The sequence below is a fragment of the Actinokineospora xionganensis genome (genome assembly GCF_014323725.1).
In the GTDB taxonomy this organism is placed as follows: Bacteria; Actinomycetota; Actinomycetes; order Mycobacteriales; family Pseudonocardiaceae; genus Actinokineospora; species Actinokineospora xionganensis.
The window spans coordinates 339,224-395,590 of the sequence record NZ_JABVED010000002.1 but is presented as its reverse complement, the minus strand read 5'-3'; the positions used below and the strand labels follow the sequence as shown (position 1 = coordinate 395,590).

Annotated in this window: 54 protein-coding genes and 3 tRNA genes (2 of these 57 only partly in view); 35 read left to right on the top strand and 22 right to left on the bottom strand. The window is 70.0% G+C overall.

Annotation, left to right across the window (positions count from 1 at the left end):
• On the bottom strand, positions 1 to 115 hold the 5' end (the start) of the coding sequence (locus tag GPZ80_RS05485; protein WP_187218672.1) for a DUF5134 domain-containing protein. It extends 431 nt beyond the left edge of the window; only the first 115 of its 546 coding nucleotides appear in the window; the start codon lies at positions 113 to 115; the stop codon falls past the left edge of the window.
• Positions 116 to 121: 6 nt separating this feature from the next.
• The gene (locus tag GPZ80_RS05480) at positions 122 to 340 is read right to left on the bottom strand and encodes a hypothetical protein (RefSeq protein WP_187218670.1); all 219 of its coding nucleotides are present in this window, start codon (positions 338 to 340) and stop codon (positions 122 to 124) included.
• A 243-nt stretch (positions 341 to 583) separates the two neighbouring features.
• Between GPZ80_RS05480 and GPZ80_RS05475 the strand changes: the two genes are divergently transcribed.
• The 3 genes from GPZ80_RS05475 to GPZ80_RS05465 are packed head-to-tail and all read left to right on the top strand — an operon-like array spanning position 584 to position 6,502.
• The gene (locus GPZ80_RS05475; protein ID WP_312880129.1) at positions 584 to 1,909 is read left to right on the top strand and encodes a GlnX family signal transduction membrane protein; all 1,326 of its coding nucleotides are present in this window, start codon (positions 584 to 586) and stop codon (positions 1,907 to 1,909) included.
• Positions 1,906 to 2,892, top strand: a complete 987-nt coding sequence (locus tag GPZ80_RS05470) for a glutamate ABC transporter substrate-binding protein (RefSeq protein ID WP_187218668.1) — start codon at positions 1,906 to 1,908, stop codon at positions 2,890 to 2,892. The genes GPZ80_RS05475 and GPZ80_RS05470 overlap by 4 nt, the downstream gene beginning before the upstream one ends.
• A 7-nt stretch (positions 2,893 to 2,899) precedes the next feature.
• Complete coding sequence (locus GPZ80_RS05465; protein WP_446678421.1) at positions 2,900 to 6,502, top strand: tetratricopeptide repeat protein; 3,603 nt, start codon at positions 2,900 to 2,902, stop codon at positions 6,500 to 6,502.
• 177 nt (positions 6,503 to 6,679) lie between these two features.
• Here GPZ80_RS05465 and GPZ80_RS05460 read toward each other — a convergent pair whose 3' ends face one another.
• The 5 genes from GPZ80_RS05460 to GPZ80_RS05440 form a co-directional block, all read right to left on the bottom strand.
• Entirely contained in the window at positions 6,680 to 7,180 is a 501-nt protein-coding gene (locus GPZ80_RS05460) for a hypothetical protein (RefSeq protein ID WP_187218666.1), read from the bottom strand.
• Between the two features lie 438 nt (positions 7,181 to 7,618).
• Positions 7,619 to 8,770 (bottom strand): metallophosphoesterase, encoded by a 1,152-nt coding sequence (locus tag GPZ80_RS05455; RefSeq protein WP_187218665.1) that lies wholly within the window; start codon positions 8,768 to 8,770, stop codon positions 7,619 to 7,621.
• Between the two features lie 9 nt (positions 8,771 to 8,779).
• Positions 8,780 to 9,361: a PaaI family thioesterase gene (locus GPZ80_RS05450; RefSeq protein WP_187218663.1), complete on the bottom strand. Its 582-nt coding sequence runs from the start codon at positions 9,359 to 9,361 to the stop codon at positions 8,780 to 8,782.
• Positions 9,362 to 9,404: 43 nt separating this feature from the next.
• A complete protein-coding gene (locus tag GPZ80_RS05445; protein ID WP_246476777.1) occupies positions 9,405 to 10,727 on the bottom strand; it encodes an MFS transporter in 1,323 nt (440 codons plus the stop codon).
• Between the two features lie 221 nt (positions 10,728 to 10,948).
• Entirely contained in the window at positions 10,949 to 12,145 is a 1,197-nt protein-coding gene (locus tag GPZ80_RS05440; protein WP_187218661.1) for a L,D-transpeptidase, read from the bottom strand.
• A 377-nt stretch (positions 12,146 to 12,522) separates the two neighbouring features.
• Between GPZ80_RS05440 and GPZ80_RS05435 the strand changes: the two genes are divergently transcribed.
• Entirely contained in the window at positions 12,523 to 12,726 is a 204-nt protein-coding gene (locus GPZ80_RS05435; protein ID WP_054052713.1) for a cold-shock protein, read from the top strand.
• 76 nt (positions 12,727 to 12,802) lie between these two features.
• Here GPZ80_RS05435 and GPZ80_RS05430 read toward each other — a convergent pair whose 3' ends face one another.
• On the bottom strand, positions 12,803 to 13,144 hold the full coding sequence (locus tag GPZ80_RS05430; protein WP_187218659.1) for a hypothetical protein: 342 nt from the start codon (positions 13,142 to 13,144) through the stop codon (positions 12,803 to 12,805).
• 312 nt (positions 13,145 to 13,456) lie between these two features.
• Entirely contained in the window at positions 13,457 to 13,666 is a 210-nt protein-coding gene (locus GPZ80_RS05425; protein ID WP_312880128.1) for a heavy-metal-associated domain-containing protein, read from the bottom strand.
• Positions 13,667 to 13,918: 252 nt separating this feature from the next.
• Here GPZ80_RS05425 and GPZ80_RS05420 point away from each other — a divergent pair, with 252 nt between their 5' ends.
• The 12 genes from GPZ80_RS05420 (at position 13,919) to GPZ80_RS05365 (ending at position 23,620) form a co-directional block, all read left to right on the top strand.
• Positions 13,919 to 14,164, top strand: a complete 246-nt coding sequence (locus GPZ80_RS05420; RefSeq protein WP_187218657.1) for a hypothetical protein — start codon at positions 13,919 to 13,921, stop codon at positions 14,162 to 14,164.
• Between the two features lie 456 nt (positions 14,165 to 14,620).
• Positions 14,621 to 14,693, top strand: a tRNA-Glu gene (locus GPZ80_RS05415).
• Between the two features lie 62 nt (positions 14,694 to 14,755).
• Positions 14,756 to 14,829 (top strand) — tRNA-Asp (locus GPZ80_RS05410).
• Between the two features lie 219 nt (positions 14,830 to 15,048).
• Positions 15,049 to 15,122 (top strand) — tRNA-Phe (locus GPZ80_RS05405).
• A gap of 435 nt (positions 15,123 to 15,557) precedes the next feature.
• Positions 15,558 to 17,066 (top strand): sugar transferase, encoded by a 1,509-nt coding sequence (locus GPZ80_RS05400; RefSeq protein ID WP_187218655.1) that lies wholly within the window; start codon positions 15,558 to 15,560, stop codon positions 17,064 to 17,066.
• Positions 17,066 to 18,301, top strand: a complete 1,236-nt coding sequence (locus tag GPZ80_RS05395) for a class I SAM-dependent methyltransferase (protein ID WP_187218653.1) — start codon at positions 17,066 to 17,068, stop codon at positions 18,299 to 18,301. The genes GPZ80_RS05400 and GPZ80_RS05395 overlap by 1 nt, the downstream gene beginning before the upstream one ends.
• Positions 18,298 to 19,104, top strand: a complete 807-nt coding sequence (locus tag GPZ80_RS05390) for a sugar phosphate nucleotidyltransferase (RefSeq protein ID WP_187218651.1) — start codon at positions 18,298 to 18,300, stop codon at positions 19,102 to 19,104. Before GPZ80_RS05395 ends, GPZ80_RS05390 begins: the two co-directional genes overlap by 4 nt.
• Entirely contained in the window at positions 19,105 to 19,767 is a 663-nt protein-coding gene (locus GPZ80_RS05385) for a PIG-L deacetylase family protein (RefSeq protein ID WP_187218649.1), read from the top strand.
• Between the two features lie 13 nt (positions 19,768 to 19,780).
• Positions 19,781 to 20,812: an NAD-dependent epimerase/dehydratase family protein gene (locus GPZ80_RS05380; RefSeq protein ID WP_187218647.1), complete on the top strand. Its 1,032-nt coding sequence runs from the start codon at positions 19,781 to 19,783 to the stop codon at positions 20,810 to 20,812.
• A gap of 2 nt (positions 20,813 to 20,814) precedes the next feature.
• The gene (locus GPZ80_RS05375; protein WP_187218645.1) at positions 20,815 to 21,954 is read left to right on the top strand and encodes a class I SAM-dependent methyltransferase; all 1,140 of its coding nucleotides are present in this window, start codon (positions 20,815 to 20,817) and stop codon (positions 21,952 to 21,954) included.
• Positions 21,951 to 22,904, top strand: coding sequence for a glycosyltransferase family 2 protein (locus tag GPZ80_RS05370; RefSeq protein ID WP_187218644.1), 954 nt, complete (start codon positions 21,951 to 21,953; stop codon positions 22,902 to 22,904). The genes GPZ80_RS05375 and GPZ80_RS05370 overlap by 4 nt, the downstream gene beginning before the upstream one ends.
• An 11-nt stretch (positions 22,905 to 22,915) precedes the next feature.
• On the top strand, positions 22,916 to 23,620 hold the full coding sequence (locus GPZ80_RS05365) for a polysaccharide deacetylase family protein (RefSeq protein WP_246476775.1): 705 nt from the start codon (positions 22,916 to 22,918) through the stop codon (positions 23,618 to 23,620).
• Here GPZ80_RS05365 and GPZ80_RS05360 read toward each other — a convergent pair.
• Both GPZ80_RS05360 and GPZ80_RS05355 read right to left on the bottom strand, forming a co-directional pair.
• Complete coding sequence (locus GPZ80_RS05360; RefSeq protein WP_187218640.1) at positions 23,617 to 24,774, bottom strand: glycosyltransferase family 4 protein; 1,158 nt, start codon at positions 24,772 to 24,774, stop codon at positions 23,617 to 23,619. The genes GPZ80_RS05365 and GPZ80_RS05360 overlap by 4 nt on opposite strands.
• Positions 24,775 to 25,060: 286 nt before the next feature.
• Positions 25,061 to 26,125 (bottom strand): glycosyltransferase family 4 protein, encoded by a 1,065-nt coding sequence (locus GPZ80_RS05355; RefSeq protein WP_246476774.1) that lies wholly within the window; start codon positions 26,123 to 26,125, stop codon positions 25,061 to 25,063.
• A 275-nt stretch (positions 26,126 to 26,400) separates the two neighbouring features.
• On the opposite strand from GPZ80_RS05355, the gene GPZ80_RS05350 reads away from it, so the two are divergent.
• The 4 genes from GPZ80_RS05350 (at position 26,401) to GPZ80_RS05335 (ending at position 30,882) form a co-directional block, all read left to right on the top strand.
• Positions 26,401 to 27,555: a hypothetical protein gene (locus tag GPZ80_RS05350; protein ID WP_187218637.1), complete on the top strand. Its 1,155-nt coding sequence runs from the start codon at positions 26,401 to 26,403 to the stop codon at positions 27,553 to 27,555.
• Positions 27,552 to 29,051 (top strand): O-antigen ligase family protein, encoded by a 1,500-nt coding sequence (locus GPZ80_RS05345; protein WP_187218635.1) that lies wholly within the window; start codon positions 27,552 to 27,554, stop codon positions 29,049 to 29,051. Before GPZ80_RS05350 ends, GPZ80_RS05345 begins: the two co-directional genes overlap by 4 nt.
• Positions 29,048 to 29,857 (top strand): right-handed parallel beta-helix repeat-containing protein, encoded by an 810-nt coding sequence (locus tag GPZ80_RS05340; protein ID WP_187218633.1) that lies wholly within the window; start codon positions 29,048 to 29,050, stop codon positions 29,855 to 29,857. The genes GPZ80_RS05345 and GPZ80_RS05340 overlap by 4 nt, the downstream gene beginning before the upstream one ends.
• Positions 29,858 to 29,940: 83 nt before the next feature.
• Positions 29,941 to 30,882: a glycosyltransferase family 2 protein gene (locus GPZ80_RS05335; protein ID WP_187218631.1), complete on the top strand. Its 942-nt coding sequence runs from the start codon at positions 29,941 to 29,943 to the stop codon at positions 30,880 to 30,882.
• Between the two features lie 162 nt (positions 30,883 to 31,044).
• Here GPZ80_RS05335 and GPZ80_RS05330 read toward each other — a convergent pair whose 3' ends face one another.
• Together GPZ80_RS05330 and GPZ80_RS05325 are read right to left on the bottom strand one after the other, a co-directional pair.
• Complete coding sequence (locus GPZ80_RS05330; RefSeq protein ID WP_187218630.1) at positions 31,045 to 32,601, bottom strand: lipopolysaccharide biosynthesis protein; 1,557 nt, start codon at positions 32,599 to 32,601, stop codon at positions 31,045 to 31,047.
• A 102-nt stretch (positions 32,602 to 32,703) separates the two neighbouring features.
• Complete coding sequence (locus GPZ80_RS05325) at positions 32,704 to 33,765, bottom strand: right-handed parallel beta-helix repeat-containing protein (RefSeq protein ID WP_187218628.1); 1,062 nt, start codon at positions 33,763 to 33,765, stop codon at positions 32,704 to 32,706.
• Positions 33,766 to 34,083: 318 nt separating this feature from the next.
• Here GPZ80_RS05325 and GPZ80_RS05320 point away from each other — a divergent pair, with 318 nt between their 5' ends.
• The 6 genes from GPZ80_RS05320 to GPZ80_RS05295 all read left to right on the top strand — a co-directional run bounded on the left by GPZ80_RS05320 (position 34,084) and on the right by GPZ80_RS05295 (position 40,140).
• Positions 34,084 to 35,106, top strand: coding sequence for a glycosyltransferase family 4 protein (locus GPZ80_RS05320; protein WP_187218626.1), 1,023 nt, complete (start codon positions 34,084 to 34,086; stop codon positions 35,104 to 35,106).
• Positions 35,100 to 35,882 carry a PIG-L deacetylase family protein gene (locus GPZ80_RS32460; RefSeq protein WP_187218624.1) on the top strand — a complete coding sequence of 261 codons (783 nt, stop codon included), beginning with the start codon at positions 35,100 to 35,102 and terminating at the stop codon, positions 35,880 to 35,882. Before GPZ80_RS05320 ends, GPZ80_RS32460 begins: the two co-directional genes overlap by 7 nt.
• A complete protein-coding gene (locus tag GPZ80_RS05310; RefSeq protein WP_312880125.1) occupies positions 35,879 to 36,721 on the top strand; it encodes a glycosyltransferase in 843 nt (280 codons plus the stop codon). The genes GPZ80_RS32460 and GPZ80_RS05310 overlap by 4 nt, the downstream gene beginning before the upstream one ends.
• Positions 36,722 to 36,753: 32 nt before the next feature.
• Positions 36,754 to 38,136, top strand: a complete 1,383-nt coding sequence (locus tag GPZ80_RS05305) for a glycosyltransferase family 4 protein (protein ID WP_246476772.1) — start codon at positions 36,754 to 36,756, stop codon at positions 38,134 to 38,136.
• Positions 38,137 to 38,181: 45 nt separating this feature from the next.
• On the top strand, positions 38,182 to 39,516 hold the full coding sequence (locus tag GPZ80_RS05300) for a UDP-glucose dehydrogenase family protein (protein ID WP_187218620.1): 1,335 nt from the start codon (positions 38,182 to 38,184) through the stop codon (positions 39,514 to 39,516).
• A 207-nt stretch (positions 39,517 to 39,723) separates the two neighbouring features.
• On the top strand, positions 39,724 to 40,140 hold the full coding sequence (locus tag GPZ80_RS05295; RefSeq protein ID WP_187218618.1) for a DUF2784 domain-containing protein: 417 nt from the start codon (positions 39,724 to 39,726) through the stop codon (positions 40,138 to 40,140).
• Positions 40,141 to 40,147: 7 nt separating this feature from the next.
• Here the strand turns inward: GPZ80_RS05295 and GPZ80_RS05290 are convergent, their stop codons facing one another.
• Positions 40,148 to 41,173, bottom strand: coding sequence for a hypothetical protein (locus GPZ80_RS05290; protein ID WP_187218616.1), 1,026 nt, complete (start codon positions 41,171 to 41,173; stop codon positions 40,148 to 40,150).
• Between the two features lie 112 nt (positions 41,174 to 41,285).
• On the bottom strand, positions 41,286 to 42,038 hold the full coding sequence (locus GPZ80_RS05285) for a hypothetical protein (protein ID WP_187218614.1): 753 nt from the start codon (positions 42,036 to 42,038) through the stop codon (positions 41,286 to 41,288).
• 64 nt (positions 42,039 to 42,102) lie between these two features.
• Here GPZ80_RS05285 and GPZ80_RS05280 point away from each other — a divergent pair, with 64 nt between their 5' ends.
• On the top strand, positions 42,103 to 42,312 hold the full coding sequence (locus tag GPZ80_RS05280; protein WP_187218612.1) for a sigma factor-like helix-turn-helix DNA-binding protein: 210 nt from the start codon (positions 42,103 to 42,105) through the stop codon (positions 42,310 to 42,312).
• A complete protein-coding gene (locus GPZ80_RS05275; RefSeq protein ID WP_187218610.1) occupies positions 42,313 to 42,858 on the top strand; it encodes a Clp protease N-terminal domain-containing protein in 546 nt (181 codons plus the stop codon).
• Positions 42,859 to 42,995: 137 nt separating this feature from the next.
• Here GPZ80_RS05275 and yczE read toward each other — a convergent pair whose 3' ends face one another.
• Entirely contained in the window at positions 42,996 to 43,616 is a 621-nt protein-coding gene (yczE, locus tag GPZ80_RS05270; RefSeq protein ID WP_187218608.1) for a membrane protein YczE, read from the bottom strand.
• Between the two features lie 60 nt (positions 43,617 to 43,676).
• Between yczE and yczR the strand changes: the two genes are divergently transcribed.
• Positions 43,677 to 45,134: a MocR-like transcription factor YczR gene (gene yczR, locus GPZ80_RS05265; protein WP_187218606.1), complete on the top strand. Its 1,458-nt coding sequence runs from the start codon at positions 43,677 to 43,679 to the stop codon at positions 45,132 to 45,134.
• A gap of 312 nt (positions 45,135 to 45,446) precedes the next feature.
• Here yczR and GPZ80_RS05260 read toward each other — a convergent pair whose 3' ends face one another.
• On the bottom strand, positions 45,447 to 46,190 hold the full coding sequence (locus tag GPZ80_RS05260) for a hypothetical protein (RefSeq protein WP_187219035.1): 744 nt from the start codon (positions 46,188 to 46,190) through the stop codon (positions 45,447 to 45,449).
• A gap of 226 nt (positions 46,191 to 46,416) precedes the next feature.
• On the opposite strand from GPZ80_RS05260, the gene GPZ80_RS05255 reads away from it, so the two are divergent.
• On the top strand, positions 46,417 to 47,502 hold the full coding sequence (locus GPZ80_RS05255) for a S8 family peptidase (protein WP_312880124.1): 1,086 nt from the start codon (positions 46,417 to 46,419) through the stop codon (positions 47,500 to 47,502).
• 36 nt (positions 47,503 to 47,538) lie between these two features.
• On the opposite strand, the gene GPZ80_RS33285 is transcribed toward GPZ80_RS05255, so the two are convergent.
• The 4 genes from GPZ80_RS33285 to GPZ80_RS05235 all read right to left on the bottom strand — a co-directional run bounded on the left by GPZ80_RS33285 (position 47,539) and on the right by GPZ80_RS05235 (position 51,861).
• Positions 47,539 to 49,590 carry a CHAT domain-containing protein gene (locus GPZ80_RS33285; protein ID WP_187218602.1) on the bottom strand — a complete coding sequence of 684 codons (2,052 nt, stop codon included), beginning with the start codon at positions 49,588 to 49,590 and terminating at the stop codon, positions 47,539 to 47,541.
• Positions 49,587 to 49,976, bottom strand: coding sequence for a hypothetical protein (locus tag GPZ80_RS05245; protein ID WP_187218600.1), 390 nt, complete (start codon positions 49,974 to 49,976; stop codon positions 49,587 to 49,589). The genes GPZ80_RS33285 and GPZ80_RS05245 overlap by 4 nt, the downstream gene beginning before the upstream one ends.
• A gap of 67 nt (positions 49,977 to 50,043) precedes the next feature.
• Positions 50,044 to 50,604, bottom strand: a complete 561-nt coding sequence (locus GPZ80_RS05240) for an RNA polymerase sigma factor (RefSeq protein ID WP_187218599.1) — start codon at positions 50,602 to 50,604, stop codon at positions 50,044 to 50,046.
• A gap of 93 nt (positions 50,605 to 50,697) precedes the next feature.
• Complete coding sequence (locus GPZ80_RS05235) at positions 50,698 to 51,861, bottom strand: pyridoxal phosphate-dependent aminotransferase (RefSeq protein WP_187218597.1); 1,164 nt, start codon at positions 51,859 to 51,861, stop codon at positions 50,698 to 50,700.
• A gap of 77 nt (positions 51,862 to 51,938) precedes the next feature.
• Here GPZ80_RS05235 and GPZ80_RS05230 point away from each other — a divergent pair, with 77 nt between their 5' ends.
• Positions 51,939 to 53,141: a DUF445 domain-containing protein gene (locus tag GPZ80_RS05230; protein WP_187218998.1), complete on the top strand. Its 1,203-nt coding sequence runs from the start codon at positions 51,939 to 51,941 to the stop codon at positions 53,139 to 53,141.
• Positions 53,142 to 53,352: 211 nt separating this feature from the next.
• On the opposite strand, the gene GPZ80_RS05225 is transcribed toward GPZ80_RS05230, so the two are convergent.
• Complete coding sequence (locus GPZ80_RS05225) at positions 53,353 to 53,817, bottom strand: CGNR zinc finger domain-containing protein (protein ID WP_187218595.1); 465 nt, start codon at positions 53,815 to 53,817, stop codon at positions 53,353 to 53,355.
• A gap of 83 nt (positions 53,818 to 53,900) precedes the next feature.
• Here GPZ80_RS05225 and GPZ80_RS05220 point away from each other — a divergent pair, with 83 nt between their 5' ends.
• The 4 genes in view from GPZ80_RS05220 to GPZ80_RS05205 are tightly spaced (at most 58 nt apart) and all read left to right on the top strand, a layout consistent with a single transcriptional unit that may run on beyond the window.
• On the top strand, positions 53,901 to 54,260 hold the full coding sequence (locus GPZ80_RS05220; RefSeq protein ID WP_187218997.1) for a VOC family protein: 360 nt from the start codon (positions 53,901 to 53,903) through the stop codon (positions 54,258 to 54,260).
• 58 nt (positions 54,261 to 54,318) lie between these two features.
• Positions 54,319 to 54,843 carry a PadR family transcriptional regulator gene (locus GPZ80_RS05215; protein ID WP_187218593.1) on the top strand — a complete coding sequence of 175 codons (525 nt, stop codon included), beginning with the start codon at positions 54,319 to 54,321 and terminating at the stop codon, positions 54,841 to 54,843.
• Positions 54,840 to 55,520, top strand: coding sequence for an ABC transporter ATP-binding protein (locus GPZ80_RS05210; RefSeq protein WP_312880123.1), 681 nt, complete (start codon positions 54,840 to 54,842; stop codon positions 55,518 to 55,520). Before GPZ80_RS05215 ends, GPZ80_RS05210 begins: the two co-directional genes overlap by 4 nt.
• On the top strand, positions 55,517 to 56,367 hold the 5' portion of the coding sequence (locus tag GPZ80_RS05205; RefSeq protein ID WP_187218592.1) for an FtsX-like permease family protein. Its footprint extends 1,444 nt past the window's final position; the window shows 851 of its 2,295 coding nt (coding positions 1-851); it begins with the start codon at positions 55,517 to 55,519; its stop codon lies off the right edge, out of view. Before GPZ80_RS05210 ends, GPZ80_RS05205 begins: the two co-directional genes overlap by 4 nt.

The following is a 56,367-nucleotide window of genomic DNA, read 5'->3' as shown; positions in this document are numbered from 1 at the left end:
TACGGTGGCACCCGGTCGAGCCCGGCGTGCGGCACGCGACCACCAGCCGGGCGACCGCATACCCGGCGACGGCCAGGAAGGCCGCCGTGCAGGTCCACCCGAGCCAGGTGGCCACGGTGGGCTAGCTCGGGATGAGCAATTCGTCGAGGACACCGTTCTTGACGTCGGCCACGAGGTCGGTGAGCTGCCCGACGCTCATCTGGATGCGCTGGCCGAAGTCGTCGGTGATGACCACCCGCTTCTCGTCGGGTGCGTCCGGATCGATCCACAGCTCCGGGCAGCCACAGCTGCACTGGCCGCAGAACGTGGCGACATGCCGCATGTTGTGATCACTGGTCATACAACGACGGTCCCAGAGCCGGGCGGGCAGAACCAGAGAGCAACCAGGCGATTGCCCTGCGCGCAAGAAGGACGTTTGGTGACTCACCGTCGCCATGACGACGCGGCAGGTTAAATCCAGCCGTGGTGGCCTGCCCGATGGGGGTCGACTAGGTTCATTTCGACAAGTGCCGGCGTCACAGCCAGGTAACCGCCGGGGGAAAGCGGGCGTGGTGGGCGGGTTCGTGTTGTTGACTGTTCTCCCGTGGACGTATCCGTGGTGACCGCCGAGGCCAGGCAGGCTTCCCCGTTGCGCCGAGTGACGCACTCGGCGACGACGACCCCTGGCAGGCTGAGCCTCATCGCGGTCGGCCTGCTCCTGTTGACCGTGCTCACCGGCATCTTCGCGGCCGTGACTCTGCAGACGAAGCAGTCGACCCTCGACGAGCTCACCGACCACCGCGAGCCCCTGACCGCCGCCGCGCAGCAGATCTACCGGTCGCTGTCCGACGCCGACGCCACCGCGGCCAGTGCGTTCCTCTCCGGCGGTGTCGAGCCCGCCGCCCTGCGGTCACGCTACGAGTTCGACATCGCCCAGGCGGGCGCCGCCCTCGGCAAGGCGTCCTCGGACGTGGCGGGCGACTCCCTGGCCGAGCAGCAGGTCAACACGCTCTCGCAGCAGCTGCCCGTCTACACGGGACTGATCGAGACCGCGCGCGCGAACAACCGCCAGGGTTTCCCGGCAGGTGCGGCGTACCTGCGCGAGGCGTCGGGGCTGATGCGATCGAAGATCCTGCCCGCCGCCGAGCAGCTCTACGGGATCGACTACGAACGGCTCAAGGCGGGCCAGGCCGAGGCCAGGTCGTTCCCGTGGACGACACTCGTGCTCACCGTCGCCCTGCTCGCCGCGCTCGTCATGACCCAGCGCTACCTGACCCGCAAGACCAACCGGCTGCTCAACGTCGGCCTGTTCGGCTCGACACTCGCCATCGCCCTGGCCCTGGTGTGGGGCTCGGCGGCGCTGATCATCGGCGCGACCCAGGTCGCCGACGGCGAACGCAACGGCTCGCAGCAGGTGGACGTACTTGTGCAGGCCAGGATCAACTCGCTGAAGTGCCGCGCCGACGAGACCCTGACCCTGGTCGCCCGCGGCGACGGGCCCGGATACGAGAAGGAATGGCAGGAACTCTCGGTCACCTTCAGCGGTGGCGACCGGGGCAACCTGCTGCGCCAGGCCAGGGAACTGGCTTCCAGCCCGGCGATCGCGGGCGAGGTCGACCAGGCCCTCGCGAACGCCGACACGTGGATCGCGGCCCACAAGAAGATCCGTGAGCTCGACGACGGCGGTCAGTACGAGGAGGCCGTCGCCATGGCCATCGGCGCCGCGCCGGACAGCTCGGCCGTGGCGTTCGGCAAGCTCGACAAGAACCTGATCACGGCCCTCAACGCGGGCCGCGAGGAGTTCTTCACCCAGACCAAACACGCCAGTGCGGCGTTGACCGGCCTGGTCCCGGGCGTCGTCGTGCTGGCGATCATCGCCGCCGCCGGGATCCTGCTCGGCATCCGGGAACGACTGCGGGAGTACCGATGAGGCGTGCCACAGCGGCACTTGTAGCGGCGCTGGCGATGCTGGCGGTGTTGTCTACGGGTTGCTCGGCGGCGGGCAAGCCGGTCGACCTGGCCGTCGTCCAGTCCGCCCAGCGGCCCGAGCCGGTCGGCGTGGTCGTGAACCCGCCCACGACGACCGGTGCGACCACCCAGGTCCCGCCGTGCGATCCCACGGCCAGCCTGCGCCCCGGCGCGATGCCCGGGCCCGGCGCGATGCCGGAGGGGTCCACGATGAAGAAGATCCAGGACCGCGGCAGGCTCATCGCCGGGGTCGACCAGAACACCTTCCTGTTCGGGTTCCGCAATCCGACCACGAACCAGCTTGAGGGCTTCGACATCGACCGGGTCCGCGAGATCGCGGCGGCGATCTTCGGCGATCCCAACAAGGTCCAGTTCAAGGTCATCACTTCGGCGGGCCGAATCCCCGCGCTGCAGAAGGGCGAGGTCGACATCGTCGTCCGCACGATGACGGCGACCTGCGCCCGCTGGGTCGACATCAACTTCTCCGCGATCTACTACGTGGCGGGCCAGCGCCTGCTGGTGGACCGCGGCTCCGAGATCAGCGGGGTCGACCAGCTTCGCGGCCAGCGCGTCTGCGCGGCCAAGGGGTCCACGTCGCTCAACAAGCTGCGCGACTCCCCTGCCCCGCCGGAGGTCGTCGCGGTGGACAACTGGACGGACTGCCTGCTGATGCTGCAGCAGGGACAGGTCGCGGGGGTGTCGACGGACGACACGATCCTGGCGGGCATGGTCGCGCAGGACCCGAACGTGAAGATGGTCGGACCGCGGTTCACCGAGGAGCCCTACGGCATCGGCATCCCCAAAGCGAACGAGGACATGGTCCGGTTCGTCAACGGCGTGCTGGAGAAGTCGATCGCGAGCGGCTCGTGGACGGCCAGCTATGGGCGCTGGCTCACCCAGGCGGGCGAACAGGCCGCGCCCCCGACGGTCAAGTACCGGGACTGAGGCCGAGATGACACAGTGGACACCCCCCGGCGACGAGCCCCGCGAGGAGCCCGAGCCGCGCCCGGAGAAACTCCAGTGGCAGATCCAGCGCGACGCCGACCCGAAGCGTTCCGGCTCGGCGCCGCTGACCGCCAAGGGCAGGCAGACCCCGGCGGACTCACCCGGCAGGCCGCAGGCGACCACCGGTTCCGCGGACCACGGCCCCGCGGGTGCGCCAGGCCAGCACACCGCCGCGGACCCAGCCGACTCGCGCGCCGGGCACGACGAGTCGCAGGCGGGTCAGACCGAGTCGCCGTCGGGTGGGCCTGCCTCGACCGAGCCGCCGATCGGCGCGCAGTATTCCCAGGATTCGCGTGGCCAGTCGGGTGCTGCGCAGTCTTCGTTGGCTGGGCAGGCTTCTTCGGATTCGCGCGGGCCGGGCTCGCCGTCCACGACGGGCTCAACCGAGCCGCCGTTCGCCGGGCAGGGGCCGCGCACGCACGGGCAGCCGCACCCGTCCCCACAGCCGCGACCCGGCACCCAGGGGCAGCAACCGTTTGCCGGGCAAGGACATCAGCCTCGACCGCAGCAGGGCGGGCATCCCGGGCAGGGCGGCGCGGGCAGGCCGTTCGGCGGCCCCGGCCAACCCCAGTCCCGACCACCCGCGCCCGGGACCCAGGGACAGCCGCATCCGCAGTCCTCGGGGCAGCCGCCGCACCCCTCGGCCACCCAGGGGCAGCCGGGGTGGCAGCAGCCGCACCCGTCGGCCACCCAGGGCAGGCCCTACCCGCAGAGCCAGCCCATGCACCCTGGTCAAGGGCAGCAGCCGGGCCATCGGGGCCCCCAGCAGGGTTGGTCCGCGCAACCGGCCAACCATTCCCCCGGCGCTCCGGGATCGACCGCCCAGCAGCCCTTCGGTGCACCCGGCCAGCCGCCGCATGCCCAGCAGGGACAGCCGGGCACCCCGCCGCAGGGTCTGCCGTCACTCGGTTCGCCGGGCTCGCAGGGGCCTGCGCAGCAGGGGCAGAGCGCCGTGCCGCAGGGTGTGCACGGTTCAGCGGGATCGCAAGGGCAGCAGGGCACACCGCCCCAAGGCATCCAGTCGCCAAACAGCCAGGGTCGGCAGCAGACGGGTGCCCCCAGCACCCAAGGCCAGCCGCCGCCCGCTCAGCACGGCCGCCGCCCGCGGCCCCGCCCGCAGCCTGGCCACCACGACCCACGCGGCACCGGCCAGCCGGACGCCCCCGCGGAACCCGCACGCCCGGGCGAACCGCCTCGCGGCGCCGGTCGGCGGCAGCCCGAGACGTTCCCCGGCGCCCCCTGGCAGCAGGAGCTGCCCCCGGTCGCCCCGCGTCAGCCCGGGGTCCTCCCCGACACCGCCCTGAGCGACGGCGACCCGCAGCCCACCAGCGTGCTCGGCATGCACACGCTCACCCAGAGCATCGTGCCGCCCAAGCCGCCGGAGGAACCCCAGCAGACACCCCACCCGCTCGCGCAGCGGACCGAGTCCGGGCCGATCACCACCGGGTCCAGTTCGTTCCCCGGCACCAGCAGGCGCACCGCGTCGCGGGCCAGTGGGCGGGGCAGGCTCGGCGCCGGCCTGGTCGACGTTCCCGTGGTGCCGGTCAAGGACCCGGCGAGCGCGGTCCTCGACGACCCGTCGGTCTCGGAGAACAAGCGGTTCTGCAACAACTGCGGCGCCGAGGTCGGCCGTGGCACCGACGGTCAGCCCGGTCCGGCCGAGGGCGAGTGCCACAAGTGCGGCCAGACCTTCAACTTCCGCCCCCGGCTGTTCCGCGGCGACCTTGTCGGCGGCCAGTACGAGGTGCTCGGCAGCATCGCCTACGGCGGCCTCGGCTGGATCTACCTGGCCAAGGACCACAACGTCAGCGACCGCTGGGTGGTCCTCAAGGGCATGATCGACACCGGCGACGCGACCTCGATGGCCTCGGCCGTGGCCGAGCGGCGGTTCCTCGCCGAGGTCGAGCACCCGAATGTCGTCAAGATCTACAACTTCGTCCAGCACCCGGACCCCAACACCGGCAACCTGGTCGGTTACATCGTCATGGAGTACGTCGGCGGCCAGTCGCTGCGCCAGCTCGCGCTTGAGCACCACCGCGAGGCGGGCCGGGCGGAGCCGCTGCCGATCGGGCAGGTGATCGCCTACGGGCTGGAGATCCTGCCCGCCATCGGCTACCTGCACAGCATCGACATGCTCTACTGCGACCTCAAGCCCGACAACGTGATCCAGCACGGCGAGCAGCTCAAGCTGATCGACCTCGGAGCCGTCCGCAAGACCGACGACTACGAGAGCCCGCTGTTCTTCACCTCCGGCTACGCCGCGCCCGAGCTGGCCACCGAGGGCGCCACGGTGGCCTCCGACATCTACACCGTCGGCCGTACCCTCGCCGTCCTGTCGATCGAGTTCGCCGGTTACACGAGCCGCTACAAGCACACCCTGCCCGGGCCGGACGCCGAGCCGCTGTTCGCGCTGTTCAGCAGCTACTACCGCGTCCTCAAACGGGCCACACACGCCGATCCCTTGCAGCGCTTCGCCTCCGCGGAGGAGATGGCCGACCAGCTGACCGGCGTGCTGCGCGAGGTCATGGCGCTGGGCACCGGCAGGCCGCGGCCCGGACTGTCCACTGTGTTCGGTGTGGAGACCAGGACGTTCGGCTCCGTCGTGTCCGAGGGCCCCGAGCCGCTGCCGCTGCCGAGCCCCGCAGACGTGGCCTCCGTCCTGCCACTTCCGCTGATAGACACCGATGACCCGGCCGCCGCCGTCCTCGCCAGCATCACCGCCACCGAGCCCGCGGAACTCGTCGCGGCGCTGACCGCCGCTCCGCAGGACTCCATCGAGGTGCGGCTGCGGCTGGTCAAAGCCCGCATGGAGCAAGGTGATCCGCGCGCGGCGTCTTCGGAGCTCGACGCGGCCCGCAGGCTCGTCGCGGACCCGGCCGACTGGCGCCCCCACTGGTACCGCGGCCTGATCGCCCTGGCCGGTGGACACCCGAAGGCCGCCCGCGAGTCCTTCGAGCACGTCTACGACGCGGTGCCCGGCGAGATCGCCCCGAAGCTCGCGCTGGCCGCCAGCGCGGAGCAGGAAGGCGACCACTTCTCCGCCGCCCGCTACTACGAACTGGTCTGGCGCACCGACCACTCCTACGTCAGCGCCGCCTTCGGCCTGGCCCGCGTGTACCTCGCGCAGAGCGCCCGCAACGGGGCGATCGAGGTCCTGCACTCGGTTCCGGACACCTCGAGCCACCACGTGTCCGCGCAGGTCGCCGCGATCAAGGTCAAGACTCGGCCGACCGGCCAGACCCCGGTCGCCGAGCCGGACATCCACGACGCGGCCACGCGGCTGGAACGCCTGGTCCTCGACGCGGAACGGCGGACGCGGCTGTCCGCCGACGTGTTGGAGGCCGCCTACAACTGGGTCAAGGCGGGCAAGCCGGGCGCACACCCGGCGACCCCGAACCGCCAGGTCCTCGGCTGCGACCTGGCGGAGCGCGAACTCCGCTTCGGCCTGGAACGCTGTTACCGGGCTTTGGCCCGGCTCGCGGGCACACCGGAACACAGGCACGCCCTGGTCGACAAGGCCAACGCCATCCGCCCGCGCACCTTCACCTGATCCGCGAGATTTCGACATCGTCGAATTTCGTCGACGCCGAACTGACAAATCAGCGCGGGTGCGACTTCAGTCGAAGTCGCACCCGCGCTGAATTTGATTCCGAACGGATTCATTCCGTGCTCGGAGCGGGAGCTATCGCGCGGATCGGCAAAACGCCGAGCTCACAGCGACTGATCATCAGCCGGTGAAGATGCCCGCGCCGTCGGCGTTGCTGCTGTCGCCCGCGCCAGCCGCGGCACCGTCACCGGAGCCGTGGCCGGTGCCGCTGCCCGCACCGTTGCCGGAGCCACCGGTGCAGTAGTTGTTGCCGGTCTGGTCGACGACCGACGTGGTGGTCGTCGAGTCGCCGTTGTGCCCGCCCAGCACGTTGATCTCGGGCAGGGCGACCGGCGGCTTGATGTCCTGAGCGGCGACCGGCACAGCGGCGCCGATTCCGTTCACGGCAACCGGGACCTGCGGCTTCGGCACAGCGATGCACTGGCCGACGTTGTTCAGCGAGCCGTTCGCGAGGCTGGTGTCGCCGACGTGGACGAGGCTGTTGTGGCCGTGCCCGTGCGAGAGGTGCGGGCCATCCGGGAAGTCGCCGGCGGGCTCGCCCGCCTGTGCCGAGGCCATGCCGGTGAGCATGAACAGGCCGCCCGCGACGCCAACGGCGACCGTGCCAATCTTCTTCAGCACTTCAATTGCTCCTTGATGTTGCGCGCACCGCGAGAACTCCGAATATCGCAATGGCGACGCGATGCGCTACTTAAACGTGATTCGACCCCGTGAGAGTCGATAACCGCCCGACGAGCCGAAACCATAGTGAGTTCGACGCGCGGTGGGCAAATGCGACACGGCCCGCGTGGCGCTCGAAACGTTGCCAGGCATTCGTTTGAATACGCACCGCGTTCTTCATTGGAGCGTCATGTCCCCCAATAGAATGAACCGTCACGTACGTGTGATCTGAGAAAACATTGTGATCGCACTATGTTTCGCCAGCGATCGGCTTCGGACATGCGGCTTTGGATCGACGAGACGGTGACGGTTGCGGCGTCACACAATCCGACATCGTGAGCAGCCCGTGTTACGACTCGCCCGTGTCGACGCGTCTCCCGATGGGGTGAACCTGCTCGCTCAGCGGATGATCGGGGCGCTCACGAGTTCCAGCACCGTGATGTCCGGCGCTGCGCCGACCCGGACCGGCGGGCCCCAGAAACCCGCTCCATTGGTCACATACAGCCAGGTGTCGTCCACTTTGGACAGACCCGACACGGCGGGCTGAGCCAGCCCGACGACGTGGTGGAACGGGTACAACTGCCCGCCGTGGGTGTGTCCCGACAGCTGCAGGTCCACCCCGGCCCGCGCCGCGTCGGTGACCTGGACCGGTTGGTGGGCCAGAAGGACAGCCGGTTTGGTCTCGTCCCGGCCACGCAGGGCACCCACCACGTCCGGGCCGTCGTCGAACGCCTTGCCCGTGAGGTCGGTGATGCCCGCGAGGTCGAACGTCTTGCCCGCCCGGGTGATCTGAGTGCGGGTGTTGCGGAGGTAGTGCAGACCGAGCCGTTCCAGCTCGGTGATCCACTGCTGGTGGCCGGAGTAGTACTCGTGGTTGCCGGTGACGAAGTACGTCCCCTCGCGCGAGACCAGGTCGCGCAGCGGCTCGGCCGCGTGGCCCAGTTCCGCCACCGTCCCGTCGGCCAGGTCGCCGACCATGGCCACCAGGTCCGGCTGGGTCTCGTTGATCATCCGGACCAGCCGCTCGGCGTGCGACCGGCCGAGGATCGGTCCCAGGTGGATGTCGCTGACCACGGCGATCCGGAAGCCCGCGAACGTCGGGTCGAGCCTGCGGATCGGCACCGTGAAGCGCTTGACCTCGGGGGCGCTCAGGGCCGAGACCATGCCCGCGCCGACTGTGGTCGGGGCCGCGACGGCAGCCACGACCGCCGCGCCGCGGGCCAGGAACAGCCTGCGGCTCTCGTCGGTGGCCGTGGCCTTCGGCCACCGGTTCGCCACGAAGCGCGGGATCTCCAGGACCATCAGGATGACGAACAGGTAGAACAGCACCGCGAACCACAGATACCCGGGCCAGACGATCCAGCGGGCGGCGTCGATCCCGATCCGGCGCGGCAGCACCAGGGCCGCGACCAGCAGCACGGCCAGGACCGCGAGCGCGACGGTGCCCGCCTTCCGGAACCGCGGGGTCCGGGCGATGTCGAGCACCAGCCGCTTCCACGCGTAGGCGTGGAGTACCGCGACGACCAGCAGCGCCAAGAGGAGGAAGACCACCCCGTCAGCCTACGGATTGATCTCGAAGGGACGGTGGCTGAGCAGGCTCGGGTCCTTCGCCACGGCGACCAGGTCTTCCTTGCGGCCGTGGGTGACGAAGTGGCTCAGGTCGACCAGCACGAACAGCGCCCGCGCCCGCACCGCGATCGGCCCGTCGGGGGCGTCGAGGCGACCGTCGGCGCTGACGTAGATCTTGCGGCCCGCGATGCCGTCGAGGTGGGCATCGATGAACAGCGTGGTGCCCACGGGGACCGGCCGCAGGAAGCTGGTCTCCAGCTTCGCGGTGACCGCGGGCGACCGCAGCAGGTTGCCGACCGTCGTGCCGAGCGCCTCGTCGAAGGCGCAGGCCAGCAGGCCACCGTGGGCCAGGCCCGGCGCGCCCTGGTGGGCCTCGGTGACGGTGAACTGGGACAGGATGGTGTGGCCCTCGCCGACCGTGGCCCGCAGGTGCAGGCCGTCCTCGGCTTGGTCGCCGCAGCCGAAGCAGTGGGCGTAGTGCGGCGGGAGGTCGGTGCCCGGGTCCGGGGCGTCCGCATGCCGCTGCGGCAGGTCGGTCTCCACGGGCGGCCACGGCTCAGGTGCACGGCTCATCCCCGGAGCGTAAGCGGCGAGTCCTCTGTGGTCTGGCACACGGTCAGGAGACCGGCTGCGGCGTCCGCGTGCTGCTGGTGATCCCGCGCAGCGACCGCCCGGCCGTCTCCGGCAGCAGGATGATCGGGACGACGGCGACCAGGGCCGCTCCCATCAGGTAGTACGCCGGGATCAGCTGGTCGCCGGTGGAGGTGACGAGCTTGGTGACGATGAACGGCGCCGTCCCGGCGAACAGGGCGGTGGACAGGTTGTAGCCGATCGCGAAGGCGCCGTACCGGACCTCGGTCGGGAACATCGCGGGCAGCACCGACGGGATCGTGGCCAGCAGGAAGGTCAGCAGCAGCCCGATGATCGCGAGCCCGATTGTCAGGCTGACCGTGCTGCCGGTGCCCATCAGCTTGAACGCGGGCACCGGCAGCACGATGAAGCCGAGACAGGCCGCGTACAGCAGCGGTTTGCGCCCGATGCGGTCGGACAGGGCGCCGATCGGGGTGATGACGACCATCATGCCCAGGATGACGCCCATGATCACGAACAGCGGCTCGTGGCCGTCCAGCTTGAGCGTGTTCGTCAGGTAGCTCTCCATGTACGTCAACATCACGTAGTCGGCGATGTTGAGTAGCACGATGTAGCCGATCAGGTGCAGGATCGCCTTCCACTGCGTGGTGATCACCGTGCGCAGCGGGGACTTCTCGACGTGGTGCTCGGCTTCGAGCTCACGGAACAGCGGCGTGTCCTCCAGCTTGAGCCGCAGGTAGAGCCCGACGAGGCCGAGCGGCCCGGCGATCAGGAACGGCAGCCGCCAGCCCCAGGCCAGCATCGTCTCGTCGCCCAGGCCCACGGTGCACGCCGTCACCACGGCCGCGCCGAGGAAGAACCCGGTCAGCGTCCCGAATTCCAGCCAGCTGCCGAGGAACCCGCGGCGCTTGTCCGGCGCGTACTCCGCGATGTACGTCGCCGCGCCGCCGTACTCGCCGCCCGCGGAGAATCCCTGGATCAGCCGGGCGAGGATCACCAGGATCGGCGCGACGATCCCGGCGGTCGTGTACGACGGGAACAGCCCGATCGCGAACGTCGAGCCCGACATCAGGATGATCGTGGTGGCCAGGACCTTCTGCCTGCCGATCTTGTCGCCGAGCGGGCCGAACACGAAGCCGCCGAAGGGTCGCGCGATGAACGCCACCGCGAGGACCGCGAACGTGCCGAGCACATTCTCCGTGGGTGTCGCGGCGTTGAAGAACACCGCGCCCAGCACCGCGGGCATGAACCCGAAGACGCCGAAGTCGTACCACTCGATGCAGTTGCCCATCGCCGACGCGGCGACCGCCCGGCGGATCAGGTGCTCGTCCTGCCCTTTCCCCGACATCGCCCGACCGTAACGCGGCACCCGAAAAGCCGCAGGGCAAGACAAAGCCACTAGTCCGCCTCCCCGAAATCTTGAGAGTTGGTCACCTGGCGTCTGATGGTGCGGTTTGGGGGCGGCCGTGGTCGGGTTTCCTTAGGCGGCGTCTGAATGCCGCAGGGGCACGACAAAAGCCACCGCCGAAGCGGTGAATGCTTCGGCGGTGGCCACCCTGGAGGAACGTTCTAGGCGACTTCGGCGGACAGTTTCTGCCACTTCTCCCAGGACAGGGCCCAGTCGTAGTAGTCGCCGTCCTGTGCGCCGAGTTGCTGGGTGCTGCCGGTGATCTCCACCGGGTCGCCCGGAAGAACCGTGTCGTAGTAGAGCTTCGCGTTGGCGGGGGCCAGGTTGATGCAGCCGTGCGAGACGTTCTGCTTGCCCTGGGCCCAGATCGAGGGTGCGTACCCGTGGATGAACTCGCCGTTGTTGGAGATGCGGACCGCCCACGGCACGACCACGTTCTCGTAGTTGTACTTCGGGTTCGTCATCCCGTACGACGCGTGCTTGCTCATCACCACGTGCGTGCCGCTCTTGGTGACCCGGCCCGGGTCGGACTCGAGGCCGAAGCTGGCGGGAAAGTCGTGCGTCTGCCCGGCTTCGGTCTTGACGACCATCCGGTGGGTCTGGGTGTTCCCCTCGACGACCTGGTACCGGCCGATGGTGAACGTCGACGTCACGTCGTTGCGGCCGTAGGCGCCGTTGCCGAAGGCGATGCCGTAGGTGTCGGCCTTCACGGTGACCTTCGTGCCGGGCTTCCAGTACTCCTTGGGACGCCAGTGCGCCGACCGGTCGCTGAGCCACGCCCAGGCGCCCTCCGTGTCGACCGAGGTCTCGACGGTCAGCGCCTTCTGCACGGCGGCCCGGTCTTTGACCGGCGCGTCGAACGTGACCGCGATGGGCATCGCGACGCCGTAGGTCTGGTTGTCGCCGGTGTTGAGGCTCGCCTTGATCTGGCTCTTCGGCTTGACCGTGGTGAAGGAACCGGAAAGGGGGACGTTCTTGCCGTCGGCGCCCAGCGCCGAGCCGGACCACGTGTAGGTCTTGGCGTAGCCGAGGTCCTCGCCGACCTTCCAGGACTTCTTGTCCGCGGCCAACTCTCCCTTGACCTGCTTGCCATCCGCGTTGGTGAGCGTGACCTTCTCGAGGGTGCCGTCGGCGACGTTGACCGTGATCGGTCCACCGGGTCCGACGTCCTTGGCGCCGGCGGCCGGGCTGACGGTGAGCTTCGCGGGCTCAGGCTGCTCGACCAAGCCGACGCCGCCGACGCCCGCCGTGCCCGCGCCGGTCGTGGTGCAGCCGGTCAGAGCGAGGACCGTGACCAGTCCGGCGCCTAACAGCGTGGCGGGGATCCACCGTCTCCCCGAGTGCCTTGTCCCGCCCATGTCGCTTTCCCTTCCCCCTGTGCCCTTGACACCCATTACGACGCTGTAGAGGGTCCCGAAGTTGGCTGGATAGGGGTGTGACTCACGCCACATCAGTTGCTTTTGGCGGGAGTTTTATGGGCGGTCGACAGATGTTCGGAGCGTGTTGGTGTAGATCACCCGCTTGGGCTAGCGGGGTGCCCGTCAGGCAGTAGTGCGGCCCACGACATCTCGATATTCTTTGCCTTGCAGGCCGTAGCTTCTGTGTTCGTGCTTTCCACGCTCGCGGAACGACAACGCGGGCGCGCTGCTTTCGTCGGACTGGGCGGGAGCACCGCCCGAGGGCGGCCCGGGGCTGCATGGTGCAGCCCCAAGCTCCTGCGATGGAGGCAGGTTTTATGGCACAGGGCACAGTCAAGTGGTTCAACGCCGAGAAGGGCTTCGGATTCATCGCGCAGGATGATGGCGGCGCCGATGTCTTCGTGCACTACTCGGAGATTCAGTCCAAGGGATTCCGGTCCCTCGAGGAGAACCAGCGCGTCGAGTTCGAGGTCGGCCAGGGCACCAAGGGCCCGCAGGCAACGAACGTCGTCCCGCTGTAATCTCCGCCCGCGAAGTCCTCTTCACCCCACGAGAGCCCCGGTCGCCCACGACCGGGGCTCTCGTGCGTGGTTGGTGTCAGGAGCGCTGCAGCTGCTGCGACTCCCACTCCAGGCGCTGCATGACCCATTCCTGGGCGAGCGCCATCGGGGACGTCTGGCGGTAGGCCGCCAGTTCGCGCAGCTGCTCGTTCGCCATCAGCGACAGGCGCAGTTGGTAGACCTCGGCGCTGCCGAAGCGGCGGCCGGTGGCCGTCGTCTCGTTGTCCGATTCGGGGGAGAGAGCCGCGAGGTAGTTCTCCAGCTCTACGTCGGGCAGGAGTTCCTCATTCTGCTCACGGTGCGGGGGACGGTGACGTCCCGTGTTGGTGCCGACCGCTTTGAGGTCGGTACGGCTGCGTCCGAAAGAGGGAAAAGGCACCGGGAGAGGATAACGAATCGGTTGCGGCGGCGCCTCCTCTGTGAGGGTCGACACACCTCTCGATCTGATGAACACCCGCGAGCAGGCCGCTGACCTGCGGACATGGAGAGGCCCCCGCGCCAGGGGGAGGAACGCGGGGGCCGGAGGGGATCTCCACAGGCGCTGACCGGGGGTATGTCAGCAAGTCGATTGTTGCACGCGCACTCGTCCTGCGGGAGGGGCAAGGTGGGAAAAATCGAGGGAAAATGTTCACCTGATGTTCGCATTGCGCAGCGGTAAATCTCGCGGTAAATAACCCGCACGGGGGAGCGATCAGGCTGTGACCTGGTAACCCGCTTCGGTCACCGCGGACACGACGTCCTCGCGCTCCAGTGCCGTGGTGCTGGTGACGGTCACGGCGCCGCTCGCCAGGTCGACCGCGACGTCGGTGACGCCCTCGATTTCGGTGAGCTCCTCGGTGACCGAGCTGGCGCAGTGGCCGCACGTCATGCCGGTGACGGTGTAGACGGTCTGAACAGACACGGGCGGAATCCTCTCGACGGATGGTGGTTCTTGCAGGCAACAATACCCCTAGGGGGTAAATGTCTACACTGGCGGGGCCTGGTTGCGCCGTTCAGGTGACGGCGAAGTTGGTGATCTACTGGCCAAACTCGGCACAGATCAAGAAAATCGATCACGTTCGGCTACCCGGCGTGTACTCGGTTCACTCTCCGGGGGGCTGTGACCGGAGCGAGATCTCTCATAGCCTCACGCCAAACAATTCGGGGAGGCGATATGAGCGGGTCACTCGAAGTGCGGTCCTTCCTTCTTCAGCAGGACAGCCTCGGCACGTCCGGCCAATTCTCGACAGGAGTGCCTGCGCCGCGGTCCGGCGACTCGGCACGCGTGTCCGACGAGCAGGTGCGACGGGCCAGGCTGGCCGTCGCTCGCGGCTCGACCGACGCCGACGACTGCCGTGAGCTGCTCGAAATGCTCGGACTTGTGGAAGGTGAAGACGGCCTGCCCGCCGTCCGCCGGTAGTCGCCGACCCCGGCCGCGCGCGGACCTCCGGTCGTCGCGCGGCCGCTGTCAATGACACCCCGGTGAATTGCGAGCGGCATTCGGTTCCGAATTTCCACGCCGCTTTTGTCGATCTTGCCCGACTTCGGAAAACACCCCGAGCCCTCGCCATGATCGACTATTCCGGTTGCTCCTCCTGACGCGCTCGACCCTGACGCCTCCCTCGCGGGCGACGGCGAGGGCCCGGATGCGTGCTCCATGAAGGTGATCGTGTCCCCGGGTCGTGCCCGACCCGGGGGCTTGATCGGCCTCCGGGCCGCCTGAAGATCACGTTTTCGCAGCTCAGAGGCACAATGCAATACCCGTTTTGGAGGACCCGGGGGGTGTGCCCTAAGCTATCCATGCTCCCAGCGAATACCAGCAAGCAGAACCGGTAGCCTCTGGAAGCGCAGTCGATCGGTCCGCCCGAGCGGTCGGGCTCCCATCGTCTAGCGGCCTAGGACTCCGCCCTTTCAAGGCGGCAGCGCGGGTTCGAATCCCGTTGGGAGTACGTAGTGGCTAGCGCAGTACAGCAGTAGAAGTGACAGCAGTAGTAGTGCGGCAGTAAAGCAAGGCCCAGTGGCGCAGTTGGTTAGCGCGTCGCCCTGTCACGGCGAAGGTCGCGGGTTCGAGTCCCGTCTGGGTCGCGAGCTTTGGGTGCCCCCTGTCCACGGAAATCGTGGACAGGGGCGCTCGCCGAAGCACTGGGGGGCGACCCCCAGACCCCCACGGTGCGGCGGCCTGCGGAACCAGCTTGGTTCTGTTGGTGGGTCGCACCTTTCGGTATCGGGGGCGCGATCGTGTTAGATCGAGGTGTCAGCTCGCATGTGCGGTTGTAGTACGGTAGTGACTGTTCGTAGTGGTACGGCCAGGTAGCTCAGTTGGTACGAGCGACCGCCTGAAAAGCGGTAGGTCGGCGGTTCGACCCCGCCCCTGGCCACAAGAGTGATCGACAAGAAGGCCGCCCCGTCGCCGGGGCGGCCTTCTTGCGTGTTGCTCCATTAGAGGTGGGGCTCTGCGGAGCCCTTCCGTGACTGTCCGACAGCGCGTCACCCGTTCGGGGCGGCGAACCGGCTGGAAGACGGCTGGAAACGGCCAGTGGATCGCCGTTCGCGCCCGTTTGCCCAGGTGCCCGTGGTAGTGCCGTTGCGTGCAGTAGCGGTGAAACCTAACTTGAATTCATCCTTACGGGTTACCGAAAAACTCACTGTGCGTGTAACGGCTTCGTCGGCCCTAACGAATCAAGGTACGAACGCGAGGATTCGGTCGGAGGACTCGACACCTCCGTTGAGCAGACTTTTCAAGAACATCGCAGGGGCCCGTCGGGGAGGCTCCGCAGTGCCGCACGCCCATTCCGGCTGACCGGGGGAACACAATGCGTGACCAAGTGGGGTTCCCGCGACGAAGATCTTTAAGATCTTCGGAGGCGGGATTACATACACCTCGCGAATCCCGACCGCCCTTGCCCGCAGGCGAACCTTCCTCGCCGCCAGTCTCGACCTGGGAGCACCGCTACCGCCGGTCCGTGATCGTCAGCGACGCGCTGTGCGCGATCCTTGTCGTGGTCGCGATCGGTCCGCTCGTGGGTTCGAGCCAGGGACTGTCCGTCCCGCGCACCCTGATCCTCGGCCTGATCACCGTCGCGGTGGTCTTGTGCTCGGTGGCGATGAACCGGTCGTGGAACCGCTCCGCGCTCGGTCAGGGCGCTGAGGAGTTCGCGCGCCTGGGCCGCGGGCTGTTCTACGCCGACGTGGCGCTCGGTCTCGGCGGTCTCGCATTCAGCGTCGAGACCATGCGGCCCTGGGTCTTCCTTGTGGTGCCCGCCGTCGGGCTCCTGGCGTTCCCCATGCGCTACGCCCTGCGCAAGCTGCTGCACCGCTCCCGGCGCGAAGGCCAGTGCCTGCTGCCGGTCATGGTCGCGGGCAACGCCACCGCTGCGCTCGACCTGATAACCCGCACCAAGCAGTCGGTGCACCTCGGCTGGCGCGTCGAGGCCGCCTGCACCTCCGACGCCCTCGACGTCGACCTCGACGGCGTGCCCGTGGTCGGGCGCATCGAGGACGTCGCCGAGCACGTTCGTCGCGGCGGCTACCGCATCCTCGCCGTGGCCCCCGACCCGTACTGGACCCCGAAGCGACTGCAGCAACTCGCCTGGAAGCTGGAAGGCAGCGGCGCCGATCTGGTCGTCGCCCCGATGCTGATGGAGGTGGCCGGACCCCGGCTGCACGTCAGCGCCGTGCTCGGCATGCCGCTGCTGCACGTCACCGCGCCCGCGTTCACCGGTGTGCGCCGCGTCGTCAAGGACGTGGTCGACCGGGTCGGCGCGCTTGTCCTGCTCACCCTCCTGCTTCCGCTGATGATCGCCGCGGGCGCCGTCGTCGCGCTCGACAGCCGCGGGCCGGTGTTCTACCGCCAGCGCCGCGTGGGCAAGGACGGCCAGGAGTTCACCATCGTCAAGTTCCGCACGATGGTCGTCGGCGCCGACCGCATGGTGCACGACCTCGAGGCGTGCGACGAAGGCGCGGGTCTGCTCTTCAAGATCCGCAAGGATCCGCGGATCACCCGCTCCGGCGCCGTGCTGCGCCGCTTCTCGATCGACGAGATGCCTCAGCTGTTCAACGTGCTGCTCGGCCAGATGTCGCTGGTCGGCCCCCGCCCGCCGCTGCCGGAGGAGTGCGCCCGGTACGAGCCGGACGTGCGCAGGCGGCTGCTGGTCAAACCGGGGCTCACCGGCCTCTGGCAGGTCAGCGGGCGCAGCGACCTGCCGTGGGACGAGTCGGTCCGGCTCGACCTGCGGTACGTGGAGGACTGGTCGCTCGCGCTCGACGCGGTGATCTTGTGGAAGACAATGCGTGCGGTTTTCAGCGGTCAAGGGGCTTACTGATGATGATGTGCCGACTCTGCGGCTCGACGAACCTCGCCGACGTCGTCGACCTTGGCGCCACCCCGCCCTGCGAGCGGTTCCTCACCGCTGAGCAGCTCGAGGAACCGGAGATCACCTACCCGCTGCACCTGCGGGTATGCGCGGAATGCTGGCTCGCCCAGATCCCGCCGCTGATCAGCCCCGAGGACACCTTCACCGAGTACGCCTACTTCTCTTCGTACTCCACGTCCTGGGTCGAGCACGCGCGGACCTTCGTCGCCGAGACGGTCGAGCGGCTCGAGCTGGACTCGTCGTCGTTCGTCGTCGAGGTGGCGAGCAACGACGGCTACCTGCTGCAGCACCTGGTGGCCCGCTCGGTGCCATGCCTCGGGGTCGAGCCGTCGGTCAACGTCGGCACGGCGGCCCGGGAGAAGGGCGTCCCGACCAAGAGCGCCTTCCTCAGCCCGGAGACCGGCGCCGAGGTGCGTGCCGAGCACGGCCCCGCCGATCTTGTCGTGGCGAACAACGTCTACGCGCACATCCCGGACGTCATCGGCTTCACCAAGGGCCTGCGCGCGATGGTCGCCGACGACGGCTGGGTGTCGATCGAGGTGCAGCACCTGCTCACCCTGATGGACCTCAACCAGTACGACACGATCTACCACGAGCACTTCCAGTACTACACGGTCGCGTCCGCGCAGCGCGCCCTCGCCTGCGGCGGGCTCACCGTGGTCGACGTCGAACTGCTGCCCACCCACGGCGGCTCCATCCGACTCTGGGCCCGTCCCGACGAGGTCGCGGGCGAGCCGAGCACGCGGGTGCGGGACGTGCTCTCCCGGGAGAAGGCCGCGGGCCTGCACGAGCTGTCGGGGTACGCGGAGTTCGCCCAGCGGGTGGCGCGGGTGCGCCGGGAGCTGCTGAGCTTCCTCACCGCGGCGGCCGAGCGCGGCGAGACGGTGGTCGGCTACGGCGCGCCCGGCAAGGGCAACACGCTGCTCAACCACTGCGGCATCCGGCCCGACCTGCTCGCGTACACAGTGGACCGCAACCCGTACAAGCACGGCCGCTTCACCCCGGGCACGCGCATCCCGATCAGCGCACCGGAGCGCATCGCCGAGGACAAGCCCGACTACGTGCTTGTCCTGCCGTGGAACCTGCGCGCCGAACTGACCGAGCAACTGTCCTATGTGGCCGAATGGGGCGGGAAGCTGGTCTTCCCCATCCCGAATCTGGAAATCGTCGAGGTGGGGTCATGAAGGTCGTTCTCTTCTGCGGCGGTTACGGGATGCGCATGCGTTCCGGCCCGGACGACGACGTGCCCAAGCCGATGGCCCTGGTCGGCCCGCGACCGCTCATCTGGCACGTCATGCGCTACTACGCCCACTTCGGACACCGCGAGTTCGTGCTGTGCCTGGGTTACGGCGCGCACCACATCAAGAACTTCTTCCTCGACTACCGCGAGACCGAGTCCAACGACTTCGTCATGCGCGACGGGCAGGTCGAGCTGCTCTCCACCGACATCTCGGACTGGTCGATCACGTTCGTGCAGACCGGAATCGAGTCGCCCATCGGCGAGCGGCTGCGGCGGGTGCGCGAGCACGTCGAGGGTGAGGAGATGTTCCTCGCCAACTACGCCGACGTGCTCACCGACGCCCCGCTCGACGTGATGGTCGACCGGTTCGCCGCCTCCGACGCGGGCGCGTCGATGATGGTCGTGCCGCCCGAGTCGACGTTCCACTGCGTCGATCTCGGCGAGGACGGCCGGGTCAGCGGGATCGTGCCGGTCAGTGAGATGCCGCTGTGGTCCAACGGCGGGTATTTCGTGCTGCGGCAGGAGATCTTCGACCACATCCCGGAGAACGGGGACCTGGTCGCCGACGGTTGCGTGGAACTCGCGAAGGAGGGCAAGCTGCTCGCGTATCCGTACCGGGGCTTCTGGAAGCCGACGGACACGGTGAAGGAGCGCTTCGCCCTCAACGACGCGTACGCGCACAACAACCGGCCGTGGATGTTGTGGGACAAGGGCCCGGACCGGGTCCCCGTCGCCATGGAGTCCTGAGTGCTCAGCCTGATCCCGCGCCGCTGCGCCGAACTGCTGGTGATCGGCGCGCACTGCGACGACATCGCGATCGGCTCGGGCGGCGCGCTGCTGGAGCTGTGCCGCGCCAACCCGGGCGTCCGGGTGGTCGCGCTGGTGTTCACCGGCGGCGGCGGACCGCGCGAGGACGAGGAGCGGGCCGCGCTGGCGGCGTTCTGTCCGAAGGCGGAACTCGAGGTGACCGTGCTCGACATCCCGGACGGGCGCCTGCCGGTGCACTGGGAGCGGGCCAAGGAGGCGCTGGAACTCGTGCGCCGCGGCTGCGACCCGGACCTCGTGTTCGCGCCGTCGCCGCACGACGCGCACCAGGACCACCGCGGGGTGGCGGCGCTCGTCCCGACGGCCTTCCGCAACCATGTGGTGCTCGGTTACGAGATTCTCAAGTGGGAGAGCGATCTGGCTCAGCCGCAGGTGTTCTTCCCACTGCCGGAGGACGTCCTGGCGGACAAGGTCGGCCTGCTGCACGAGCACTACGGCTCGCAGCACGGCAAGACCTGGTTCGACGAGGAGACCTTCGCCGGGCTGGCCCGGATCCGCGGCGTGCAGTGCAACAGCCGCTACGCCGAGGCTTTCCACACGACGAAACTGATCATGGCCGCCGGGCCCACCGGCGCCGATAGCTGACAGGGGACTGGCAATGCGCGTTCTACTGACCGGTCACCAGGGGTACCTCGGCACGGTGATGGCGCCCGTGCTCGCCGAGCACGGCCACGACGTCGTCGGGCTCGACTCCGGCCTGTTCGCCGACTGCTACCTGGGCCCGGAACCGGCCGACCCCAAGGGAATCGCGGTCGACCTGCGCGACGTCGAGGTCGAGCACCTCGCGGGCTTCGACGCCGTGGTGCACCTGGCGGCGCTGTCCAACGACCCGCTCGGGTCGCTGGCCCCGCAGATCACCTACGACATCAACCACCACGCGTCGACCCGGTTGGCGCGGCTGGCGAAGGAAGCGGGCGTGCGCCGCTTCCTCTACGCCTCGACGTGCTCGGTCTACGGTGCCAGCGGTGGCGACGGACTGGTCGACGAGGACGCCCCGCTGCGCCCGGTGACGCCGTACGCGGAGTCCAAGGTGCGGGTCGAGGAAGACCTCGTCGCGCTCGCCGACGACAGCTTCAGTCCCACGTTCCTGCGCAACGCCACCGCGTTCGGCTTCTCCCCCCGGCTGCGCGCTGACATCGTGTTGAACAACCTGGTCGGGCACGCGCTGCTGACCGGCGTCGTGAAGGTGCTCTCCGATGGCACGCCGTGGCGGCCGCTGGTCCACGCCGCGGACATCGCCACGGCGTTCGCCGAGGTGCTCGCGGCGCCCACGCACGCGATCCACTCCAAGGCCTTCAACGTCGGCGACGAGCGGAACAACCTGCGGGTGTCCGAGATCGCCGCGGCCGTCGTCGACGCCGTCCCCGGCTCGACGCTGTCGATCACCGGCGAGGCGGGTGCCGACCCGCGGTCCTACCGGGTCGACTTCTCCCGGATCCGCGCGGCGATGCCGGGCTTCGAGTGCGCGTGGACCGTGCCCGCGGGCGCCCGCGAACTCGCCGTCGCCTACACCGAGCACAAGCTGACCGCGGCCGCGTTCGAGCGCCGTTTCACCCGGCTCGCCCGGCTCAGCGACCGGACCGCCGAGGGCACGATCGATGGCGACATGCGCCCGGTCGTGACGGGCTGACGATGGCCAACCCGGTTGTCGCGCTCGACCCCTCGGACGTGCTTCCCGAGGTGTCGTGCAGGCACTGCGGGGGCGGCGCGGGCGAGTCGGTGCTCGATCTGGGCCGCCAGCCCGGGTGCGAGCAGTTCCCCGAGCCCGGCGCGACCGAGCCCGTGCACCCGCTGCGGATGTGGTTCTGCGTCGGCTGCGGGCTCGCGCAGCTGGCCGACGACCCCGGCTGGCCGGAGAACGTGCTCAGCGTGGAACCCCGCGCGATGCGCGACCAGGCGGGCCGGGTCGTCGAACGGCTCGCGGTCGAAGGCAGGCTCCGGCGCGGCGCGTCGGTGACGGAGTTCGGCAGCCCGCATGGTGGCGACTGGCTGCCACTGGTCGTGCGGCACGGTCTCGTCGAGGCGCCCACCGGGCGGGCGGACCTGGTGCTGGACACCTATGGCCTGCTGCACGAGCCGGACCAGGCGCGCGCGCTCGCGGCGCGCGCGGCCAGGCTGGCGCCCGGCGGGGTCATGGTGTTCCAGTTCCACAGCCTGGCCACCGTTCTGCTGCACCGGCAGTGGAGTGAGTTGCGGCACGGGCACTTCGGCTACTGGTCGGTGCCCGCCCTCGACACCGCCCTGCGCGCGCATGGTCTCGGTGTGCACCGCGCCTGGCGCTATCCGATGGCGGGCGGGACGATCGTGGTCCTCGCCCAGGCGAACGCCGACCCGGATGTCGACACCCGCAAGCTGATCTCCAGCGAGGTGAGTGCCGGGGTGCTCAATCCCTCATCCCTGCGCGCGCTGCAGGCCGACGCCGACCGCGACGCCCGCGTCCTGCGGACCTGGCTCGGCGAGCAGCGGCAGGCGGGCAGGCGCGTGGTCGGCTACGGCGCCGCCTCGCGCGCGGTCCCGGTGCTCTGCCACGCGCGGATCACCCGAGACCTGCTGCCCGCCGTGGGCGACGCGTCGCCGGGCAAGCAGGGCCGGATGATGCCCGGAACGGACGTGCCGGTGATCTCGCCCGCCGAACTGGTCGGGTCGAAGCCGGACACCGTGCTGCTGATGCTCCCCGACCTGCTCGACGAGGTCCGCCGCGCGCTGCCGGAGATCGAGGCGGCGGGCGGCACCTGGCTGACGCTCCCGAAGATCCTCGGGAAGTCCGCATGACCGGGCCCGAGCTCTCGGTGCTGATGGTCACCTACAACGCCGCCGAACTCCTCGAGCGCACGCTGCTGGCCCTCACCGGTGCCGCCGCGCCCTCGGTCCCGTTCGAGGTCCTGGTCAGCGACAACGACTCCGCCGACGGCGCGGCCGAGGTCGCCGAGCGGCTGCTCGGACCGGACGCGGTGCGCAGGTTGGGCGCCAACACCGGGTTCGCTCACGGCGTCAACCGCGCGGCCGAGCGGGCCTCGGGCCGCTACGTCCTGCTGCTCAACCCCGACGCCGAGCCGATGCCCGGCGCCATCGACGCGTTGCTGGCGCACCTGAAAGCAAATCCCCGACACGGCATCGTCGGCGGCCGCACCCTGCGGCCCGACGGCGAGTTGGACCCGCGGAGCTGCTTCGGCCGGATGACGCCGTGGAGCGTCACCTGCTCGGCGACGGGCATCTCCTCGCTCGCCCGGGGTTCGAGGTGGTTCGACCCGGAGGCGATCGGGAACTTCGCCCGCGACCGGGTGCGCCATGTCGAGGTGATCAGCGGCGGCTTCATGCTGCTCGCCAAGCACACCTGGGACGAACTCGGCGGTCTCGACGAGGCGTACCGGATCTACGGCGAGGACCAGGACCTGTGTCTGCGTGCCGCCGCGCTCGGCTACCGGCCCTCGATCACGCCCGACGCGCAAGCGGTGCACGCGGTCGGGGCGTCGTCCACGAACCGGCCGGATCGCGACGTGCTCGTCCTCGCGGGCCGTGCTTCGGTGGTGCAGCGGCACTTTGGCTCGTGGCGGCGCTACGGTCTGCTGGCGCTGCGCACCGGGGTGCGCGTCCGGATGATCGCCGAGCGGCTTCTGGGTCGCCCCCCGCGCTGGGCTGCGGTGTGGCGGCGGCGCGGCGAGTGGGAGCGCGGCTGGCCCGGAACGTGGCAGGCCCGGTCGGACGCGGCGGCCCGCGCATGAACGTCCGCTCCTTGATCAAACCGGTGGCGCGGGTCATCACCGCGCCGGTCGGGTCGGTGCGTGGGGTGTGGACCACCGAGTCGCACGCCGTGCTGACCTTCGATGACGGACCGGACCCGGACGGCACCGAGAAAGTCCTCGCGGCGCTCGCCGAGCACGGCGCGACCGCGACGTTCTTCGTCCTCATCGACCGCGCCCGGCGCTTTCGCACGCTGCTCGCGGAAGCGGTCGCCCAAGGCCACGAGATCGCGCTGCACGGCATCGACCACCGCAGGCTGACCACCTTGCCCGCGGCCGAGGTGTACCAGCGGACCGCGCGGGGCAAGGCGGAGCTCGAGGACCTCCTCGGCATGCCGGTTCGGTGGTTCCGGCCACCGTTCGGCGCCCAGTCGATCGGCACCTGGCGGGCGGTGAAGCGGTGTGGGTTGGAACCGGTGGTCTGGGGACCGACGGCGTGGGACTGGCTCGACCTGCCGGTGGACGACCTGGCGAAGCGGGCCATGGAGCGGATGTCCGCGGGCTCGGTCCTGTTGGCGCACGACGGTTTCGCGGGGGACCCGGACCTGGCCGCGGACCAGCCCGCCCCCCGGTTCGACCGTGGCGAGCTGACCACCGCGGTGCTGGACGGCCTCAGCGACCGGGCGCTGCGCGGCGTCTCGCTGGCCGACGCCCTGCGAACCGGCAGTCTTCAGCGGTGGGCCTGGTTCAAGTCCTAGCGCGATCCGTTCGCGATCCGCAGGACGTCGTCGGCGACGCGGTCCCAGCTGTAATGGGCCACGACCTCATCGGACTGCTCGATCGCCCGCTCGGTGAGCCCGTCGTCGGTGAGAACGGCGGCGATCGTGCCCGCCAGCTCGTCCGCGTCGGTGGACTTCACCAGCGCTCCGTTGACCCCTGGGCGGACGATCTCCGGCATCGCGCAGGCATCGCGCGCCACGCACGGCAGGCCGTGGGCGAGCGCCTCGACCAGCGCCATGCCGTAGCCCTCGAAGTGGCTGGGCATCACGAAGACGTCGTGTTCGGTGTAGAGCTGTCGAACCTGCTCGAGTGGGAGCCTGCCAAGGAAGCGCACGCCGTCGGGCACCGGACCCGGCAGGGGCCAGGTGGTCGGGCCCACCACCGTCAGCTCGATCTCCGGGTCGACGTCGCGGCGCAGCGCCCCCAGCGCGGTCACGACGTCCGGACCGGCCTTGGTGTCGAAGTCCTTGCCGACGAACAGGAGCTTGCGGCGGCGCGCGGACACCGCCGGTCGTCGGTTGTCGGCCTCCGGCAGAACGTTGGCCGCCGGTGGCACGACGTGCACCCGGTCCGCGGGCAGTCCCGTGACCCGGACCAGGTGCTCGGCCAGCCACCCGCTCATCGCGAGGACGCCCGCGGCGCCCGCGTAGATCTCGTGCTGGCGGTCGACGAGGCGGCGGATACGCGAAGGCGTCAGGTGGGGGAAGTGCCGCACTCCGGTCTCGTTGTCGAAGTGGTCGAGCAGGAGGTCGAAACTCAGGTCCTGGTAGACGAAGTAGGGCTTGTCCAGCCGGGCGAGATCGCCGATCTGGAGTACCACGTCGGGGCGCAGCCCGCGCTCGGCGGAGCGCAGCCGCAGGCCGGTGACGCTCTGGGTAAGGGCGTGGTGTTTCCAGGCGCTTGCCCACCGGCCCTCGTGCCGGTAGGCGCCGAGCGCCTTCAGCGCGGTCCGGGCAGGCCGCGCCCAGCGCAGCCCCAGGTCGACGACCTCGGTCCGCTTCCGCAGCGCCCCGCGCAGGTTCCAGGGCGTGTAGCTCCAGGTCGGCGCGGGTGGCTCGTCCCAGGCGCAGGCGAAACCGACCCTGATCCCGGCGGACCGCGTATCGTCGCCGGGTGACGCTCGACCTGTCATGTTCTGCCCCTTTTCGCCGATTATTCCGTTAAGCGGCTTACGGTGACAGGCGGGGTGCCGGTGCCGACGGGACTTCGCCGGCGATGCTGGCCGCAGCTTCAACAAGTACCTGTGCGGGTGAGCCATTGGGCGTAACGCCGGCCGCCGAAATCGGTATGCAAGGGGCAGAGGCCGGCTCCGACGGTCGGGAGAAGGGGAGGTCCTCATGGCGCATCGCGACGCGTCCGCGCGCGGCCGGGTCTCCCTGACGGGTTTCCGGACGGCGTCGGCTGCCGCCGACCGTCCACTAGAGCGCGCCGATGATTCGCACGACGTCGTCGGCGGCCCTCGACCACTGGTACCGGGCGATGACTTCCGCCGATTCGCGTTCGGTGTTCGCGTAGATCGCGTCGTCATTGATGACGCTCATTATTTTGGCCGCCAGTTCGATGGGGTCGTCGGACTCGACCAATCCGCCATTCGCGCCCGAACGCACCAATTCGGGCATCGCGCAATCGTGTCGCGCAATACAGGGAATTCCGTGCGCGAGGGCTTCGACGAATGCGATCCCGAAAGCCTCGAAGCGACTGGGCATCACGAACAGGTCGTGCTCGGCGTAGAGGGAGCCCACCTCCTCGAGCGGCAGGCGGCCGAGGAACCGGACACCCGGCGGCACCTCGCCCTGGTATGCGGCGGGACCGGCGATCGTCAGCCGGAAGGCGGGGTCGACCTCGCGGCGCAGCACGGCGAGCGCCTCGACGACCACGTCACCCGCCTTGCCTTGGAAGTCCTTGCCGACGAACAGCAGCCTGCGTCGTGGCCGCGGCCGGTCGGCTCGAACCGGCCCGTCGGGCAGCGCGTTGGCGCCAGGGGGCACCACATGCACGCGGTCGGCGGGCACACCGGTCACCCGCACCAGGTGGTCGGCGGTCCACTGGCTCATCGTGAGCACCGCGGCACAGCGGTCATAGATCAACCGCTGACGGTCGGCGAGCCTTCTGATCCGCGACTCGGACAGCCCGGGCATCCGCGCCCCGCTTCCGGTGCCGTCCACGAGCCGCTCGATCACCATGTCGAAGCTGAGGTCCTGGTAGAGCAGGAACGGCTGGTCGAACCGGGCGAGATCGCCGATCTCCAGGACGACGTCCGCGGCGCTCGTCCGGCTGTGGGACCGCAGCCGCCGCTCACCTGCCGCGACCGTGAGCGGGTGGTGTTTCCACGCGGTGGCCCAGCGCCCGTCGTGCCGGTACGCGCCCAAGGCCTTCAGCGCCGCCCGGGTCGGTCCGGACCAGGTGAGTCCGAGGTCCACGACGGACGCCCGCTCACGCAGCGCCTGTCGGAGATTCCACGGAGTGTGCGACCACGTGCGCATCGGCGGGGAGTCCCAGGCGCAGGCGAACCCGATACGTCTCGTCCCCGCGTCCGGTCTGACATCGGGACGACCGAGGCTGTTTTGTCCCATTTAAGTGCCGTGTCCAATTCGCGTGGTTATTCGGATCTTTCTGGCGCGTGCGGCAGTATCCTGTGGTCAACCTCAAAATGGTGCTGGGAGCCCCGGCCCGCCATTGAGGCTACCATTTTGCGGAAGGTATGAGCATGGATCTCGTCACGGTATTTCGCATCGCGATTCGCCGTTGGTATGTGTTCGTGCCGACGTTGATCCTGTGCTGTGTCACCGGGTTCGTCGCCGCTTCACAGGTCGCGCCGGGCTTCGAGGTCGGCGGTGTCCTGGTGATCAACACCCCGTACGTCACCACCGAGGCGGAGGCCGCCGCCATCGCGAACAACAGCTACTCCGACACGCGGTCCACGGCCTCGGTCCTCGGTGGTGTCGCGGCGTCGGCGGACACGGCCAACGCGGTCGCCGCCCAGGGCGGCACCGGGACCTTCCAGGCCCTCGTGCAGGAGGGTCGCCCGCTGATCCATGTCTCGGTCGTCGCGACGACCCGCGAGGAGGCATTGGTCACCTACCGGTCGCTGGTGGGCGAGTTGGGCAAGCGCCTCGACGGGATCCAGGCGGCCAAGAACGTGCCGCCGCCCGCCCGTGTGACGCTGGACGACGTCGTCAACCCGCAGGAGCCGCTGCAGACCAGCGGATCGAGGCTGAAGGTGCTGTTCGCGGCGATCGGCCTCGGCACCATCCTCGCCTTCGGTATCGCGGTGCTCGCGGACTTCCGCGGCTGGGGCACGGCCCGACTGCGGCGCAAGCGTGCGGCCAAGCTCGCCGCGGTCGAGCAGGAACCCGCGGCCGAGGAGAACGCGCCCGAGCCGGAAAAGCAGGCCATGGCTCCGCAGGTGTCCGCACCGCCGCGGCCGCCCGCCCCCGCGCAGCCCGCCACGGGCGCGCCTCGGGGCCCCGCGCCGGTCAACCCGCCGCGCAACCCGGCGCCCGTCGCCACCCAGCCGCCGAACCCGGGTGCGCGCAACGGCACCGGTCAGCAGGCGAGCGCTCCGGTCGGCCAGGCCCAGAACGGTGCGGCCACCACCGCGAACCTCCCGAACGGCCAGGCAAAGAACGGCGCCGCCCCGAACGGCGCGGGCAGGCAGCCCGTGCGGACGCCCGCCCCGGAGAACGCCCCCGCGAAACCCGCCACCACCGCGGAGGACAAGGCGCAGCCCGCGCGGTCGCCGCAGCGCAGGCCCGTCACCGAGGACGCGCCGCCCGCCGGTGAGGGCACGCCCCGGAGACCCAGCGGGTGGCCGCGGAAAGACCATGACCGAGCGCGGGGCCACGGCCAGGACACGGTGCGGGTGGCGCCGGTGAGCGGTGGTGATCCATCGCGTAAGGCCGGGCCGCAATGAGCCCGACCATCATCTTCGCCCCCATCACGCCGCCCGCTCCGTCGCTGTGGGCCCGGTTGGAGTCCCGCACGTGGGTCCGCGTGGTGTTCATCGTCGCCGGCTTCTGCGCGCCCGCGGTGGCGATCCTCTATCCCGACACGCTGCCGATGGTGCTCGGCATCGCACTGGTGGTCACCGGGCTGCTCTACGCGCCGTGGAATGAGCTGACCGCGTTCAGCGTCCTGCTCGGCGCGACCTTCCTGCTTCCCGCGAACCTGGTGATCGGCCCGCTCGGCCAGGCGGGCAGACCGTGCATGCTCATCGCCGCGATCATGTTCATGTACTGGTCGTTCGACCGGATCGTGCCCGGCGGCGAGTCCGACCGCAGACGCCAGCCGATCCGCGTGCTGGCGATCCTCGTCGTCATGGGCGTGCTCGCCAGCTATGGGCTGGCGCAGATCCGCGGCATGACCACGATCGAGGCCAACGGCGCCGACGCGGGCCTGATGGTCCAGATCAGCGTGTTGGGCCTGCTGCTGTTCAGCGCGGACGTCCCGGGCACCGCGAACGTCGTCCGCCGGATCCTCGCCCGGATCGTCGCGGGCGCCGCGTTCCTGTCGACGGCCGGGATCCTGCAGTACTTCCAGATCATCGATCTCTCCGGGGCGATCCGCCTGCCCGGCCTCAAGGTGCACACGTCCAACTCCGACTTCATCGTCGAGCGCGACGGGCTCTACCGGGTCGCGGGCACGGCCACGCACCCCATCGAATACGGCGTCGTCTTGAGCCTGGTGCTGCCGTTGGCCCTGCATTTCGCGTTGAAGGCGCCGAAAGGCAAGCGGTTCTGGCCGTGGCTCGCCGTCGCGGTGATCGCGGCGGGCATCCCGCTGGCGGTCTCGCGCTCCGCGGTGCTGGCGACCATGGTCGCGCTCGGCGTGTACTTCCTGACGACGAAGCTGCGGGTCCTGCTCAACCTGCTGCCCCTCGCGGTCCTCGGCCTCATCGCCGTGCAGGCCGCCACCCCGGGTGTGCTCGGCGGGATCCTGCAGCTGTTCCGGGCGGTGGACGACGACCCCAGCATCCACGGCCGCACCGCCGACTACGAGATCGTCTTCCGGTACTGGGCCGAGTACCCGTTGTTCGGCCTCGGGCCGGGCACGTTCGTGCCGAAGCTCTACATCGTGCTCGACAACGAGTACCTCTACGAACTGGTCACCCTGGGCGCGACCGGGCTGATCGTGCGGGTCGCGTTGTTCTGGTGCGGCTACGTCTTCGCGCGGCGGGTGAGCCGGTTCGCCGCCGACCCCGCCGACCGCGACCTCGGGCAGGCCCTCGCCGGGGCGATCGCCGCCGCCGCCGTCGCCGCCGCGACCTTCGACGCCTTCGGGTTCACCATCATGCTTGTCGTCACTCATGTCCTCATCGGACTGTCGGGCGCGCTGTGGCGCACGACGGTGCGTGATCCCGCATTGGGGATCAGCCGCTACCGCCATCTTCCGGTCGGGAACCCCACGTGATCTTTCGTCTCGTCGCTGTCGCCCTTCTCGCGCTGACCTCGGCCGCGTGCGGTTCGCCTCCAGCGCCGCCCGCGCCTGCGGCCCCGGGTGTGCCGCCGGGGATCGAGCTGACGCCGACGGGAACGATGACGGTCGCCGCTCCCGCAGCGGTGCTGGATCGGATGCGCGTCACCGGCGCGATCACCGTCGCCGCGCCCGACGTGGTCATCCGGCGCAGCGTGTTCGAGGGCGACGGGTCCGAGCCGTGGGCGATCCGCACCGAGGGCGAGGGCTCGGTGACGATCGAACAGGTCACCATCCGCGGCGGATACACCGACGCGGGGATCGCCGGGAACAACTGGACCGCCCGCGGGGTGGAGATCGTCGGCGCGAGCAGCGACGGCGCCAAGCTCGGCGACCACGTGCGGGTCACCGGGAGCTGGTTCCACGACTTCCAGCCGATCGAGGGCGGCCACATCGACGGCCTGCAGGCCGACGAGGCGTACGGCGACATCGTCATCGAGGACAACCGGATCGAAGTCGGCACCGGTGAGGGCAGCAACGCCGCGATCATGCTGTCCCCGGACGTGACGCCGGAGCGACGGCAGGTGGGGCCGGTGATCGTCCGACGCAACGTCCTCGGCGGTGGCGGATACACCGTCTACAACGTCGAGGGGAACACCGGAAAGGCACTTGCCGACGTCACCATCGCCGACAACGAGTTCCAGCCCGGGGCCCAGTACGGCCCGGTCTACCCCCGCGGTGTGCGGCCGAAGATCTATGAGCGCAACAGGTTCACCGACGGCACCCCGGTCCACTGGCCGTAGTGACGGCGCGGACGTAACCGGACCTGTTCGGCGGGCGATATCCAGTACAGGCGACACGGACGAACAACGAGGAGCGGGCACCGATGGCGGACGCGAACGGCAACCTGGCGGGGTCGGGCGGCAAGCCCGTGCTCAGCCTCGCCATGCCTGTGTACAACGGCGAGAAGTTCATCGTCGCCGCCCTCGACAGCATCCTCGCCCAGGACTTCACCGACTGGGACCTCCTTGTCTGCGACAACGCCTCGACGGACGCGACCCCGGCGATCGTCGCGGAGTACGTCGCCCGCGACCCACGCGTGCGGTACGTCCGGCACGAGAAGAACCTTGGCGCGGCGGGGAACCACAACTACGGCTTCCACCACACCACCGGCGAGCTGTTCGCCTGGGTGCACTCGGACAATGTGTACGAGCCCGGCTACTTCAAGGAGTGCGTGGCCGAACTCGCCAACCACCCGGAAGCGTCGTGCGTGCACACCACGGTGGTCGATATCGACGAGAACGGCGAGCGGATCCGTCGCTGGGAGGACGAACCGCGCACCGGGCACCCGGATGTGGCGGTCCGCTTCCGCGACCTGACCGAACTCGACCACATGTGCTGGGCCTGGTTCGGCGTGGCGCGGCGGGAGACGCTCAAGCAGACCTCACTGCACGCCAGCTTCGACTCCGCCGACCGCCTGGAGATCGTCGAACTCGCTCTGCGCGGCCCGATCAGGGTCGTCGAGAAGGATCTGTTCCTGCACCGGGAGCACCCCGGCCGCATCATGCGCCAGGCCGCGACCGCGCGGGCTCGTTACCTGGTGCTCGACCCGGAGTGGAACGGCCGTATTCCCTTCCCAGTCCTCAACATCGGCCGCCAGTACATAGCAGCGGTGATGCGCGCACCGATCAGCCGCCGAGACAAACTCCGCTGTCTCGCACAGATGCGCGGTTGGCTGAAGACCAACTGGCTGCGTGTCATCCGCACAGTCGCACGTGGACTGTTCGAATACACCAAGCTCGCGCTCCGCTCAGTCACCCGCCGCTAGACCGTCCGCCCGGAGACCCCTGCCCGATCCCGAGGCAGGGCGCGAGCGGGGCGGGGGGCAGTGCAGGCTGTTGTTCACTCGTCCGGGGGTCGGGCTGTGGGTGGCATGCCGGTGGTGGCTCGTCCAGGACCCGAGGGCTAGTGGCTCGTCCTGGACGGGCCACTAGGCCGCGTCCGGGACCGTGATCCCGCTGCGCCCCTTGAGGATCATCTTCGCCGCGCGCACCGCCATCTGGATCAGGTCACGCCTGCGCACGGCCAACGCCCCCAGGAACGCGGCGGGAACCACAACCACCACGGCAGGCAAGACCAGCCAGTACGCGCTGTCGGCGAGCACCCAGCGCACGGCCAGGCCGGCAACCGTGGCGATCGCGCCCGCCAAGGTGAACGGCAGGATGGCCCACACCCACTCCCGCAGCCGCAGCCCCACCAGGTTGCCCGCGGCGCGAAGCTGGAAGGGCGCCAGCAGGAACGTCGCGGCGCAGTACGCCACCGCGACCCCGGTGATGCCCCACGGAAGCCCGGCGACGAAGGCGATCGAGCAGACCACGAGCGGGATGATCGACCAGCGCAGCGTCAGGTCGACCCGGGCGGCCGCGAGGTAGAGCGCGCCGCTGGCGGTGACCAGCACCTGGATGATCGAGGTGACCGCGAGGACCTGCATCGCGGGCACGGCGGGCAGCCACACCTCGCCGAACACCAAGGCCACGATCTCCCGTGAGGCGAGCGCCACGGTGATCATCACCGGGAACACCGCCATGGCCATGACCTGGCTGGACCGCAGGAAGAGTCTGCGTGCGTCCGCCGGGCGGTCCTGCAGCCGGGAGAACACCGGGAAGCTGATGCGGTTCGCCGCGCTGCCGAGCAGCTGCACCGGAACCGTCATGACCCGGTAGGCGATTGTGTAGAACGCCAGCGGGACCGCGCCGAGCACACTGGCGATGAGCACGCTGTCGAGGTTGCGGGTGAGGTAGCCCAGGCCCTGGCCGGTGATCACCTTGCCGCCGAAGCTCGCCGTCTCCCGGATCGCCGCCCGGTCGGTCCGCCACGGCAGCCAACCGCTGGCGACGAGCATGCAGACGGCGACGAGGACGTCGGTGGAGATCTGCTGGACCACCAGCGCCCAGTAGCCCATCCCGCTGACGGCGGCGGTGATGCCCGCGGCGCCACCCGCGATGGTCGCGAGGATCTCGGTGACCGCCAGCGCCCGGAACCGCAGGTACCGGTTGATGTACCCGGCGGGCACGACGGCCAGCGCCTTGAGGATCGGGCACACCGACAGCCACATCAACACCGGCGCCAGCTGCGGGGAGTCCATCAAAGTGGCGATGGGCCCGGCCAGCAGCACGGTGAGTGCCGCGATGACGAGGGCCACGCCCATGGACAGGGTCTGGGCCGCGCCCACGTCCGCGTCGCGCAGCCGGTCGCGCTGCACGACCAGGCTCGCGAAGCCGGTTTCGAGCAGCATGGCGTTGAGCGCGACGTAGATCGTCGCCTCCGCGGCGATGCCGAAGTCCGCGGGGCCGATCCACCTGGCCAGCAGGATGGCGAAGCCGAGCCGCCCGATCTGACGCACGAGCAGGGCGACCGTGCTCCACATGACACCGCCCGCCGCGGCGGCTGTGGTGTCCGCGGTGCTGTGGCCGGAGATCCGGTGGTGGTCGTCCGGGGCTTCGTCGGCGCGCCCGGTGGGCGGCGCCTGGTCCGCGGGCGTGGTCAAAGCAGGCCCGTCATGGGTCGGACGCCGCTCGGCCCCGGGGATTCACTCATATGCAGTGAAACGATTCCCGGGGCCTGAGCGTTACAGAAAGTGGCCGAATTCCTAGCGGGTGATCGGCCTGCCGTCGGCCCACGTGTTGCCGCTGAACTCCGCGAACGTGGCGTTCGAGTTGACCGGACCACCCTGGTACGACCCGGCGAAGACGTTGCCGATCGCCCTGGTCTGGTTCGTGCCGCCGTTGACGTAGAGGCCGAACGAGCTCACGTCGGTCCCGTTGGACATCCCGACGATGCGGTTGCGCAGCACCTGCGCGCCGACGATCGGCGGGTTGCCGCCTTCCTGGTTGAAGAAGATCGGGGCGTTGGAGCCGCCTTCGATGTAGCTGTCCTGGATGATCGAGCCGGACCAGCCGGTCGACTGCACCCCGTCACCGTGGGCGCCGGGCGCCATGTCCAAGCTGGACACTCGGCTGCAGGAGATCAAACCGTTGCCGTCCAACCGGAAACCATCCAGGGTGTGATGAACCCACACCCGCGTCGCCTTGTTGGAACCCGCGCCACCGGAGTTCGAGGGGAGCAGCACGCCGACGTCGACACCGGTCTTCGTCGTGCCGTTGTCGCCACCGCCGATCTCGATGTTCTCGAGGCGCGTCCCCGTCACTCCGGACTGGATGTAGATGCCATAGCTGGGCCCGCCGTTGCCCCGGACCCGGACGTTGCGCACCGTAACGTTGCTCGCGGTGATGTCGATGTAGCGGGAGACGTCCACGTTCTCGACCACAGCACCGGCTTGGGTGATCGACATCGTGTCGCGCTTGGGCATGGCGGCGGCGTTCACCGCCAGGCCGGTCGGGCTCATCGCGCCCGCGCAGCCCGCGACCGGGGCCGCCGCGGGTGCGGAAGTGGTGGTGCCGCTGCCGCTGGTCGTCGGGACCACCGACGAGGTCGCGCTGCGGTTCGCGCTGGTGGGCGCGGAGGTCGTGGTGGTGGTGGTGCTGGAGCTGGGCGCGGAGGTGGTGACCGGAGCGGTGGTGCCGAATCGCGGGTGGGCCTTGTGCTGCTTCGTGTGCTTGACCGAGCCGGGCGAGACCACGGCGGCCTCGGCGGCGGTGCAGGCGGTGACGGTCAGCGCGGCCAGGCCGAGCGCTACCGCGACGCCGGCCACCCGCTTCTTTTTGGAGTGATCGGCAAATGCAAAACGTAAAGCGTTGCGCACAACGAAGGTTCCTTCCGGATTGATCGTCGACCGAATCGTTTCATAACGATTCGGCGGCGAGCATAACGGTTGGATAACTGGTGTTCAACCAAAGATCGGCACCGAACTTTTAGAAAATGATTAACGAATTGTGTCGGTGTGCCGCGAGATCACGCGGTCTCGGGTCTTCCTTGGAGCGACCGCATGCGGGTCACGATCTTGTGTCCGATGTTCCCTCGGGTGCCATCCGGGGGGCCGAAGGTGATTTATGAGTACGCCAACAGGCTGGTGAGCAGGGGGCACGCTGTCAAGGTCCTGCATCACCGGGCCATCGCGCCCCGCCGTGAGCCGATCAGCCGATTGCGCGGCCGGTTGAGCCAAGTGCGGCAGAACCTGCGCTCCGGCGGTTTGTCCACAGCCGTTCGGTGGATGCCGATCGACGACCGTGTGGTGATGACGACGGTCGACGAATTCCAGCCAAAATCATTGCCATCGGCCGACGTCACGATCGCGACTTACTGGACTACCGCGCAGGTGCTGCCCGACCTGCGCCCCGATCATGGCGCGCCGGTGCACCTGATCCAGTCCTATGAGACCTGGGCGGGCCCCGAGGACACGGTCCACGACGTCCTGCGCCTGCCCGTGCCCAAGATCGCCGTGTCGCGCCACTTGGTCGACGTGCTCACTGACCTGGGGGTATCCCAGGACTCGATCACACACGTGCCCAACGGTCTGGATCTCGACCTGTTCCGGGTGCGCACCGATCCGGCGGGGCGCGCCCCCGTCATCGCGCTGCTCGCCCACCCCTCCCCGGTCAAGGGCCTGGACACCGCGGTCGACGTCCTCAACCGGGTGCGGTCGGCCTTCCCGACCGTCGCCGCGGTTGCCTTCGGCACGCAGGCGCGGGCCGCGGAACTGCCCGACTGGGTCGACTATGTGAGGTCGCCCACACCAGAGGTGTTGGTCGACGACATCTACAACCGCGGCTCCGTTTTCCTCTGCACCTCCCGGCACGAGGGCTGGGGGTTCCCGGCCACCGAGGCGATGGCGTGCGGGTCGGTTCTCGTGAGTACCCGTAACGGCGGGGTGGACGACTTCGCCCGCGACGGCGAGAGCGCCCTGCTGGCCGACGTGGACGACCCGGCCGCCCTGGCCGACGCCGTGCTCCGCGTCCTGCGGGACGACGCGCTCCGGGCGCGGCTGCGGGAGGGCGGGCTGGCGGCGGTGGCCGCGCTGGACTGGTCGGAGTCCACCGACCGGCTGGAGAACGCGCTGCTCACCGCGGCAGGCCTTGGGACGTCGCCGTGTTGAGCGGCCTGCGGAGGATCGCGCGGGGAGCGCTGTTCGCCACCGCGCGCGACTGGACCGACCGGCTCGCGTCGTCGAGTCCGGCGCTGGTCCTCGCGCCACACCCCGACGACGAGACCATCGGCTGCGGCGCGACCATCCTGCGCAAGATCGCGGCGGGCGCGTCGGTGACCGTGGTCGTGGTGACGGACGGTCGCCACTCACACCGCAGTTCCTACTGCTCTCCCGAGGACCTCGCCGCCCTGCGTCGGGTCGAGATGGCCGACGCGGCGAAGCGGCTCGGCGGACCCGAGGTGCTCTGGCTCGACCTGCCCGACGGGCAGGCGGGCACCGACGTCGACGCGCTCGCCGAGCGGGTCGGCGCCCTCGTTCGCGAACGCGGCGTCGAGGACTTGTTCAGCACGTGCGCGTGGGAGGCCCATCCCGACCACGCCGCCGTCGGACGCGCCGCCCGGCTGGTGGCCGACCGAACCGGGGCACGGCTCTTCGAGTACCCGGTCTGGCTGTGGGGCTCCTGGCCGCTGGCCAAGGGCGGCCGCTGGTCGTCCTTCAGCCAGTTCGCCCGCGTTGCCCTGACCGGCGGCGCGGTCACCGTCCGCACCGCGGAGGTCCGCGACCGCAAGCTGCACGCTCTGGCCGCCCACCGCACCCAACTCGGTCACCGGCCGGACGGTGTCCCCGCCGACGAGCCGTGGGTGTCGCTGCCCCCCGCGGTGCTCGACGACGCCGGACGTGGCGTGGAGCTGTTCCTGCGCTACCGCGGACAGGCGGACCGGTGACGATCGCCTGCGTGGTGATTCCCGCGCACAACGAGGAACAGGTCATCGGCCGCTGCCTGGCGGCCCTGCTGACCGGCGCCGAGCCGGGCGAGTTGGACGTGATCGTCGTGGCCAACGCCTGCGCCGACCGCACCGCGGAGGTCGCCCGCGCGGCGGGGGCCCGGGTGATCGAGACGCCAATCCCCGGCAAGGGCAACGCGCTCGCCTTGGGCGACGAAGCGTGTCTGGCCTTTCCCAGGGTGTACCTCGACGCTGACGTGGATCTCTCCGTCGAGTCCGTGCGCCTGCTGGTCGCCACGCTCGCCGACGGGACCGTGGCCGCGTGCGCGCCCGTCCCCGAGTTCGACCGCACCGCAGTGTCCACAGTGGCCGCCCGGTTCCAGCGCGTGCACGAGTTGCTGATGGCGCCGCGCCGTGGACTCGCCGGGGTCGGTGTCTACGCCCTCGGCCCGGCCGGGCACGACCGCGTCTTCCCGCTGCCGGACGTGCTCGCCGACGACGGCTGGGTGCACCGGAGCTTCGCCGAGCACGAACGCCGGTCCGTCGCGGGCGCCCGGTGTGTGGTGCGACCGGCGCGAACCGTCGCGGCCGTGGTGCGCAGGCGAGCCCGGGTCCGGCTGGCGAACCGCCAACTCGAAGGTGTCGGGGCCGCGCCCGCCGACGGCTCGATCTCGCCCCGGGAACTGGTCGGGCTGGTTTGGTCCGGCCGGGTGAGCATGGTCGACGCCGGATGTTTCGCGTTCGTCCTGCTCTGCGACCGGGTACTGGCCAAGTGGCGCGGGCTGCGCGGGGGAAACGACATGGCCTGGTCGACCGACCTCACTAGTCGAGGGCAGTAATGAACGGGAATGACACCGTCAGGAGCGTCGAGTTGACCGGAAGACCCCATGTGTTGATCATCGTGCAGAACCTGCCGGTGCCGCTGGACCGACGGGTCTGGCTTGAGTGCCAGGCGCTCACCGCCGCCGGGTACGAGGTCTCGGTGATCTGCCCGAAGGGCCCAGGCGACCCGGCGCGCGCGGAGCTCGACGGCGTGCACCTCTACAAGTACAAGCCGCCGCCGCAGGCCGAGGGGCTGCTGAGCTACGCCTGGGAGTTCCTGTACTGCTGGCTGCGCACCGCCTGGCTCAGCCTCACCGTCTCGCGCAGGCGCCGCTTCGACGTGATCCAGGCGTGCAACCCGCCGGACACGTATTGGCTGCTCGCGCTGCTGTGGAAGGCGCGCGGGGTCAGGTTCGTCTTCGACCACCACGACCTCAACCCCGAGGTGTTCCTCTCCCGGTTCGGCGCGCCCACCGGCCTCGGCTCGAAGATTCAGCTCGCGATCCTGAAGTGGCTGGAGCGCCGGACGTTCCGCACGGCCGACCGCGTCATCTCGACCAACACCTCCTACCAGCGCATCGCCTGGGAGCGCGGCGGCGTCGACCCGGAGCGCACCGCCGTCGTCCGGTCCGGCCCGGACACCGCGGTCATGCGGCCGGTCGACGCGGTCGACAGTCTGCGCCGCGGCGGCAAGCACCTGGTGGCGTACCTGGGGATCATGGGCCCGCAGGACGGGGTGGACGGTGTGCTCGACATGGCCGAACACGTGGTCAGGACGCGCGGCCGCGAGGACGTCCGGTTCGCCCTGCTGGGCTTCGGGGACTGCCTCGACGACCTCCGCAAGCGGTGCACGGACCTGGGCCTGGACGACTACGTCGAATTCCCCGGCCGGGTCGGTCCCGAACAGATCACCCGATACCTGTCGACCGCGTCGGTCGGCCTCTCGCCGGATCCGCTCAGTCCGCTCAACGACATCTCGACAATGAACAAAACCATGGAATACATGGCGTTCGCGTTACCGGTCGTCGCCTATCGGCTGACCGAAACCGTAATTTCCGCCGGCGACTGTGCCGTTTATGTCGAGCCGGGTGACACCATCGGTTTCGCGGACGCGGTGGTCGCACTGCTCGACGACGAGGAGCGCCGGTCGGAACTCGGCGCGGCGGGCAGGCGGCGGGCCGAGACCGAACTCGACTGGCGAGCCCAGGCACGGACCTACGTCGGGGTCTACGACGGCTTGCTGGTAAACCGGTCCGCGGGTCCGTTCCCGGACGCGTGGCCCGAGACCGAACAGCGGGCGAAGGGTGACACCGGACTGCTCGACCGCTGGGGCAACACGATGGTCGACCTGCGCGACGACGAAGCGCTGCGCGACTTCGCGGGCACCCGGAGGGTTTCCCGCGAACCGGCGGGCGATTTGTCCGCCGGATAGGCAAAACCGTGGGCGCCCGCGCTCACTACGTTGGGAGTGCACGGAATGTTCGTACGTCGAATCGTGGTCGTCGGCACCGGCTATGTCGGTCTGACCACCGGCGCCTGCCTGGCGTCGCTCGGGCACCGTGTGGTGTGCGCCGACGTCGACCCGGACAAGGTCAAGCGGCTGATCCGCGGTGAGGTCGACATCCTCGAACCGGGCCTGCCCGAGCTGGTCGCCGAGGGGCTCGCCTCCGGCAGGCTCAGCTTCGTGCTCGGCGCGGCCGCGGCGATGACGGACCCGGCGGGCGCCCCCGAGGTCGTCTTCCTCTGCGTGCCGACCCCGATGGGCGTAGGCGGTGTCGCCGACCTGGCCGCCGTCGAGTCCGTTGTGGACGAATGCCGCGACCTGCTCCCCGAGGGCTGTGTCGTGGTGAACAAGTCGACGGTGCCGGTGGGCACCGCGCAGCGCACCGCCGAACTGCTCGGCCGCGACGACGTCGCGGTGGTGTCCAACCCGGAGTTCCTCCGCGAGGGCACCGCGGTCTACGACTTCCTCAACCCGGACCGGATCGTGGTGGGCTGTGACAAGCAGGACGCCGCCGAGCGGGTCGCCGCCCTCTACGCCCGGCTCGGCGCGCCCACCGTGCTCACCGACGCCGAGAGCGCCGAACTGGTGAAGTACGCGGCGAACTGCTTCCTGGCGATGAAGCTGTCCTACGTCAACGCCGTCGCCGAACTCTGCGAGCGTCTCGGCGCGAACATCAACGACGTCACCGAGGGCATCGGTTACGACCACCGCATCGGGCAGGCGTTCCTGACGCCCGGCCCCGGCTGGGGTGGCTCCTGCCTGCCCAAGGACACCGCCGCGATGCTCCAGGTCGCCGACGCCGCCGACTTCGAGTTCCGGCTGCTGCGCGCGACCATCGACACCAACACCCGGCAGCGCCAAAGGATGGTCGACAAGATCCGGCTCGCGGTGACCGGCAAGCGCACCGGCTCCCTGTCGAAGGTGCGGCTGGGACTGCTGGGCCTGACCTTCAAGGCGGGCACCGACGACCTGCGTGACTCACCCGCGCTCGCCGTCGCCGCGCTGCTGCGCCAGGCCGGGGCCGAGCTCTACGCCTACGACCCCGCCATGACCCCCACAGCCTCCCGGCCGGAGCTGGGCCTGGTCACCCTCGTCGACGACCCCTACGAGGCAGCCAGGGACGCGCAAGGCCTCGTCGTGCTCACCGAGTGGCCGGACTTCCGGACCCTCGACTGGGTGCGGATGGCGGAGGTGGTGGCCGAGCCGATCGTGGTGGACACCCGGAACCTGCTCGATCCGGACGTCCTGCGGCGCGCGGGCTTCGATTGGACCGGCGTGGGAAAGAAACCGGCTCAACGGACGCACTGAATACCCGCAACCGGGTTAACGGATTGTGCTCTTCGGACGACTCCCTTCGTGAGGACATCGCGGATCGAGATCAGCGTCATGTGACAAGTTCATGACCGGGTCGCCGCGAACGCTCTTGATCGACGGTGGACACAGCGCCGCCGTGAGCCAGTCGGAAGGCACACCACAGCGATCGGTCTGTGGCGCCTGTCAGCGTGGAGGTGGGTCTTGGGCGACCGGATTCTCGCGATCGCTTTGCTCGCCGTTCATTTCGGCATCCTGGCCTTCCTGGTGTTCGGCGGGCTGTTGGCCGTGCGCTGGCCCAGGGTGGTGTGGGCGCACGTGGCGCTGGTGGGCTGGGGTGTCGTCAGCTCGGTGTGGCAGATGCCGTGCCCGATCACCGGCGCGGAGAACTGGGCGCGGGGCCGGGCGGGGATGGCGCTCTACGAGGACGGGTTCATCGAGACCTACATCCAGGGCGTCCTCTACCCCGAGCACCACGTGAACTGGGCGCGCGCGATCGCGCTGCTGGTGATCGTCTACTCGTGGGCGGCGGCCTACCGCGCCGCGGTCCGCAGGCGGCAGGCCGTCCGGGTCAGCTTCGCGCTCCCACCGGTGCGGGTGCCGGCCCGGCCGAGCCGCTGACCGACCCTCAGACCGTGCCGCCGGGGGCTTCGTCGGCCGTGCTGTCGGGCACCCGCCGCAGCCAGGCCTCGCGCCAGTAGATGTAGTCCGACCTCGGACAGTACCGGTTGAACTGGCCCGCGCATGTGATGTCCTCGATGACCACGCAGTCGCGCAGTTTGATCATCTTTCCGGTGGCCTCGTTGATGATCTGGTCGATCCGGCCGAGCACCCGCCCCTTGCGCCCGGAGTAGGGCAGCATCTCCGCGTCGAACCAGAGACCGCGGTTGCGGTTGTTCGGCCCGAGGGTCGGCATGATCTCTTCCTTGGACTTGACCTCGACCAGTTCGCCGGGTTTGAGGTCGAGCGGCTCCCGCTGCTTCTGCTTCGCCGGGCCGGTGCCGCCGTAGAACGGGTAGAACTTGCCGTCGCGGACGCGCAGTCTCGCGGGGAGCTTGCGGCTGAGCTTCTGGTAGTTGTTGAACACCGAGATCGCCAGCGCCAACAGGGTCGCCCGCAGCTTCACGTTTCCCGTGCGGACGTCGTTGACGTACTGCCTCGCGTCATGCACCGGCAGATAGTCGGTCGCCCGGACCAGTTCGGTGGCCTGACAGCGGTAGATCGGCTCGCCGTCGTCGTCGATGCCCGCGGTGGTCCCGCGCTCGATCACCTCGAGGCTCAGCGGGATCGTGCGCGCGGGCGGCGAGTCCTGTCGGATCGGCGTGCCGTCGAGGTTCTCCAGCCACTCCTCCTTGAAGAAGAGCAGACAGCCCGCCTGGCAGCCGCCGTGGGCGCTGCCGTCGCACCGGGCGCCGGTGAGGTGCACCGCGCGGTCCATGCGCCGGGTGGTGCCCTTGCCGTTGATGGTGTCGCAGGTCTTGTGCGCGCTCTTGAACACGGTGAGTTCACGGCCCGCGAACCTCAGCGTCTCCGGCATCAGCGGCAGCGCGCCCGACGTTCCCTGCTCGTCGAGGGTGGCGAGGATGTCCTCGGCGCTGCGAACACGCACTTTGTCGCCGGTGTGCAGCACCGGCGAGGAACTCGATTGCGGCATGAACGTCTCCAGGCGAACTCGCGGGTATCACTGACGAAGTCGTCCTGCACCCGGGAGCGTTACGGGGTGTGTTGATCTTGACGTGTATCGGTCACGCTGAGCGCTGTTTGCCTTACTGGTTAAAGTCCAAATGCACCAATGCCTGGTCGTCGTGCAGTTTGGTGCGTGGCCACCGCGCTCGGCCCGGGTCGGCCAGTTCCGCCGCCCGCACCGCGTCGAGCACCGCTTGGGGGCCGTCGGTCTCGGCCATCCGCCGCATGTCCTCCCAGCGGGCGAACACGCCGTAGTCGTCGATTCCGCATGAGACGCCGTCGCTGGCCATCAGCACGGCCCGCACGTCGGCTCGCGGCCAGGAAGCCCGCATGGCCTGCTCGGCGGCGGCGGGGACCGCCTCGGCGACCCAGAACCCGCCCTCGCGGTTGCGCCACTCGACGACGGTGTCGACCGACCTGCGCAGCGCGCGCAGCCGGTCGTCGGCCACGACCTCCACCGCGTCGGTGAGGAACGCGGCCACCGGGCTGTCGGCCAGGACCAGTGCCTCCACCGTCGTGTCGTCCCACCGCACGATGGACACCGTGCTCGACGGGCTCTCGCCGGGGGTGAACCCGTTGTGCCGCGCGACCGACCGGATCGAGCCCGCCACGAGCCTCGCCAGATCCAACTCGGGGGCGGCTGACAGCCGTGCGGCCAGTTGCGCGCCCAGTTCGCGGGCGTAGTCGCCGCCGGTGGGCAGATCGGTGCGCGAACTGGTGGCGCCGTCGAGCAGGATCACCGCCTCGGGCAGCACGATCACCACGTCCTCGCTGGGACGTTCGACCCCGTCGAGGCCCACCCCCGCGGCTTCAGCGATTGCGAATCCCGGCATGCCCTGATCCTGCCTCCGTCAATGAAGGTTGACAACCCTGGTGTCGTCAACCTATGTTGACGGCATGGCTGAAGCAACCCAGTTGGCCACGGCGGCGGGCGACAAGGACCCCAGGGTGGGTCTGCGCGCGGTGGCCGCCTTGCGTCGGCTACTCGAACAACTCGAAGCCGTGCAGGTCCGCAGTGCCCGGATCGACGGTTGGTCCTGGCAGGAGATCGCCGCCGAACTCGGCGTGAGCAAGCAGGCCGTGCACAAGAAATACGGGAGGAAGTAGATGTTCGAGCGATTCACCAAGACCGCCCGCGTCATCGTGCGCGACGGCGTGCACCTGGCCGAACAGGAGCGCGCCGCCCTTATCCGGCCCGAGCACCTGCTGCTGGCCATCCTCAAGCACGGCGACACGACCAGCGCGAAGATCCTCGCCGCGCACGGCGTCACGACCGCCGCGGTCACCGAGGCGATCGCCCAGGCCCACCGCCGCGGCGGACTGTCCCAGGCGGACACCGCGGCCCTGAGCGAGGTCGGCATCGACGTCGACGCGATCGTCGAGGCGCTCGAATCCACCCACGGCGAAGGCGCTCTGGCCCCGGCGAGGCGACGGCGCGCGTTCGGCCCGCGATGGCGGGTCCCGATCGCCCCTGAATCCAAGAAGCTCCTGGAGCGCACCCTGCGGGAAGCGTTGGCCCGCAAGGATTCCACGATCGGTGACGAGCACCTGTTGCTCGCGCTGCTCGCCGAGCAGGGCGTCGTGGCCGACATCCTGGCAGGCTTCGGCGTCACGCACCGCACCGTCACCGCGGAGTTGGCCCAGGCAGGCTAACCAGTCCGGCTCCCCGCAATTCCATGCTTGGGTCACCAGACGGGCGATGGCGCCGACCGGCAGGGCAATCGTGGTCGGCTTTCGCCACGATCCCCTTCGGTGTCGGTTCGTTGCAAGTCGGGTTTGTCGGACACCAACTATTGCTGCTTCCAGGAGACGAGGGGCAGGAACAGTTGGGCGAGTGGGCCGATCGCCACCGCGTAGAGCGCGGTCCCGACTCCGACCGTGCCGCCGAGGAGCCAGCCGGTGGCGAGCACGGCGATCTCGATCCCCGTGCGGACCCACCGGATCGAGAACCCGAACCGGGTGGCGAGTCCGGTCATCAGCCCGTCGCGCGGGCCCGGTCCGAGCCGGGCGCCGATGTACGCCGCGGTCGCCAGTCCGTTGAGGACGATCCCGGAGCCGAGGAACGCGATTCGGGCGACCAGGGAATCCGGTGTGGGCAGCAGGAACAGCGTCACATCCACCGACACCGAGATGAGCACGATGTTGGCGATCGTGCCGACGCCGGGCCGCTGGCGCAGCGGGATCCAGCACAGCATCACGATCACGCCGGTGATCGCGGTGATCGTGCCGAAGCTGAGCCCGGTGACCTTGTTCAGCGCCTCGTGCAGCACATCCCACGGCGCGAGGCCGAGCGCGGCCTCGATCTGCAGCGCCATGCTCGCGCCATACAGGGCGAGCCCGACGAAGAGTTGGGTGAGCCGGCGTCCGGGTGCGACCCGGACCGGCACGTGCTGGAGGTCGACCACGGTCATGCGGCCATTCTGACAACGATTGGACTTTCTATCGAGAGCCAATCTGCGACAATTGGTCACATGACGTCGAGTGTTCCACCCAGTGGCCGGGTCTCCCGGCAGCAATTGGTCCGGTTGCTGGGTGAATGGCGGGCGCACGGCAGCAGGCAGGGGTCGGCTGGGCTGGCCGCCGGGATCAAGCTGCTGGTCCTCGACGGGCAGCTTCCGCCCGGCACGGTCCTGCCCGCCGAGCGCGAACTCGCCGAAGCCCTGGGCGTCAGCCGGACGCTCGTCGGCACCGCCTGGGACCTCCTGCGGGCCGACGGTCTGATCGTCAGCAGGCGCGGGTCCGGTTCCTGGACCGCGCTGCCCAGCGCCTCGGGCGCCGACCGGACGTGGGAGTCGCTCGACGAGCAACCCCTCGACCTGGCCCGCGCCGCGCCCGAGGCGGTTCCGGGCATCGCCAAGGCGATCGATGCCGTGCGCTCCCGGTTCGCCGCCGAACTCGCGGGCCACGGCTACTACGACTACGGCGTCGACATCCTGCGCCAGCGCATCGCCGAGCGCTACACCGCACGCGGTCTGCCGACCGGCCCGGCCGAGGTGCTGATCACCAACGGGGCTCACCACGCACTCGCTCTCGTGCTGCGCACGATGACCGACCCGGGCGACCGGGTCCTGATCGAACTCCCCACCTACCCCAACGCCATCGACGCGATCAAGGCCGCGCACGCCGTCCCCGTCGCCGTGCCGCTGGTCGAGGACGGCTGGGACCACGAGGGCATCGAGGCCGCGCTGCGCCAGGCGTCGCCGCGGCTGGCCCACTTCATCGTCGATTTCCACAACCCGACCGGGCGCAGGCTCGACGCCGAAGGCCGCGCCCGGCTTGTCTCCGCGCTGCGCCGCGCGCGGACACCTGTCGTCGTGGACGAGACCCTGGTCGAACTCGACCTCGACGGCGACCCGCTCGACGGTCCCGCGCCGCTGCCCGCGTTCGGCGGCGGCATGGTGCTGGCCGTCGGGTCGGCGAGCAAGTCGCACTGGGGCGGTCTGCGGCTGGGCTGGGTGCGCGCGCCGGAGGACGTCATCCGGCGAATAGCGGCCGCCCGCCATGCCTATGATCTTGGCTCGCCCGTGCTCGAACAGCTTGTCCTGGCCGAACTCTACGCCGATCCGGACCCGGTTCCGCGTGTGCGCCGGACCGAGCTCGCGGCCCGCCGTGACGCGCTGGTCGAAGCCGTCCGCACTTATTGTCCACAGTGGACTTTCGAGGTGCCGGGCGGCGGGCTGAGCCTGTGGTGCGGGCTGCCGGAGCCGATCGGCACCCGGCTCGCGGTGACCGCGCAGAACTTCGGCGTTCGGGTGGCACCGGGATCGCGGTTCGCCGCCCACGGCGGCCTCGAACGCTGGATCCGGCTGCCCTACACGCTGCCGCCCGCGCAACTGGCCGAAGCCGTGCGCAGGCTGTCGCTGGTGGCCGAGCACGTCACCGGATCGCCCGCGCCGGTAAGTCCTTATGGGCACATTCCGGTCGCTTGACTAGCTTTCCCACCCCTTTACCCGCTAAAAAGCGCAGTGCGCTGGATGGCGTAACGCGTTGACCCTTCCGGGTCTGTCGCCATCCAGCGCACTTCGACCTGGTCATCCACCATGAAGGTCATTCGGCACAGCCCCTCGTTGTGCCGATCACGGTGGACGGCCAGTGGGTGCCCCGGCGCCGCGGGGGCATCGCGGCGCCGGGGCCAGGGTCCCGATCTGCACGGGCGCGGTCGGCAGATCGGGCTGTGGAGATGGTTCGAGAGCGGACACGGGCGCCCTATGGGCACACCTGTCCCCGGGGACGGTGCTAGGTCAGTCGGGGGACGACGCGGGAAGCCCCGCGCATCTGCCTGCCGCGTCCGTGACGCGCGATCCCGCCACTCCCGCCGACGCGGGCGGGGTGAGCGGGGCGCGACCGGCGAGCATGCCGGTCAGGCCGCGGGCGTGACCGCCGCCATCGGAGGCGGCGGAGGCGGTGGATCCCGGAGCGGCGGGCGCCGCGGGCGCGGCGGGCGGCTCCGGGGTGGTTCGCTTGTCGGCTTCTTCATCCGACGAGCCGGCCACGAGTTCGAAGGTGGGCTTGCGGGCGGGCGCCTTCGGGACCACGACGGGTCGCGGCGGCTCAACCGGCCGCTCGACCTTGGGCGTGAGCCGCACCGGAGCGGCCTTGACCGGCTCCGGCGCGCTCACCACGGGCGCGCGTGGCGGCGCGGGCGGCTTGACCGACACCGCGGCGGGTGCCGAGAACGTCTCACTCGACTGGCTGGTGGTCTCCGCCTGCGGTTCCAGGATCGGCACGTCGACAGGGTCGTCGACCAGGGGGACCTCCGACACCGTGCCGACCACCCCGCTCACCAGCGGGCGTGCCACGTCGAGGGTGTTGCCGACGAGACCGATCAGCCCGGAGCTGGGTCGGGTGGGTCGCGGCGGCGGTGGTAGCGGCCGGTCCTCAGCCGAGGCGTTCGAAGCGAGGACCACCATGGCGACCCAGACCGCCATCAGCAACCCGGCGACGGCGGCGACGCGGAGCAACAGCACGCTCACTGTGCGATCCACGCTCGTCACCACCATCCGCGACTCGCTCCGACTACCCGGCGCAACCAAGCCACTATCCACGACTTGGCCGCATTTCTGCACCCTAACCGGGCTCGTTCCACCCGGAAAGACGGTGAACGGCCGCACTCCGGGCGGTCGATCATCACAGAGTGTGGAAATCACCACTCCGGGTGACGCGAGGGCTTCCCGCGAGCGCTTGTCTCCTTGCGACGGGACGGTGTCCCTTGTGCACACACATGAGATCGCCGAGCGCCACCCCGCCTTCCAGCACCACGACCCGGGCGGCCCCGCCGAGTGCCTGGTCCACCGCGGCCAACTCCTGGTCCCGCTGGGCGGCCTCGACGCGGCCGTCGACGAACTCGCCCGCTGGATCGACCGCGTGGACTCGGCCGACCACGCGACCCTGCGGCTGCGCCCGACCGCCGACGCCATCCGGATCGCCGAGGACTACGCCGACCGCCTCAAGGTGTCGGCCAACCACGTCCACACGGTCATGGTCGGCGCCCCGATCCTGCACGGGACCGGCGCGAAGCCCGAGCCGGTCGAACTGCCCCCGGAGCCGCCCGCCGAGGACTGGGCCAAGCCGGTCACGGTCCTGATCCTCGACACCGGCGTGGACCCGCACCCGTGGTTCACCAGCCGCCCCTGGTTCGGCGAGTGGGGCCCGGTCCCCGAGACCCTCGACTTCGAGGGCGACGGCGTCACCGACGCCCAGGCGGGCCACGGCACCTTCGTCACCGGGGTGGCGCTGCGGCACGCCCCCGGGGCGGTCCTGCGCCACCACCGGGTGCTGAGCTCCCACGGCATCACCGACGACCGCACGGTGGCCATGGCCCTGCGCCGCACCCGCCAACACGCGGCGGCCCGCGGGGAACACATCGACGTCGTCGTCCTGACCGCAGGCTGCCACACCACGGACGACCGCTGCCCGCCCGCGCTGGTCCACGAGTTCTCCCGCTTCACCGACACCGTGGTGGTCGCGGCGGCGGGCAACCACGGGACGTCTCGCCCGTTCTGGCCCGCGGCACTCCCGTCGGTCGTCGCGGTCGGCGCCACGAAACCGGATGGGAGCCCGGCCCCGTTCTCCGGCCACGGCCCCTGGGTCGACACGGCGGCCCCGGGCGTGGACGTCGTCAGCGCCCACGTCCGCCCGTCGGCGACCGGCCGCGCGTATGGGGCGGCTCGGTGGAGCGGCACCTCCTTCGCGGCGCCCAGGGTGGCGGCGGAGATCGCCAAGGCCATCAACGAGGGCCTGACCCACACGGCCGCACGGGAACGGGTGTCACCGGCGATGTCATCGCAGGTGAGCTGACGAGCGGCCCGCGCTCGCTATGCGCGGGCGGGGGTGTCATCCCGGTGAGCCGTAGCAGGCGAAGCCGAGGTGGCCGTGCGCCGTCTGGGCCCCCGCGAGCGCCTTCGCCGGGCCCGCGCCCGCCGCGAGCCGTTCGTGGAGGTCGGTCATCAGCGGCACGGCGAGGTCGTCGGGCACCGGCAGCGTGCTGGCGACCACCGTGCCGACACCCAGGTCGAGCAGGACGGCGATCAGGCCCAGCAAGTCGGCCTTCCCCGATTCGCAGGACGACAGCACGAGCAGTCGGGGCGGTTCGGGCAGCCGCTCGATGTCCTGGGCGCGCAGCGGGCCATCCGCCAGTGCCAGGGCGGAGAACCGCGGCGCCGCAGTGTGGTGTCGGCCGTGGGCGGCGATGTGGACAAGGCCTGCTCCGCTCATCGCCGCCAACACGTTCACGACGGTCGACTCCCGGCCGGTGACGAGGGTGCCGCCGTGCCGGGCATGCAGCGTGGTCACCTCACCTGCCGCGTGGGTCAGGCCGGGGCAGGCGATCCACGCGGTCGGACCGGTCCGCTCGGGGACCTGTTTCGCGCGCAGCCAGGCGGCTGCCGACGGCGCCACCGAGACCGGTATTCCCGCCAGGCTCGGCAGCGCCGCCCAGGGAACAGACGACAGCTCCGGAGACGGGAGCACGACCAGTTCCCGGATCGCCGAACTCGTGAACAGCATCGCGTCGAGCACCCGTGCCGCGCGCTGGGTGGCCGCGGCAGTCCCGGTCCTGGCGGCCAGTGTGGACGTTATCCGCAGGCTCTCGGCGGCTTCGGCGACCGCGGCCGCCGATCCGACGACGTGGTCGCGGAACCGGCCGCGGAAAACCGAAACCGTCCGCAGCTGTCCTTTATGGACATAGAAGTCTAGCAACTCGCGATCTCCCAGTGCCACACCGATTTCTCGGTGCGTGGGGGCATCCACGCCACGCGAACGCTCGGCCCAGGTGAAGACCGTTCGCGGCCTGCCGCCCGACACGGCGGCGTCCACCCCGACCGCGGCGAGCCGTGAGTCGCCCAGACCGCCGGCGCGGCAGGCGGCGAAAGCGGCTCGTGGGCTGCCCGCCGCCTGGGCCCGGGCCAGCCAGCCGAGCGCGCGCAGTCCGGGTTCGACGGCGAACCGGTGTGGCTCGACCAGATCCAGCCGCCCGGCGAGCAAGCGCAGCTCAGCGGCCTCGGCGACCCACCCCGCCTGTTCGCACCGGTCGGCGACGTCGGACGAAGTTCGCCCCAGGGCGCGCAGCCGCACCGCTTGGGCGTGCGCGAGCCACCCCGAATTTCCCTGCTCCTCGAACAATCCCGCCGCCGTCTCAGCCGCCTTCGCCGCCGTGGCGGGATCACCGGCCAGCAGCGCCCGGTGCGCGTGGGCGAGAGTGGCTTCGGCGAACGCGGGCCCGCGCCCGGTGGCCCCGAGCGCGACCGCCGCCCGGGCGAGTGCCCGTCCTGCGCTGTTGATGAGTCCGACGCCGAGGAGCGCGTTCGCCCGGTCGATCAGGACCTCCGGCCGCGTGGTCTCGTCGATGCCCGCGGCGTCGTAGAGCCGCAGGGCGCGGCTGAAGTCGCCTGCCTGGGCGGCGACGAAACCCTTGTTGTGCAAGCAGGTTCGGGCCCGCTCGGGCTTGCCTTGCGCGAGGTAGAGGGCGTGCGCGCGGTCGAGTGCGTCCTCGGCCACGGCGGGCCGCCGCAGGTAGCCCGCGGAGACGCCGATGCCGACCAGGGCGTTGGCCCGCCAGTGGTCGTCGCGCAGCCGCTTCGCCGCCCGTGCCAGGACGCTGAGCGCCGCTTCGTGCTCGGCCGTCATGCAGAGCGTCAGCCCGTGCAGGCAGTCCGCGCGTGCCAAAAGCTGCCCGGACAACGCGGGCCGGGCGTCGGCGATCAGCGCGACCGCCGCGTCGTGGTCGCCGACCTGCTGCGCGATCCAGGCCATGACCAGCGCGGACTCCGCCGCCTGCGCCGCGGTCGCGGCGTGTTCCCGTGCCAGCCGGGCGTGTGGCCGGGCCCGCAACGGCTCGCCGCGCTCTTGGTGGGCGAGCGCGGCCCGGTGGTGGTGGTCCCAGGTCACCGGAACCACCTCGTCACCAGCGGCACGTCGCCTGCCCGGTGCAGCACGAGCCGCATCCGCCCGGTGGGCAGCTGAGCGGAGAACGCGCCCACCGAATCCACCGCGACGGCGAGAACACCCGCCGCGCTGTGCAGTTCCGCGCGGGTGACGGGGACGGTCAGCAGCCCGGACACCCGGTCGGCGATCTCGATGACCCCCGCACCACACCGCCACATCCGGGCGCCGCCCCGAACCGCGACCCCGGCCAGCGGCGAGAGTTCCAGCCAGTCCCACCGGGCGCCGACGAACGTCCCAGCCAACATCGCCGCGGTGCGGACGGTGGCGGGCACCGGATCGACCCGGTCCAACATGCCCGCCAACTCGGCGAGCAACTCCGCGTCGGTCATCACACCACCTCGCTTCGGAAGCGCTGGATGGCCGCGGAATGGCGGCAGGAAGCGAGCAGGCCGGTCATCACGCCACCTCGCCCGGGATGCCAAGGGAGATGAGCTTGCGCCGCAACACGTCGAGGCATCTGCCGCGGGTCTGCCCGATGCTGCCCACCGCGATCCCGACCGCCCGCCCCAGCTGGGCGTAGCTCAAGTCCGGTGCGAAAGCGAGCAGGCCCAGGAGGGACCGGCAGCGGTCCGGGAGCGCCGCGAAGGCGCGCCAGAGGGTGTCGTCGCGCTCGCCGCGCAGGATGGCTGTTTCCGGCCAGCGGTGCTCGCCCGCGTGGTCGACGACGTCGGACCACTCCGACGCCCGCACCTCACGGCCGCGGTGGGCGATCATCCGCAGACACTCCCGCCGGGCCGTGGTGGCCAGCCACGCCGAGAGCCGCTCGGGCGACCGGAGCGTGGGCAGGTGCTCCGCGAGGGCGATCCAGGTGCTCTGGCTGACGTCGGCCGCGTCCGCGTCGTCGAGTCGGTGGGCGCGGGCGATCCGCCAGACCAGGCCCGCGTACCGCTCGACCAGGTCCCGCCATGCCGTCTGGTCACCCGTGCCCGCCCGTCGGACGAGCTCGGCTGTGTCCACTTGGTCCTCCCGGTGATCGTCATCGCCGGTCGGACGACGATCACCGCGAGCCGGATCCGGGTGACCCACCAAAGAGGGACAAGGGGAACCGGGTCAGAGCTTGTGCAGCCTGCTGATCGCCTCGTCCAGGATGTCGTCCTTCTTGCAGAACGCGAAGCGGACCAGGTGCCGCCAGCGGTCCGGGTTGTCCGTGAACACCTGCACCGGCACCGCCGCCACCCCGATGCGCGCGGGCAGTTCGCGGCACAGCTCCAGACCGTCGCCGAAGCCCAGCGGCCGCACGTCGGCGCAGACGAAGTACGTGCCCGCGGTCTGGCGCACCCCGAACCCGGCCTCGGCGAGTCCGGCGGAGAGCCGGTCGCGCTTGTTCTCCAACGAGTCCCGAAGGTCCCGCACCCAGGCGCCTTCGTGGTTCAGCGCGTGCGCCACCGCGGGCTGGAACGGCGCGCCGCCGACGAAGGTGAGGAACTGCTTGGCCGCGCGCACCGCCGCGACCAGTTCGGCGGGCCCGCAGACCCAGCCGATCTTCCACCCGGTGCAGTTGAAGCTCTTGCCCGCGCTGGAGATCGTCAGCGTGCGCTCCGCCATCCCCGGCAGCGATCCCAACGGCACGTGCGCCAGCCCGTCGAACAGCAGGTCCTCGTAGACCTCGTCGGTGATCGCCAGCAGATCGTGCTCGACGCAGACCTCGACGACGGCTGCCAGCTCCGCCTGGGTGAAGACCGTCCCGGTCGGGTTGTGCGGGCTGTTCACCAGGATCGCCTTGGTCGCGGGCGTGACCGCCGCCCGCAGCGCCTCGACGTCGAGCCCGAAGCGACCCGACGGCTCCTCCACCAGGGACACGACCCGCCGGGTGGCGCCCGCCATGGCGACCGAGGCGGCGTAGGAGTCGTAGTACGGCTCGAAGAGGATCACCTCGTCGCCCGCCTCGACGAGAGCCAGCAGCGACGCCGCGATGGCCTCGGTGGCACCCACGGTGACGAGGATCTCCGAGTCCGGGTCGAAGGCCGTCCCGTAGCGCGAACGCCGCGCCGCGATGGCCGCTCGCAGCTCCGGCCTGCCGGGCCCCGGCGGGTACTGGTTGATCCCGTCGGCGATGGCTTTCTGGGCTTCGGCCAGCATGGCGGCCGGACCGTCGGTGTCCGGGAAGCCCTGGCCGAGGTTGACCGCGCCGAAGCTCGCCGCGAGGGAGGTCATCTCCGCGAAGATCGTCGACGTGAACGGACGCAGCCTGGGTACAAGCGTGGTTCGAGGCACGGATAGGAATCCTCACGGACAATGGCGTCGTGGAGCAAGTACCCGGCGAATTTGAGAAGCGGCGCGCCCTGCGGCAGATGAAGGGCGTCGCCCTGGGATTCCTGCTGGGTGCCACGGCGATCTTCATCGGCCTGACCCTGTGGCCGGACCCGCCCCCGTGGACCGGCTACGTGAAGGCCGCCGCCGAGGCGGGCATGATCGGCGCCCTCGCCGACTGGTTCGCCGTCACCGCGCTGTTCCGCAGGCCGATGGGTCTGCCCATCCCGCACACGGCGATCATCCCGAACAAGAAGGACGTCCTCGGCGACAGCCTTGGCGACTTCGTCGGCACCAACTTCCTCTCCGAACAGGTCGTCCGCGAACGCCTGCGCCGCGTCGGGGTGGCGAACCGGCTCGGCGGCTGGCTCGCCCAGCGGGAGAACGCCGAACGGGTCACCTCGGAGTTGGCCACGGTCGTGCGCGGCGCCGTCACGGTCCTGCGGGACGAGGACGTGCAGGCCGTAATGGAGCAGGCCGTCGTCAACCGGATCGTCGGCACCCCCTGGGGTCCGCCCATGGGCAAGCTCCTGGAACGGGTCATCGGCGACGGCGCCCACCACAAGCTCGTGGACCTCATGTGCGACCAGGCCTACGACTGGGTCAAGGTCAACCACGCCCAGGTCCTGGGCGTCGTGTCCGGCCGCGCCCCGACGTGGTCGCCGAAGTTCGTCGACGCCCTGGTGGCGGACAAGGTCTACGGCGAGGTCCTGTCCTTCGCGTGGAACGTCAAAACCGACGTCAACCACCCCATGCGGCTGGCCTTGGACAAGTTCCTCACCGAGTTCGCAGGCGACATGCAGACCGACCCGCGAGTGATGGAGCGGGCCGAGCAGGTCAAGCACCAGGTCCTCGAACACCCGGATGTGCAGACCCTCATCGGCTCGGCGTGGACCACCGCCAAGAAGATGCTCCTCGACGCCGCCGAGGACCCGTCGAGCGAACTGCGCACCCGGGTCCGGGCAGGCCTGATGACCCTCGGCACCCGCCTGATGGGCGACGAGTCCCTGCGCACCAAGGCCGACGGCTGGGTGGAGGGCGCCGCCGCCCACATCGTCCTCAACTACCGGGACGAGATCACCACCCTGATCACCGACACAGTGCAGCGCTGGGACGCCGACGAGACCGCACGCAAGGTCGAACTCCAGGTCGGCCGCGACCTGCAGTTCATCAGGATCAACGGCACCGTGGTCGGCGCCCTCGCGGGCCTGGTGATCTACACCGTCGCCCAGCTGATCACCTGACCCTCGCGCGAGTCGCCCCCTCCAGCAACCGACTTCGACATTCGCGCACGCGAGTCGACCGCGGAGCCCTCAGTTCGCGATGCCTCAGGCGGTTGGGCTCCGATGGACCTGTCGACGAATCTTCCGCATGTCGAAGTCACTTGCTTGAAGGACGCACTCACTTGCCTGGTGGGGCGACTCGTTTGCCTGGAGGGGCGACTCGCGGGTGGGGTCAGCCGGACTTCGAGCGCTCCCGCCAGGCCCGGGCCTTCTCCCGGTTTCCGCAGACCTGCATCGAGCACCAAGTCCGAGACCGGTTGCGCGACCGGTCGAAGAACGCCCACTGACACTCGTCAGCCGGACAGATCTTCACCCGCTCCCACTCGCCGAGCACCGCCAGACGACTCGCCGCCGCCAGAACCGCGCCCGCGACGTCCGGTGCCGACACCTTCGGCACACCCGCGACCACCGAGACCCGAACGTCCGCATCGGGCGGTGGCGAGGCGGGCGCGCCGCCGATCAGGCCCCGCAACCCGTCGCGGACGGCTCGGACATGCGTGGGGTCACCGGCGGTCAGACCGCGCGCGGCCAGCCAGGCGTGCCATCTCAGGTCGTCGTCGAGCAGGTCGGCGTTCTCTTCGACGTCAAGGGTGTTCAGGAAGTCGAGGACCAACTCCACGTCGTGGGTAGAACTCACAAAACCACTGTAGGCCCTTTACCGGTTGACGGGTCCGCGCCTAACCGGCATGCTCATATCACCGGTTACGCATCTGGGAGGAAATCATGTCGGTACCCACACTCGGCTCGGTTGTTCTGGACTGTCCCGACCCGCTGGAGCTCTCGAAGTTCTATGCCCGCCTGCTCGACTGGCCGGAGCCCGATGCCGCAGAGGACAACTCCTGGTCGACCATCGGCAACGGCGGCACGCTGATCGAGTTCCAGGCGGTGGCGAACTACGAGGCGCCGACGTGGCCGGAGGGCGATCGGCCGCAGCAGTTCCATCTCGACCTCAAGGTCGAGGACATCGCGGCGGCCCACGAGCGGGCCGTCGAGATCGGCGCGAAGCTGCTCGACGAGCAGAAGTCGTTCCGCGTCTACGCCGACCCCGCCGGGCACCCGTTCTGCCTCTGCGCCTGCTGATCTCCACAGCTCACACCTCTATTCGCAGTGTGTATACACATGCTGTACAGTTCGGGTCATGTCAATCGGACACGCCTTGCTGGGGCTTCTGGAAACAGGGCCCAGGCACGGATATGACCTGAAGCGCACCTACGACGAGCACTTCGGCGCCGACCGCCCGCTGGCATACGGGCAGGTCTATTCGACGCTCTCGCGGCTGCTGCGCAACGGACTGGTGGAGGAGAGCGGTGTCGAACCTGGGGGCGGTCCGGAACGCAAGCGGTACTCGATCACGGACGCGGGCGTTACCGATGTCGCGGAGTGGCTCGTGACGCCGGAGAAGCCGGAGATCTACCTGCAGAGCGCGCTCTACACGAAGGTCATCCTGGCTCTCATGTCCGGCCGCAACGCCGCCGACGTGCTCGACGCCCAGCGGGTCGCGCACCTGCGGGCGATGCGCGAGCTGACCGTGCGCAAGCAGCGCGGCGACCTGGCCGACCAGCTCATCTGCGACCACGCGCTGTTCCACCTCGAGGCGGACCTGCGCTGGCTGGAGCTGACCACGGCCAGGCTCGCCGACCTCGGCAAGCAGGTGGCTTCGTGACCGAGCCGCTCCTGGTCGGCGCTGATCTACGCAAGACCTACGGCCAGTCCGCGGCGCTCGACGGTGCGTCGATGACCGTCGGCGCGGGGGAGATCGTCGCGGTGATGGGACCGTCGGGCTCGGGCAAGTCGACTCTGCTGCACTGCATGGCGGGGATCGTCGCGCCCGAGTCCGGCACGGTCGTCTACAACGGACAGACCCTGTCGACGATGTCGGACAAGGACCGCAGTGCGTTGCGCCGCACCGAGTTCGGCTTCGTGTTCCAGTTCGGCCAGCTCGTCCCCGAGCTGACCTGCCTGGAGAACGTCGCCCTCCCGTTGCGCCTCGGCGGCCTGTCCCGCGGCAAGGCCGAGGAGTCCGCCCGGGAGTGGTTGGGGCGCCTGGAAGTCGACGGCGCGGCCGACAAGCGTCCCGGTGAGGTCTCCGGTGGCCAGGGCCAGCGGGTCGCCGTCGCCAGGGCGCTCGTCACCGGCCCGAAGGTGATCTTCGCCGACGAGCCGACCGGGGCGCTGGACTCGCTCAACGGTGAACAGGTCATGCGGCTGCTCATCGACACGGCGAAGGAGACCGGTGCCGCGATCGTCCTCGTCACCCATGAGCCGCGGGTCGCCGCGTACTCCGACCGCGAGGTCATCGTCCGCGACGGCCGCGCCCGCCAGGTGGAGATGGTGCAGTGAGGGCCTGGTTCAACGACCTGGTCATCGGGATCCGGTTGGCCGTCGGGGGCGGCCGGACCTCGGTGGCCAGGCTGGTCCTGAGCACGGTCGGCATCGGCATCGCCGTCGCGGTGCTGCTCCTGGCGTCCTCGGTCGGCCCGATGATCGACGCCCGTTACGAGCGGGCGGCGGCCACCCAGACGATTCCGGAGAAGATCGACGGCGTCGACCCGCTCTGGTACCTCAACAGTGGAACCAGTTTTCGCGGCGAGTCGATCAGCGTCGCGTACGTCTGGCCGACCGGGCACACCGCGCCGGTTCCGCCCGGCATCCCGAAGCTTCCGTTCGACGGCGACATGTACGTCACGCCCGCGTTGGCCGAACTCTTGGCACAGCCCGGAAACGACGAGCTGCGTGCCCGGTTCCCCTATCACACGGCCGGTGTGATCGCACCGGACGCCGTGATCGAGCCGGGGCACGCGCGGGCCTACGTCGGCGCGGGGCCGGAGGTGATGGGGCGCGGTGAGCGCGTGTACGGCTTCGGCTCCGGAACGCGGGTCGACCGGCCGCTCGACCCGAGCGTGCTTCTGTTGCTGCTCCTGGGATCCGTGGCGCTGCTCGTGCCGGTGTTCATCTTCGTCGCCGCCAGCACGAGGATCGCGGGCGCCGAACGCGACCGGCGGCTGTCCGCACTGCGGCTGGTCGGTGCCGACAGTGCCCAGGTTCGCCGCATCGCCGCCGCCGAGAGCCTGGTGAGCGCGATGGCCGGGCTGCTGTTCGGCACGGGCCTGTTCCTGGCAGGCAGGCAACTGGCCGAAGGCGTGCGGCTCAGGGGCGTCAGCGTGTACCCGGCGGACATAGTTCCGGT

What these genes read in the sequence shown, in the direction of transcription:
- GPZ80_RS05480 (WP_187218670.1), bottom strand. Translation starts at nt 340, where the DNA reads ATGACCAGTGATCACAACATGCGGCATGTCGCCACGTTCTGCGGCCAG.
- GPZ80_RS05470 (WP_187218668.1), top strand. Translation starts at nt 1,906, where the DNA reads ATGAGGCGTGCCACAGCGGCACTTGTAGCGGCGCTGGCGATGCTGGCG.
- GPZ80_RS05465 (WP_446678421.1), top strand. Translation starts at nt 2,900, where the DNA reads ATGACACAGTGGACACCCCCCGGCGACGAGCCCCGCGAGGAGCCCGAG.
- GPZ80_RS05450 (WP_187218663.1), bottom strand. Translation starts at nt 9,361, where the DNA reads ATGAGCCGTGCACCTGAGCCGTGGCCGCCCGTGGAGACCGACCTGCCG.
- GPZ80_RS05445 (WP_246476777.1), bottom strand. Translation starts at nt 10,727, where the DNA reads ATGTCGGGGAAAGGGCAGGACGAGCACCTGATCCGCCGGGCGGTCGCC.
- GPZ80_RS05440 (WP_187218661.1), bottom strand. Translation starts at nt 12,145, where the DNA reads ATGGGCGGGACAAGGCACTCGGGGAGACGGTGGATCCCCGCCACGCTG.
- GPZ80_RS05435 (WP_054052713.1), top strand. Translation starts at nt 12,523, where the DNA reads ATGGCACAGGGCACAGTCAAGTGGTTCAACGCCGAGAAGGGCTTCGGA.
- GPZ80_RS05420 (WP_187218657.1), top strand. Translation starts at nt 13,919, where the DNA reads ATGAGCGGGTCACTCGAAGTGCGGTCCTTCCTTCTTCAGCAGGACAGC.
- GPZ80_RS05400 (WP_187218655.1), top strand. Translation starts at nt 15,558, where the DNA reads ATGCGTGACCAAGTGGGGTTCCCGCGACGAAGATCTTTAAGATCTTCG.
- GPZ80_RS05395 (WP_187218653.1), top strand. Translation starts at nt 17,066, where the DNA reads ATGATGATGTGCCGACTCTGCGGCTCGACGAACCTCGCCGACGTCGTC.
- GPZ80_RS05390 (WP_187218651.1), top strand. Translation starts at nt 18,298, where the DNA reads ATGAAGGTCGTTCTCTTCTGCGGCGGTTACGGGATGCGCATGCGTTCC.
- GPZ80_RS05380 (WP_187218647.1), top strand. Translation starts at nt 19,781, where the DNA reads ATGCGCGTTCTACTGACCGGTCACCAGGGGTACCTCGGCACGGTGATG.
- GPZ80_RS05375 (WP_187218645.1), top strand. Translation starts at nt 20,815, where the DNA reads ATGGCCAACCCGGTTGTCGCGCTCGACCCCTCGGACGTGCTTCCCGAG.
- GPZ80_RS05370 (WP_187218644.1), top strand. Translation starts at nt 21,951, where the DNA reads ATGACCGGGCCCGAGCTCTCGGTGCTGATGGTCACCTACAACGCCGCC.
- GPZ80_RS05360 (WP_187218640.1), bottom strand. Translation starts at nt 24,774, where the DNA reads ATGACAGGTCGAGCGTCACCCGGCGACGATACGCGGTCCGCCGGGATC.
- GPZ80_RS05355 (WP_246476774.1), bottom strand. Translation starts at nt 26,125, where the DNA reads ATGCGCACGTGGTCGCACACTCCGTGGAATCTCCGACAGGCGCTGCGT.
- GPZ80_RS05345 (WP_187218635.1), top strand. Translation starts at nt 27,552, where the DNA reads ATGAGCCCGACCATCATCTTCGCCCCCATCACGCCGCCCGCTCCGTCG.
- GPZ80_RS05335 (WP_187218631.1), top strand. Translation starts at nt 29,941, where the DNA reads ATGGCGGACGCGAACGGCAACCTGGCGGGGTCGGGCGGCAAGCCCGTG.
- GPZ80_RS05300 (WP_187218620.1), top strand. Translation starts at nt 38,182, where the DNA reads ATGTTCGTACGTCGAATCGTGGTCGTCGGCACCGGCTATGTCGGTCTG.
- GPZ80_RS05290 (WP_187218616.1), bottom strand. Translation starts at nt 41,173, where the DNA reads ATGCCGCAATCGAGTTCCTCGCCGGTGCTGCACACCGGCGACAAAGTG.
- GPZ80_RS05285 (WP_187218614.1), bottom strand. Translation starts at nt 42,038, where the DNA reads ATGCCGGGATTCGCAATCGCTGAAGCCGCGGGGGTGGGCCTCGACGGG.
- GPZ80_RS05280 (WP_187218612.1), top strand. Translation starts at nt 42,103, where the DNA reads ATGGCTGAAGCAACCCAGTTGGCCACGGCGGCGGGCGACAAGGACCCC.
- GPZ80_RS05275 (WP_187218610.1), top strand. Translation starts at nt 42,313, where the DNA reads ATGTTCGAGCGATTCACCAAGACCGCCCGCGTCATCGTGCGCGACGGC.
- yczE (WP_187218608.1), bottom strand. Translation starts at nt 43,616, where the DNA reads ATGACCGTGGTCGACCTCCAGCACGTGCCGGTCCGGGTCGCACCCGGA.
- yczR (WP_187218606.1), top strand. Translation starts at nt 43,677, where the DNA reads ATGACGTCGAGTGTTCCACCCAGTGGCCGGGTCTCCCGGCAGCAATTG.
- GPZ80_RS05245 (WP_187218600.1), bottom strand. Translation starts at nt 49,976, where the DNA reads ATGACCGACGCGGAGTTGCTCGCCGAGTTGGCGGGCATGTTGGACCGG.
- GPZ80_RS05230 (WP_187218998.1), top strand. Translation starts at nt 51,939, where the DNA reads ATGAAGGGCGTCGCCCTGGGATTCCTGCTGGGTGCCACGGCGATCTTC.
- GPZ80_RS05215 (WP_187218593.1), top strand. Translation starts at nt 54,319, where the DNA reads ATGTCAATCGGACACGCCTTGCTGGGGCTTCTGGAAACAGGGCCCAGG.